This window comes from Bacteroides sp. ET225 (genome assembly GCF_024733745.1).
GTDB lineage: Bacteria > Bacteroidota > Bacteroidia > Bacteroidales > Bacteroidaceae > Phocaeicola > Phocaeicola excrementipullorum.
Window position 1 is genome coordinate 1 of record NZ_JANRHN010000003.1, and the last position, 57,671, is coordinate 57,671.

Here is a 57,671-nt window from a genome sequence, read left to right on the forward strand (position 1 = left end):
GACCGTCCTGAAGTTCTGCAATGACCAGGCCGGTGAATTGCTGGGGATTTCCATGAAGCATTATAATGTCAAGTTTGCAACGGTATAATCAACTAGAGCCATCGTCCGAATAATAAGATTGACTATCACCGACATACGAGATATCGTGCATCTCCGTCAAACGGCCTTCGTTGTCGTATTCGAAAGTGATGATGCACATGTCATAAGAGTCGGGATGAGCACATTCCACGCTGGTATGTTCCAAGCGCACCAGACGTTTGCCTTGCGAAGAAAGTGTCCCACCGTCTTCGGTCGTTCCTTTCTGTTCCACCGTAATGGTGACAACATCGTCCCCGCACACAATTTCAATCTTCGCCTTGCGGTCTTGCCCGGTCGTGTTCTTCTTCAATGTCAGAGTCAGGGTGTATTCACCCGGGCCACCGCTGTAGGCACTCAACGACAGCCAGTCCACCGAACTGCCTCCCTCGGCCCGGGAAGTGACGGGAATGACGGAAGCCGTCCAATCCGCCGCGGCGGTGAAGTGTATGCCGCCGGAGTTATCCGTTGTTTCATCGGCATAAATGGTTTGAGATGTCTGCGTTCCCTTTGTCAGCATGATGCTGCCATTGACTTCTTCATCATCACTGCAAGCGGCCAATCCAAACAGCAGGAACAAGGCCCACAATGTTGTTTTCCAATCAGTCTTCATAATCATATATGTTTTAGGGTTTCAGTCATCATTAGTTTATAAGTTTCACATTAGAGGTTACGCTTTCAGTGACAGCATTACCTCACAAGACCGCACATGCTACTAACACGATCAAACGTTGCGGTGATACTTGCGGCAACATTGAACCAACGGATCATGTACTTCCCTACCTTCGTAACAATGACCCGAACCATCATAACGGGCGCACGAAGCACAGCAGTTGTAGAGTGGAGCATCTGACTTGCTCCTGCTTCCACCATTTCCCGCAATATCGGCCATTACTGCCGGCACGATAATTATTATCAAATAAACAATCAGAACAATCGAAGCAAGCATAATTGCCACCCCCAAGAACATCCAAAGGAAATAGGCCGCGAATATCAGCAGGAAGAAACCTCTCCAGCCTACATTCCGCAAAAGTCCGGAGAGAGTGGAAGCAACGGAGTTCATGTACCATATCCAGACAAAGAACACCATGGCCAAACATCCGATAATGCCCAACACCATGTTGGCTATGGAGTAGAAAGTATTGCCAAGGACGGTAGCCGACACGAACCAGTACCTGTCCACATTATAACCGCACACAAATTTCAGTGTATATAATATAATGAAGTAGGCCAAGCCTGCATACACTATCCACGAAACATGCTTCATAACCCTCCGGGTATGTTCTTCTGTATCGAATCCCCAGCGGAATATGGCGAACAGGGGAAAATAGAGGGAGAAATATACCAGAAAGCCCAGCAGCTTTATCCACCCGGAAGGAGGCAGGTTCTTTGCGCCGACGGTAAGGAAGGTATTCTCTCCTTGCCTGCCCTCGAACATGGCACCTTCTTTCGAGATAACGTACTGCTCCTCCACATACAGCGGTTCTCCATCGTCGCCTATGTCTACCTTGGCCCATCCGTCCGAGGGCTTGTCCACCTTCAGCTTGCCGGTATCCAGCCAGCGTTCCCCTTCCTTCTTTTCAGGCACCAGCGAAGGGTCCGCTCCATCTTCGGGATACATCACCATCTGCTCCGTTCCTCCTGGCTTGTCATAGAAACCCATGCCCATCTCCCAGTTCAGAGAGTATCTGACAGTCTTCAGCAGAGGCTCGTAGTTTTCCATGCCTGACACAGCAAACATAGCCCAACCGCATACCAGCGAAACGACCAACAGCAACAAGGCTCCTATGGCTCCCGGCAAATCCAATTTCCTTCTTTTCCACTTTCCCATACGTACATTCATTTACAGGATACATTATCCATCTTTCCATACAACAAAGAAAGCGGTTTTAGAAATACAGGAAATCACAGGAAACAGTGATTTTAGCCGCCGGAACACATTTTTTCAGGGAAAAGCAGCACATTGTTCAAGCCAATGCCTCAGAGCCTGCATCTCATCCAGCCGGACACTTACAGGCTGTTCCCGCTGATTTCCCGGTTCAGTTCCTTTTCTGATAAATGACGGTTTTGCCGTTCAGTTCATAACTTAAATTTAAAGGCCAAACAAGTTTTGTTCAATGCAAGGGCTGTTCCTACAGCCCTTTGCCTTTCGCCTCGTTCCAGATGGCATCCATTTCTTCGAGCGACATGTCTGCCAGGTTCTTTCCCTCTTTTATCGTATGTTCCTCCAGATAATTGAAGCGGCGGATGAATTTCTGGTTGGTGCGTTCCAGCGCATTGTCGGGATTTATCTTATAGAGGCGGGCTGCATTGACCAGGCTGAACATCACATCCCCGAATTCAGCTTCGGCCTTGTCTTTGTCCATCTGCCCCACTTCCGACTCAAACTCTCCGATTTCCTCCTTCACCTTTGTCCATACCTGCTCGCGCTCTTCCCAGTCGAAGCCCACGTTGCGGGCCTTGTCCTGGATGCGATAGGCCTTGATGAGCGACGGAAGCGCTTCGGGCACTCCGCTCAGCACAGACTTGTTTCCGTCTTTTTCCTTCAGTTTGATCTGCTCCCAGTTCTCCGAAACCTTTTCGGCCGTATCCGCCTGCACTTCGCCGAACACATGCGGGTGGCGGAAGATCAGCTTGTCGCAGAGCTTGTCGCAAACGTCCTTGATGTCAAAGTCGCCGGACTCGCTCCCGATCTTGGCATAAAATATCACGTGGAGGAGCACGTCGCCCAATTCCTTGCAGATGTTTTTCTTGTCATCCTTCATCAGCGCGTCGCAAAGTTCATACACCTCCTCAATCGTATTCGGACGCAGGCTTTCGTTCGTCTGCTTCCGGTCCCACGGACATTTCACTCTCAGTTCGTCAAGCACGTCCAGCAGACGGCCGAACGCCTCCATCTTTTCTTCTCTTGTATGCATATCCATCATTCAATCAATTTAACAGTGCAAAGCTACGGAGTTTCCGACAAAAATCGTTGCCCGTAAACGTAAAAATAAATAACTTTAGCCACAAAAGAAACAAACTTCGCCAAATATGGACAAACAGAAAGTCGCCTTAGTGCTATCCATGGGCGGTGCCAGAGGAATCGCCCACATCGGTGTCATCGAAGAACTGCTCGCGCACGGCTATGAAATCACCTCCATTGCGGGAACTTCGATGGGAGCGATTGTCGGAGCCATGTATGCCACAGGAAAGCTGGAAGAGTGCAAACAATGGATATGCGGATGGGACCGGAAAAAGATGTTCTACTTTGCCGACGTGAAGCTGAACCGTGAAGGCATGGTGAAAGGAAACCGCTTCATGCAGGAACTGCGGCAGATTGTTCCCGACGTAAGCATCGAGTCGCTTCCGCTTCCGTATACGGCCCTTGCAACCGACATAATCAACGAATGTGAAGTTGTGTTCGAAGCGGGAAACCTGTTCGATGCCATACGCGCGTCGATATCCATCCCCATGGTGTTCCATCCTTTCAAAAGAGACGGCAGAACGCTCGTAGACGGAGGGCTGCTGAATCCTCTTCCCCTGCGCCACATACGCCGCACGGAGGGAGATATCGTGATAGCCGTCGACGTGAATGCCGCGGGAGAAGCAAGGCCCATCCCACATCTGAGCCCCTACCAGCTGCTCACCGCCTCGTCGCGGATGATGATGCAGGAAATCACGCGCAACGAACTGCGCAACCTCCCGCCCGACATACTGATAAGCATCCCTGCATCCCGCTTTGAGATGATGGAATTCTACCGCGCCAAAGACATCATGGAAGGAGGACGGGAAGCGGCAAGGAAAGTTCTGGAAAACAGATGAACAATCCGTCGGACACGGCTGGAAAGTCCGTTCCACACTGTGGATTATACATTCCACGATGTGGAATATACAAACCGCATCGTGAAATACAGAATCCACGATGCGGTTTACAGTTTCATACGGTTTGCTTTTACGAAGCCGGACCGATTTGCTATACTTTCCATGCGGCGATGCGGTCCATGGCCTCCCGGCAATCCTCGCGGCTTCCGAAGGACGTAAACCGGAGGTATCCTTCACCGCTCGGACCGAACCCTACTCCGGGAGTGCCCACCACATGCACATCGCGCAGCAGCCTGTCGAAGAACTCCCACGAACCGATGCCGTCGGGGGTCTTCACCCACAGGTAGGGCGAGTTCACTCCGCCATAAACGTTGAATCCTGCACGGCGGAGGGTATCACACATCAGCTGCGCATTGCCCATGTAATAGTCTATGGTTTCTCTGACCTGCTTCCGGCCTTCCGGAGAATAGACGGCCTCGGCTCCGCGCTGGGTTATATAGCTTGTTCCGTTGAACTTGGTGCATTGCCTGCGGTTCCACAGACGGTGCAGCGGCACACGGTTTCCCTGCCCGTCAGTGCCGGACACTTCTTTCGGAACGACCGTATATCCGCAGCGCACGCCCGTAAATCCGGCGGTTTTCGAAAAGCTCCGGAACTCAACCGCACACCCTCTCGCCCCTTCGATCTCGTAAATGGAATGAGGCACGTCGTCTTCGCTGATAAAGGCCTCGTAGGCAGCGTCAAACAGAATCAGCGAACCGTTTTCCAACGCATAGTCCACCCACTCCTTCAGTTGTGCGCGGGTCAGGGTCGTACCTGTGGGATTGTTGGGATAACACAGATATATGATGTCTGCCCGGCGTTTCGGAAGTTCGGGAATGAAGGCGTTTTCCGCCGTACAAGGCAGGTAGACAATGTCGCTCCAGCGCCTGTCGGAAAGAAGGCCGCCCGCACGTCCGCCCATCACATTGCTGTCCACATAGACCGGATAGACGGGATCGGTTACAGCCACCGTATTCCGGCTTCCCAGAATGTCTGTGAAGTTCCCTGTATCGCTCTTCGCCCCGTCACTGACAAAAATCTCATCCGCCGACAGACCGATTCCCAATTCGCCGAAGTCATGCCGCACGATGGCTTCGCGCAGAAAATCATATCCCTGCTCCGGACCGTATCCGTGGAAACTTTCCGCATGTGCCATCTCATCCACCGCCCTGTGCATCGCCTCGACAGAAGCCTGCGGAAGGGGACGCGTCACATCGCCGATGCCCAGACGTATCAAACGGACTTCCGGATGGGACGCCTTGAACGCACTGACTCTTTTGGCTACCTCCGAGAAGAGATAGTTTCCCGAAAGCTTTATGAAGTTTTCATTTACTGATACCATACGACTAACTTATTTCTATTACACCATCGAAAACCTTTACGGCAGGCCCGGTCATGAACAGATGGCTGCCCTCTCCCGTCCAGCGGATATGAAGGACGCCGCCGTCCATCACAACATCCGACTCGTTTCTGCAACGCCCCGCAAACGAAGCGGCCACAGCCGTAGCGCAAGCTCCCGTACCGCAAGCCTGAGTAATGCCGGAACCGCGCTCCCATACCCTCATCCGGATCTCTCCTTCGCCAATCACCTGGGCAAACTCCACGTTCACCCTGTCGGGGAACAGCGGATGACGCTCCAACGCCGGTCCCACATCCTGCAAGGCAACCTGCGAAATGTCGTCCACGAAAATCACCAGATGCGGATTTCCCATCGACACGGCAATCCCCTCCGCATAAGGAAAGCCATCGCCCAAAGTCACCGGATGAATGTCGGCAGGAACTCCCATATCCACGCTGACACGGTTCACCACACCCTGCTCCGGAAACAGACGAAGCACTTTCACCCCCGAAAGCGTGTCAAGCAGAATCTCGGTTTTGCCGGTCAGCCCTTTCTCGTAGAGATATTTTCCTATGCAGCGGCTGGCATTTCCGCACATCTTCGCCTCCGATCCGTCGGCGTTGAATATGCGCATGCTGAAATCCGCCCTGTCCGACCGGCCGATAAGCACCAGCCCGTCGCTTCCGATACCCGTATGCGGACGGCTCCACTCCACCGCATACCGTTCAGGATCGGGCAGCGGATACTTCATCACATCAACATAGATGTAATCGTTGCCCAGCCCCTGCATCTTTGTAAATTCAATTTTCCTTTCCATAAATCAATAAGCATCTTCATGCACTCCGGCCACAGCGCGTCCGCTCGGCTCGTTCATATTCTTGAAAGCCTCGTCCCAGGCCAGGGCCTCAGCCGTGGAGCATGCTACGCTCGGCACACTGGGCACGCTGCGCGCGGCACTTTCGCTGGGAAAATATTCTTCGAATATGCTGCGGTAATAATATTCTTCCTTGTTGCGCGGAGGATTCACGGGAAAACGCTCCGCGGCATGCGCCATCTGCTCGTCCGACACCGCTTTCGAGGTCATCTCCTTCAGCGTGTCGATCCAGCTATACCCCACTCCGTCGCTGAACTGTTCCTTCTGCCTCCAGAGCACGCTCTCGGGCAACATGCCGGCAAAAGCCTCGCGCACGATCTTCTTTTCGATGGTCTTGCCCGGACACATCTTAGCGGCAGGATTCAGGCGCATGGCAATGTCAAGAAACTCCTTGTCGAGAAACGGAACGCGGCCTTCGACGCCCCATGCCGCCAGCGCCTTGTTCGCCCTCAGGCAATCGTACAGATAAAGCTTGGAAAGCTTGCGGAGCGTTTCTTCATGGAAGGCCTTCGCATCCGGCGCCTTGTGGAAATAAAGATAGCCTCCGAACACTTCGTCCGCCCCTTCTCCGCTCAGCACCATCTTGATGCCCATGCTCTTGATGACGCGCGCCAGCAGATACATCGGCGTGGAAGCCCGCACCGTTGTCACGTCATACGTTTCGATGAAATAGATTACGTCGCGCACTGCATCCAGCCCTTCCTGGATGGTATAGTTGATTTCATGATGCACCGTTCCGATATGGTCGGCCACTTCCTTTGCTTTGGCCAGATCGGGAGCTCCTTTCAGACCGATGGCAAACGAGTGAAGCTGGGGCCACCACGCATCCTTCTTCCCGTCTGTTTCAATGCGCCTGGAAGCAAACTTCTTTGCTATGGCCGAGATGACCGAGCTGTCCAGTCCTCCGGACAAAAGCACCCCGTACGGCACATCGCTCATCAGCTGCCTGCGCACGGCATCTTCAAGTCCTTCGCGCACGCTCCGTACAGAAGCGGGATTATCTTTCACTGCGTCATAGTCCATCCAGTCCCTCTTATACCAGCGCACCGCCTTTCCGGTGCGGCTCGAGTAGCAATGTCCGGGCAGAAAAGGCTCGTAACGCTCGCAATAGCCCTCCAAGGCCTTCAGTTCACTCGCGCAATACACTTTTCCGTCCGCATCATAGCCTATATAGAGCGGAATCACGCCGATCGGGTCGCGGGCGATGAGAAACTCATCCTTCTCCTCGTCATAAAGCGCAAAGGCAAAGATGCCGTTCAGTTCTTCCAGAAAGTCAATGCCTTTGTCACGGTACAAGGCAAGGATCACCTCGCAGTCGCTTCCGGTCTGGAACTCATAGCTTCCGGCATACCGCCTGCGGATGTCGCGATGGTTGTAGATTTCTCCGTTGACAGCCAGAATCTGCTTCCTGTCGGGCGAGAAAAGCGGCTGCTTTCCGCTTTGGGGGTCAACGATGGACAAACGTTCGTGAGCAAGGATAGCCGACTTTCCGCAATAGATGCCGCTCCAGTCCGGCCCGCGGTGACGGATTTTCTTCGCCATCGCAAGAGCCTTGTCGCGGAGAGCCGGTGTCTGCTCCTTTATATTGAATATTGCTGCAATGCCACACATTTTTTAACGAACAATTAAAGGTTGATAATTTCAGGTTCTTCTTTCTTATTTGGCCGAGAGGTAGGCATCGATGTCTGCCGCAGCCTGTCTTCCTCCTGCGATGCAGCGCACCACAAGGCTCGCTCCCGTAGCGGCATCCCCCGCCACGAACACGTTTTCGGGAAATTCGGGATGCCGGGGTTTCAGGAATCCCATGGCCAGCAGCACAAGGTCAGCCTTCAGAATCTCTTTCTTCCCGGTAGGCTTCATGACAGGGCGACCTCCGTCGGGCGAAGGAATCCATTCTACCTCTTCCACCTCCACGCCGCATACACAGCCGTTCTTTCCGATAAAACGGGTAGAAGACAAGCACCATCTCCGCTCGCAGCCTTCCTCATGGCTGCTGCTGGTCTTCAGCACCAAAGGCCATTGCGGCCATGGAGTGGCAGGATTGCAGCCCACCGGAGGCTTCGGCATGATTTCAATCTGAGTGACGCTCAAAGCCTGCTGGCGGTTGCTGGTTCCGATGCAGTCGCTTCCCGTATCACCTCCTCCGATAACCAGCACGTGTTTTCCCTTCGCAGTGATGCGCTCTTCCTTTGCAAAAGTCTGCCCCGCAAGCACCCGGTTCTGCTGCGCAAGCATCTCCATGGCGAAATGAATGCCTTTCAGCTCACGCCCCGGAATATCCAGATCGCGGGCCTGCGGTGTTCCCGTGCAGATACAATATGCGCTGAAACCTTCGGGAAGCCTGGACACATCAATGTCAGCGTTCACCTTGAACACAATCCCTTCCGCTTCCATCACGGCGATTCTGCGGTCGATGACCGACTTGCTCAGCTTGAAGTTCGGAATGCCGAAACGGAGAAGGCCGCCCACATATTCCAGTTTCTCGAACACCGTCACCTCATAGCCGCGTCTGTTCAGCTGGTTCGCCGCAGCCAGTCCCGCCGGTCCCGAACCGATGACAGCCACCTTCTTCCCGTTCCGTTCATACCGGCGCGGGCGGATATAGCCTTCGCGGAAAGCCGCTTCCACCACCGCCGCCTCATCCTCACGGATTGTAACAGGAGCGTCCATGGTCAGTTTCAGCACACAACTCTTTTCACACAATGCCGGACAGATGCGGCCCGTAAACTCGGGAAAGTCATTCGTGCGGCTCAATATCTTGTAGGCTGTTTCCCATTTTCCCTTATACATGGCATCCTGAAACTCCGGCGGACGGTTGCCCAGCGGACAGGCCCAATGGCAGAAAGGCACGCCGCAATCCATGCACCTCGAAGCCTGAAGTTTCCGATCGCTTGTATTCAATGTCTGTTCCACCTCGCTGAAGTCGGCGATACGTTCATGCACCGGACGATAGCCGGCCTCCTGCCGCGGAACACTCAAGAATGCTTTAGGATTTCCCATATCTCATATCTGTTTTTGATTCGTTTAGTAACTCTGTTAATAATCGCGTTGCACTTCGGCTATCTTTTGCTGCAGTTTGCGCATCTGCTCCTCGGCGAGCACCTTCTTGTACTCGATCGGAGTCACCTGAATGAACTCCTCGACATACCGGCTCCAGTTGTCGAGCATCGTGCGCGCAAGCCGGGAACCGGTGTACAGGTAATGCTGACGGACAAGTTCATGCAGCTCCTTCCGTGCCGTAGAGTCTTCGAGCAGCGAAAGCTCCACCATCTCCATGTTGCAGAAATAATCGAAATTACGGTTCTTGTCCCACACATAGGCCACACCGCCGCTCATGCCCGCAGCAAAATTGCGCCCGGTTTCACCCAGGACAACCACGCGTCCGCCCGTCATGTACTCGCAGCAATGGTCACCCACTCCTTCCACGACAGCTATCGCGCCGGAGTTGCGCACAGCAAAACGCTCGCCTGCACGTCCGTTGATATACACTTCTCCGCCGGTAGCTCCGTACAGAAGGGTATTCCCCGCAATCACGTTCTTCTCCGCATCAAAATTGCTCCTTACCGGCGGATGCACAGAGATGTGTCCGCCGCTCAATCCCTTGCCCAGATAGTCGTTTGCCTCGCCTTCAAGCTTGAAGCTGATTCCATGAGCCAGAAACGCTCCGAAACTCTGTCCTGCCGAGCCTTTGAACTTGACTGATATGGTCTGTTCCGGAAGCCCTGCTTCGCCATACCGGGCCGCAACCGCCCCCGAAAGCATCGCTCCTACCGAGCGGTCTGTATTTCCGATGGTGTATTCCAGCGACACTTCCTTTCCGCTTTCAAGCGCATCCTTTGCAGCCGCCAGCATGGACACGTCCTTCACGCAGTCGATGTCGTGCTTCTGTGCGGTCACATTGCAGAGAGCGGCTCCGTTGTCTACCTTATGCAGCAACCGGCTGAAATCAAGCAGGGCACATTTGCTTCCGGGCTTCATCGGCTTCAGCTCAATCAGATCCGTGCGACCTACAATATCCTCCAGACGGGTAAATCCCATATCCGCCAGGTATTCGCGCACTTCCTGAGCCATAAAGCGGAAATAATTGACCACATACTGGTAATGGCCGCGGAAATGCTCGCGCAGACGCGCGTCCTGCGTGGCCACACCCACCGGACATGTATTGGCATGGCACTTGCGCATCATCACGCATCCGAGCACAATCAGCACAGTGGTTCCGAATCCGAACTCTTCCGCTCCAAGCAATGCCATGCTGATGATGTCGCGTCCGGTCTTCAGCTGGCCGTCGGTCTGCAGGCGGACCTGGCCGCGCAGCCCGTTGAGCACCAGCGTCTGCTGGGTTTCGCTCAGACCGATTTCAGGCGGTATGCCCGCATAGCGCATCGATGAAGCCGGCGAAGCGCCCGTACCTCCCTCAGCTCCCGAAATCACAATCAGATCGGCTTTCGCCTTGGCTACTCCGGCAGCAATCGTGCCAACGCCGCTCTCTGCCACCAGCTTCACGCTGATCTTCGCCTTCGGATTGACATTCTTCAGGTCGAAAATCAACTGGGCAAGGTCCTCAATCGAATAAATGTCGTGGTGGGGAGGAGGAGAAATCAGCGAGATTCCAGGAATGGAATGGCGTGTCTTGGCAATGATCTCATCCACCTTGAACCCGGGCAACTGACCTCCTTCGCCCGGCTTGGCTCCCTGCGCCACCTTGATCTGTATTTCTTCGGCATTCACGAGATATTCGGCTGTCACCCCGAAGCGTCCCGACGCCACCTGCTTGGTCTTGCTGCACAGCGAAATGCCGTCAAACGTTTCATGAAAACGGTCGGAATCCTCGCCTCCCTCTCCGGTATTGCTCCGGGTGCCCAGCTTGTTCATGGCCAGCGCCAACGCTTCGTGCGCCTCCTTGCTGATGGCACCGAACGACATGGCTCCTGTAACAAAATGCTTCACGATGCTTTCCACCGGCTCCACTTCGTCGATTGAAATCGGGTTGCGCTTGAACTCAAAGAAGTCGCGAAGGAAAATGGGATTCTCCTTGCCGTCCACCCACCTGGTATATTCCTTGAACTTTGCATAGCTTCCCAGCCGGGTAGCCAGTTGGAGCTTGCTGATACTTTCGGGATTCCACGCATGTTTCTCCCCATCTTTCCGGTAAGAGAACAGTCCGACATGAGGAAGCAAGTCGCCAACCTCGTCCGCCTTGAAACCAGCATCATGCAAAGCCGTGTAGTCTTCAGCTATTTCTTCGAGCCGGATGCCGCCGACAGACGACATTTCTGTCCCGAAATAAGCCTTCAGCAGCTCTTCACTCAAGCCTACCGCCTCGAAAATCTTCGCGCCGCGATACGAACGGATGGTACTGATGCCCATCTTGCTCATCACCTTATAAAGTCCCTTGCAGACCGCCTTGATGTAATTCTTTTCGGCCGTTTCATAATTCATCTGCACATCGCCTTTCTTCACCAGATCGTCAAGAATGGCAAACACCATATACGGATTGATGGCACTGGCACCATAACCGAGGAGCAAAGCCGCGTGCATCACTTCACGGATTTCTCCGCTCTCTACCACCAGCGCCGTCTGCACCCGCTTCTGAACCGATATCAGATGATGGTGTACGGCACTCACGGCGAGCAAGGAAGGAATGGCGGCATGTTCCGCGTCAATGCCGCGGTCGGACAGCACAATGTAGTTGACACCATCCGTAACCGACTCTTCCGCTTTTTTGCACAATTCGTCCAAAGCCTCACGCAGACCGGCCGTTCCCTTTGACACATCAAAAAGCATGGGGAGCTTCACCGCCTTGAATCCCTTATAGCGGATGTTGCAGAGAATGTCCAGTTGCGTGTTGTTCAGAATGGGATGCGGCAGACGCACCATCTTGCAATGGCTCTCGTTCGGAAGAAGAATGTTGGTTCCTACCGCTCCGATGTATTCGGTCAGCGACATCACCAGTTCTTCGCGGATCGGATCAATGGGGGGATTCGTAACCTGCGCAAACTGCTGGCGGAAATAGTTGAACAGAATCTGGGGCATTTCCGAAAGCACAGCCAGCGGCGTGTCGTTGCCCATAGAAGCCGTAGGCTCCGAACCGTTCGTACACATCGGCATAACGGTGCGCTCGATGTCCTCGCGCGTAAAGCCGAACGCACGCAGGCGGCGGCTGTATTCGTCCACTGTATTCGCCACCTTGCGCCCGCTCCGCAATGCATCCAGTTCGATGCGGTTGGCAGAGAGCCACTGGCGGTAAGGTCTTTCCGAAGCAAGCTGCTCCTTCAGTTCACCGTCATAATAGATGCGTCCCTCCTGCGTATCGACAAGCAGGATTTTTCCGGGCTGAAGCCGCCCCTTTTCCTTGATGGTTTCCGGCTCGAAACTGATGACGCCCGCTTCACTCGCCACGACCATCATGTCGTTCTTGGTAATGAGATAGCGTGCCGGACGCAGACCGTTACGGTCGAGCATACCGCCTGCATACCGTCCGTCGCTGAACAAGAGAGCGGCAGGTCCGTCCCACGGCTCCATCAGAATGGAATGGTATTCATAAAAAGCTTTCAGATCTTCGCTGATCGGGTTCTTGTCATTGAACGATTCCGGCACCAGCATCGCCATCGCATGAGGCAGGCTCAGGCCCGACATGACAAAGAACTCCAGCACATTGTCGAGCGAGGCACTGTCGCTCATACCCGGCTGGATAATCGGACGGATGTCCTTCACGTCGCCCAGAAGAGGAGTGGAAAGCACGCTTTCCCGCGCTTCCATCCATCCCCGGTTGCCGCGGATGGTATTGATTTCGCCGTTATGAGCCAGCAGACGGAAAGGCTGCGCCAGACTCCACGTAGGAAACGTGTTGGTGCTGAACCGAGAATGCACGATAGCCAGTCCGCTGGTAAAATAAGGCTGCGTAAGGTCCAGAAAATACTCGCGCACCTGAACCGACGAAAGCATACCTTTATAGATGATGTTCTTGCTCGAAAGCGACACGATATAGAAATCCTTGTGATGCACCCGGCGCTCAATCTTTTTGCGGATAATGTACAGCGTGCGCTCGATATTGCTCGCATCGGTCACTCCCGTAATGAAAATCTGCTTGATGTCGGGTTCAGTTTCCAGAGCGCTTTTCCCTAAAACGGAAGAATTCACCGGGACCGAACGGAGATGCATAAGCGACAAGCCTTCACGTTCGATTTCCTCAATCATGACACTGAGAATCCGTGCCTGCTCCTTTTCGTCCTTCGGGAGGAACACCAGCCCCGTACCGTATTTCCCTTTTTCCGGAACCGGAATGCCCTGCAGCAAAATGAATTCATGAGGAATCTGCACCATGATGCCAGCACCGTCACCGGTCTTGTTGTCGGCACCCTCCGCTCCACGGTGCTTCATGTTTTCCAAAACCTTCAAGGCCGAATCGACCAGCTCGTGCGACTTGTTGCCGTGAATATTTACAATCATCCCCACTCCGCAGGCATCATGCTCGTTCTGTGGACTGTAAAGTCCGGCACATTGCGGCCGGCACTGCTCGCCCACACTATCATCCTTCGTGATAAAAACATCTTTCTCCATAGGCTTCTCTTTCTTTTTAATATCTATTGATTGTTTTCCATTCTGTTTAGGCACAAAAATAGAAAATCAACTTTCAATATGACAACCATTAACGACTTTTTTATAACAGAAAATTCACCGACGCACAAAGAATGTTTCGATTTATAAAAACAAGCGTGCATAAATCAACAAACTGATATTATTTTTACAAATTTTACTTACAATCCACTAAAATCAGCAAGCAACAAAAGAAATTTGCAGTGCCGCTTTCAACTTATATAAAGAATTGTCCCTTATTTTGTATCCGAAAAATATCCGGATACGGAAAAACAAGGACACAAAGCCTTTTGCTCCTCCGCATCCAAACATGTTTTTTAACCACGATGCCTGCATCCGTCGCACGAACAGACCGGCTGCAGACATCGACCTAAATCAATTACGATTAGCAAGCTTATTATGGAAATACTGAAACACGAATGCGGGGTGGCTCTGATCCGCCTGCTCAAGCCGCTCGAATATTATCAGGAAAAATACGGCACATGGATGTACGGCCTCAACAAACTCTACCTGCTGATGGAAAAGCAGCACAACCGGGGACAAGAAGCGGCAGGACTGGCCTGCGTAAAACTTCAGGCAGATCCGGGCGAAGAATACATGTTCCGCGAAAGGGCTCTGGGGGCCGGAGCGATCACCGAAATATTCGGCACCGTACACAGCCACTTCAAGGACCTCACCGCAGAACAGCTCCACGATGCGGAATACGCAAAGAAGTGCCTCCCCTTTGCAGGCGAACTCTACATGGGACACCTGCGATACTCTACTACAGGAAAGAGCGGCATCTCGTATGTGCATCCGTTCTTGCGGCGCAACAACTGGAGGGCTAAGAACCTGGCGCTCTGCGGAAACTTCAACCTCACCAATGTAGACGAAATCTTTGCCGACATCACGGCGGCAGGACAGCACCCGAGAAAATATGCCGACACGTACATCATGCTCGAGCAAGTGGGACACCGGCTGGACCGCGAAGTAGAGCGTCTGTACAATATATGCAAGGAAGAGGGACTGCAAGGGATGGACATCACTCATGCCATCGAAAACCGCATCGACCTGACCAACGTGCTGAAAACATCCTCTCCCCAATGGGACGGAGGCTATGTAATCTGCGGACTGACGGGAAGCGGCGAATCGTTTGCCGTGCGCGACCCGTGGGGAATCCGCCCGGCATTCTGGTATATGGACGACGAAATCATGGTGCTCGCATCGGAACGGCCGGTTATCCAGACCGTACTTAACGTGCAGGCAGACAGCATCCGCGAGTTGCTTCCGGGACAGGCAATCCTGGTCAACAAGAAAGGCGAAATGCGCCTGGCGCAGATCAACCGGCCCAAAAACGTGAAGCCCTGCTCGTTTGAACGCATCTATTTCAGCCGCGGAAGCGACATAGACATCTACAAAGAGCGGAAAAAGTTGGGCGAACGGCTGGTCGGCCCGATTCTGAAAGCTCTGGGAGGCGACATCGACCACACTGTGTTCTCCTTCATCCCGAATACAGCCGAAGTGGCCTTCTACGGAATGCTGGAAGGCTTCGACAACTACCTGAACAAACTGAAGGCGGAACGCATCGAGGCTCTGGGACACAAACCTACGCACGAGGAGCTGAAGCAGATTCTCTCCAGGCGCATCCGGAGCGAAAAGGTGGCCATCAAAGACATCAAGCTGCGCACGTTCATCGCCGAAGGGAACACGCGCAACGACCTGGCTGCACACGTATATGACATCACTTACGGAAGCCTCACTCCCTACGAAGACAGCCTGGTAATCATAGACGACAGCATCGTGCGCGGCACGACTCTGAAACAGAGCATCATCGGCATACTGGACCGGCTGCATCCAAAGAAAATCGTCATCGTATCGTCATCGCCCCAGGTGCGCTACCCCGACTATTACGGCATCGACATGGCAAGCATGGAGCAGTTCATCGCGTTCAAGGCCGCCATCGCCTTGCTCGAAGACCGCGGAATGCAGCATGTGATTGAATATGCCTACCGCAAGTCGAAGGCCCAGACGGAACTTCCGAAAGAGAAGATGGCCAACTACGTGAAGGAAATCTATGCACCGTTCACCGACGAGGAAATATCGGCAAAAATTGTGGAACTGCTTACTCCCGCGGGCACACAGGCAAAAGTGCAGATCGTATACCAGACACTGGAAGGACTGCATGAGGCCTGCCCCAACCATCCGGGCGACTGGTACTTCAGCGGCGACTACCCCACTCCAGGCGGCGTGAAGCTGGTGAACAAGGCCTTCATCGACTGGGTGGAGCAGAACTACCAGTTTTAAGAGGTTGCTTCAATAGGGTGTTTCCTGAATCAGGAAATCAGATACACACAGACATGGGGCCACAGAATATACAGACCGACGCGGCCCTGTGCCTGTGTGTCCACGTTGAAACACTAAGGCCTTACTCCTGAATCTTCATTTATTTTTCATTGAAGCTTCCTTTTTCCGTAAGCATTCGAACAAATACGTGAGTTCGGGATAAGCTAATAAGTTAATAATGGAAAGAAAAACAGGTAATCACAGAAATATTTTGTAAATTTGAGTCTGACAAACAATAACTTACAAAACCAAGGTTCTATGATTACCCAAGACAAAATTACGGATATTTTCTGTATGGTAGATGAATTCAGCAAGAAATTTGATATGGAAATTGCTAAAGGCGAACTTATTTCTTCAAACGGAATCCGCCGTCGGCACCGTAATGCCTCCCTTTCCGATGGTGAGATTATGACCATCCTGATTGTATTTCATTTTGGCACGTTCGCCAACTTCAAGCACTACTACCTGCATTATATCAGGGTACATCTGCATCAGGACTTTCCGGATGCGGTATCCTATAACAGGTTTGTGGAACTTGAAAGCCGTGTGTTCTTCAAACTGATGTTTTTCCTTAAGCTTTATGCCTTTGGCCGCTGTTCGGGTATCAGTTTCGTGGACAGCACGATGATTCCGGTCTGTCATAACCTCAGACGCTATGCCAACAAGGTTTTCAAGGGCATGGCCACGGACGGGAAGGGGACGATGGGGTGGTGTCACGGGTTCAAGCTGCATTTCACCTGCAATGACCGGGGAGAAATCATCACCTTCTGTCTTACCGGAGCCAATGTGGATGACAGGAATCCCAAAGTCTGGAACGTACTTGCCAAAGAACTGTACGGCAGGCTTTTTGCTGACAGGGGGTACATCTCTCCAAGACTTTTTGAGGACCTTTTTAAAGATGGCATACATCTTGTTACAGGAATCAAAGTGAACATGAAAAACAGACTGATGCCATTTTGGGATAAAATCATGTTGCGTAAGCGTTTTGTCATCGAGTGCATTAATGACATGCTCAAGAATACAGCAAAATTAGTACATTCAAGACACAGGTCCATCAATAATTTCTTAATGAATCTTGTTGCGGCATTGGCAGCATATTGCTTTTATGACAATAAGCCTGAAGCATTGCAGGGATATACCATTGAACATACAAGACAATTGGTTTTGTTTTAAGATTATCCCGAACTCACGTAACAAATGCATCTTTTATCGATTCTGTTCAAATTTCCAAACCGAAATCTATCCGCATTTCAAACGGTGCCATGAAGAAGTCTGCCTTTTTCATCTCGACAGCCTTGTAATGAGAAAAGCGGCGGAAAAGCCTTTAAAGCTATCCGCCGCAATCCAGTTAGAGAGATGTTTTTATGATGTTTCAACCTTTCACAAGGTTCAAAATCGGATTCTACTCTGCTTCTCCGATAACACGTGCCTCTGCTACAACTTCATCAGGAACCTTGTCGCAACGCACATATTTGGTTACATCCGATTCATTATCTTTTGCAGTCCATATCATAGAACCTGATTCCAGCAAATCTGTAACAATGTATTCGCTGTTCCAGTCACCCATCCAATAGTCGTACTCACCGCTGATGACAGAGCCGAGGTAAGGATCCTCTTCTATGTCAAAACTTCCAGTGATATAACGCGCATACATACTGTCGAATTTCTGATACATTTCGAAAGTCTGTTCACGGCGGTTGAAGGTAATGTAACAGTAAAGCCCTTCGGCAAGCGGCTGCCCGTTCCATTCGGCAAGCTGCCACGTACCGTTCAAGTTTGCCGGAGTAACGTCCAATGTCGGAACTACAGGCTCGTCATCGTCACTGCAAGATGAAAGGCAGCAAACCAAAGCCAGCATGGCCATCAGTTTAAAAATATTCTTCATTTCCTGTTTTTATTTTTCATTATTATTCGGTACATTAATTTTTACAGTTATCGTGCGGTCGGAAGGTTTCCCCTCCACTCCGTCCACAACAACAGGGAAAGTGAACGTCTTACCCTTAGTCCGGGGAACCAAAGCTTTTTCCACAGTTATCACAATGTCGCCCTCGCTGCCCGGATAAATCACCTCAGGCTCGGTACGGAATTTGGCATACTTCGGAATCATCAGAGCAGACAGCCGTAACGGCACCTCGCCGCTGTTTCCACACAAGATGCGCTCCACCGACTTTTCTGCAGAGCCAAAGACGACCTCTACAGACTTCCGCTTCAACCGAAGCTTGCCCATGAAAAAAGGAAACCTCGCCCACTCATCTGCACCCGGAAGTACATTGCCAATCAATGTCAGCCGCGCAACCGGAGCCTTCTCCGATCCGGACAGGTAGACAAAAGCGTTAGAATCTACCGTACCCGGATGATTCTTGGGATGATAGGTAAGCAATATCTCACGCTTTTCCCCCGGAGCTATCACTCCAGGCTGAAATTCCGAAACCATACAGCCGCAAGTTGTTCTCACCCGCACCAGTTCAACCGGACTGCCGCTGACATTTGTACATACAAACCGGCATGTCACCGGATCATCGTCTTCCGTAAGTGTTCCGACATGCCGTACTACACTGTCAAAACGGAGAACGGCTTCCGCATTCTTCATCAAAAGCGGATTGAGCAGCGAATCCATCTGCGCACGCGAACGGAAGGGGACTTTCCGGCCTTGCGCCTTCAGTCCTCCAACCGCACAAACGGCTAACAGCAATATCAGATAAAGCTTTGTTCTCAAAACTCAAAAGATTTAAATTACATCCACCCGTTATCGTTCGCCTTGTCACGTACGGTAACAACAATGGTCTGCGAGGCTTCTCCGCTTACTTGAACAGTAATCTGCGCCATACCTGCTTTCACGCCCGTAACTGTCATTACGGTTCCGTTTACAGCAACAGTAGCCGTCGCCTCATCAGATGAAGCAGCTTCGTAAGTCAGGTTTTCACCGTTAACAAAGTAAGAAGCAAGGTCAATGGCATAAGATGCACCTGTCCCTACATACACATTAGGCAACTTCATCTCCGAACCTGCACCCGCAATGCTGCTCAGTAATGCCCCAGCATCAACCAGTCCGGTTCCCATCTTACCAATATAGTTTCCAAGCTCCATTCTTGTAACAGAAGCTCCCGGGTAAGTATGGCCATCGTAATACAGTTTAACACCGTCCTGATATCCATTATAAAGCGACTTATCCGTCGTGTTCTTCAGCAAATCAACGAACTCTTCAGCCGTAAAGTGGCGGCGCAGCTGCTTGGCATACGACAAGCCCAGAGCAGCAACTCCCGACACGTGCGGACAAGCCATTGAAGTACCCTCCATATAACCATAGGCCTGCTGTCCGTTTCTGATCAGTGTAGAAAGAATCGAGCCGAGCGTCTTTGTCGTCGTTCCCGTTCCTTCACCGGCCTGTGACTCATCCGATGTCCAGTACTCATCTTCCGTTTCACCCGGTGTGCCGTAATACTCAAGATCACCGCCCGGAGCGGCTATAGCCACACCTTCACCATAGTTCGAGAAACAAGAAGGCGTATAGTCTGCTGCAACCGCAGACACGCTCACGCATCTGGAGTACGCCCCCGGAAATCCCGGAAGAGCAGCATACTCATTGCCCGAAGCAAATATGGCAATACCGCCGTCAATCACTCCGTTCGGCGAACCGGCGTTGTTGATAAAATAATCCAATGCTTCCTTCTCCAGCGGGTAAAGGCTCTCCCATTCTTCTTCCGTAGACGGACCGGGTGTATAGCCCAGCACCGCGTTCGATGCACCCGAATTATACCCCCAGCTGCACTGAAGGATTACCGCACCGTTGTCCGCTGCATATTTGATGGCTTTAGCCTCCTGGTCCAAAGTCACACCGCTTTGTCCGGAGAAAACCTGACACGACATAATCTTCACGCCCGTTCCGGCAGTTCCGTCGCCGCCTGCAATACCACAGACACCGATTCCGTTGTTGTTTGCAGCAGCGATTGTTCCGGCTACATGCGTACCGTGTCCTGTATCACTGGCATCCGACCAGGTAATGACACCTGAGTTCGTGACGAAATTATAGCCATACTTGTCATCCTTATAGCCGTTGCCGTCGGCATCCCTTCCGGCATATTCCTCTTCGCCTTCATTCACCCAGATATTGTCCCGCAAGTCCTCGTGCGTATTCATTACACCCTCGTCAAGCACGGCAACGATGATAGAAGGATCTCCCTTACACAGTTTCCATGCCTCATAGCAGTTCACATCGCATCCCGCAACCGCGGCAGCATTCAGCGCATTGCCCGTAAAATCATAACTGCCGGTATTATGGAATCCCCACTGATGAGCAAGTCCCGGATCCGTAAAAGGAGCGGAATCATCTCCCGAGCGGCTCATGCTTTTACGCTGCAGTGCAGATTCACTCACATAAGTACGTTTCGTATTGTATGCACGCTTGATGTGGCTGTTCGCCTGAATCTTCGACACCTCACCCAACTGGCGAAGACGCTCTACCGCCTCTTGCAAGTCTGTGTTCTCATCAAACTTCACACGATACCACAGATGAAGGCCCGCTTCACGTGTGCGCGCTTCATTCTTTTCGTCTACAGGAAAAATGCGCTCGAAGGAATATGCTCCCAAAATATCAAGAACCTCGTCTGTAGACGGAATTCCCGAACGGCTCATCCCTCCGCTTCTTGAAGCGCGGCTGAACGTCTGGTCAAGAATGTCCGTCATCTCCGGAGAAAACTTGATCAGCAGTTCGCCGTCAGTTGCGTCTGCCGGAAGCTTCACTTCCGTTTCTCCCTGAGGAACGGAAGGCTGTTCTACAATGTCTTCATCAGCACATGCCGACAAGGTCAATGCAAACAAGGCTGTATATAAATATTTTTTCTTCATTTATTTATTCTGTCTGTTAATATATTAAACTCCCAAACCTCCGACTCTCTGCCTTCACAAGCCTCCCCGAAAGGGAGGTCTTGCAAAGAGCCTATTAAATGTTCAAGCCATTGGTTCAATAAGTTCCACTCGGGAAACTTTCAAAAGGTTACTGATTGCCTCCCGCACCATGGTAGTCCGGATCATTTGCTCCGGCTGCATTCACGTAACGATAGTAATAAAGCGGATAAGCAACGCCAGGATCTCGGTCCGAATAACCGGGGTCTATACTTGGATCACAATCACCCGGTTTTTCCGTAGTAGCAGCCGGCTGTTTATTGCCATAATAATAGGTATAGTCAAAATCATACGGCGACTGCCCTACTCCGTCAAAACCGACGGTCACACCATCCGAAGTCTTCCCCTTTTCCTGCTGGTTGAAAATCATCTGCCCCGGATTCCACTCTGCCAAATAAGGATGGAAAAGCAACCACTTGGGCAACGGTCCGGTCAGGAAATTCAGGTTAATGGAGAACGCACGGTTGAAAGGAAGCACGCGAGGAATCTCTGTACCTTTTGCCGTTATCTCTTCGCCGTTCAACGTAATCGAAACTTCCTTCTCGGAGAGAAGCCACTGGCAAGTATCTTTCGAAACTTTATTCCACCAGTCATCACGTGCAGGGTTTTTCCCAGCAAAGAAATCATCCGCATCGTAATACGGCTTTTGGCCAGCTGCTTGCAAAGCTGCCACCATCTCCTCATCCGTAGGAAGCGAACCCTGCATGAAGCCGTAAGAAAGGCTCAGGTATCTCAACTTTTCCCACGTAAGAAGATCAATAAGAGCCTGCTTTTCATTAGAATCTGTCGAGATATTTGAACGCAGACCGATGGGAGTACCATTATATTCGAATCCAGAGATCGTGCTCAGATCAGACAAGGCATCCGTACGGCGGCAGCCTGACAAGTCAAGATACTCCAGTTTCGGGAAGTTCTCCTTCGTAATGATTCCTGTAAAATCCGACAAGTTTTCGAAGTTATTACTGCTCAAAGTCAGCGCCTCCAGTCCGGCATAAGAATCATCAACCTCACCGCCAAGCTTCTTAAAGTCTTCAGGCAAATCTATCAGACCGTATGAGCTGATGCTCAATTCTTTCAGATGCTTCAGCTCCAGAAGCTCATCGCCAAGGTGCATTTCACGTGTCTGCCGGTTGGTATTACTTGCTATGCTCAGTATTTCCAGGTACTTCAGATAGCGGAGTTCGCGCGGGAAGGATTCTCCCTCCTGGATATTCGGTCCCATAAAGCTTACCGAACGTACACGGCCTACCCATTCTGAAGGCACTTGTTCGCCATCCACCTCATCGGTGCGCTCCCACAAGGTCACTCCGTCCCAGTTGCGCATATTCTCAGCCGAACTGTATGACACCATTGTCTGAGCCTTCTCGCAAATCATGATGATTGCCAGCGAATCGCCCGCACGGTTATCTTCAATCTTCGGAGCAGCTGTCTGAGTCACGGTCAGCGTTACCTTATCAATCGGATTGCCGTCAGCATCCACCAGCGTTTCATCACCTTCCAGACCCAACGGAAGCAGATCAATCTTGGCCACACGTGTATAAGGAACCGTATTCATCTCCCAACGGAAACGCACTTTCACTGTGCGGGGCCGTGCTCCACGATCCAGCAAGTCATCACCCACCGGCGTTTCGCTTTGGTTTCTTTCCAAATCAATCCACCCGGTACGCTGAGTTTCAGCTTCGGCAGCGTCATCCCCTGTCGGATCTCCTTCCCCAAATGAATAGCCAATGTTGTCCATATCAATACGGAACTGCACATTCGTCTGGATGGTCACGTCAACCACGCGTTCGTCATAATTTGCAGAACTCTCAAGTTCCACTTCAGCCTCCTTAATCAGGATCTGCTTGCCGAAACCAAACTGAGTAACAGTCAGCGTTTGAGGCTGTTGCCCCTGAGGAGTATAGCGCACTTCCAGCGTACGTGCCGTGTTTTCAAGCGTAGAGTCCACAGTCAGCACACTTGCCACAGAACCGAATCCATTGGCAGGAGAAACGCTTACCCATGGAGCGGAAACGCTGGACACCCAGTTTGTAGAAGAAGTGACTTGCACACGCTCTGTTCCTCCTTCAGGGCCTATCGCTATTTCAGTCTTGTCAAGCGCAAGACCTCCCGGTATCCCCGGTTCGTCATCGTCCTTGCACGAAACCACAAGTCCCGCGCAAAGAATCAATGACCATATCATACTGTTGTTCAAAAACTTCATAACTGTCTGCATTTTTATTCTAATAAAATGTCACATCCGCGGATGTCCTGCGTCTTGTCATAATAAAGCAAATATGCGCCCGCACTGATAGCCGAACATACATTGGTCAAGTCAATCGTAATATTCGGATTGTCAGCGATGTCCAGCATGTAAATCTTTGTGGTAGGTGCTTCCTCCACCAGGCGAATGTCATTCGAACCAATCTGAAACCAATAAAGGTTCGGACACGAACCGGCTGCATTGATACCTTCCGGCCATTCTTTCAAGCACCGCTCTCCCTGTGCATCACGCTGGTGACGGATTGCAAACGCCATCAGGCGGTCGATGTTCAGCGGATTGGTGGGGAACTTCGAGAAGCAGTTATAGCTCAAGTCAATTCCCTGAAGATAAGGAATCAGAGGATTAAAGTTCTCTCCCGAGATTTCAGTCAGTTTATTGAAACGCAGGTCGAATGTTTCAAGCGGGCACCATTCCTTGCCAGCCTCACTTCTGCGGAGATCGTCACCGTCAATCTTGGTGAGCAGGTTTCCGCTCATGTTCAGCACGGTTATCGGAGAATTTGACTTGAAAAGTTCTTCCGGGAAATTCTCAATCCGGTTGTTGGCCAACGAAAGTTCATTGGCATTGATTCCCTTGAAATCCGCTTCATCCACATCTCTGATACCATCCTTGTCAGAATCATTTGCATTCTCTCCGATCCGGTTGTTCGAGAAGTCGATCGACCCCATGATGTAAAGCGAGGACGCATCAAAGATATTCGGAATATACGTAATCTTATTGTTCGAGAAGTTGAACGTTTCCACATCGTTGGTGAAACCGCAGAACTCTGCCGGCACTTCTTCTATCTGGTTGTTCTGCAGATAAAGCGTAGCCAGCTTGATGTCCGTACCAAAAGAATGAACTGTCTTTATCTTATTGTCAGTAAGGTCAAGCAGTCCCAACTTCTTCATTTTACACAACGGCGCATCCGAGCCTGCATTGTCCAATCCATCAGGAAACTCCTCCAGATTGTTGTAGCCCATATAAAGAATCTGGATCTTGGGTCCTGTATCTGGATCGTTGGCCAGTGCTGTCCAATCCTCTTTCAACTGATCCCCCTTGATACCTGTATTACAAGCAATGTTAAGCAACTGTATTTCGGGAAGGTCATAAAGGAAAGCAGGAAGCTTCTCCAGATTCTTGCAATTATAGACCTCAATATCAGTCAAATCAGTCATATTACTCCACGACAACTTCCCTTCGGCCTCTTCCTGTGAATACGCTTTTGCATATTCAGAATCTGCACCGTTTTCTTCCCATGAAGTAAAAAAGTTATCTACCGCATCATTGCACACAATCGGAGCATTTGCAATATAAAGCTGCTGGAGTTTTGTCAAACGCATCACCGCTCTAGAAACCCCTGTCAAATTACTTGTCATGACACCGATCTGCGTATCTTTCAGTGTAGGACGCGCTTTCTTCTGTATCTGCTTTTTAGCTGGGTCATTATTTATCAACTCTTGAAGCATTTCGGAGAGATCAGCACGCAGGTCATGTTTCAGGAACATATTTTCATAATGACGGCGCATCTGCTGTTTGCGGTCCTCGCTCATACCCGGAGCAATTCCCTGCTTGCCGAAAAGTCCTCCTCCCACCTTTTCGTCATGAGATCCTAAGGACAGAATCTGAAGTTCTGTAAGCTGACCAATAGCCGCCGGAACAAAACCACTTATTCCGAAATTAGACAGGGCCAATCCAGTGACACGTCCATGATCATCCAATGTCACTCCAGGCTGGTCACCCCACATATCCAATTCCTTGTTGAAGTTCCAGTTAGTTCCTTCGGGATATTCCTGACCAAAATAGCTCCAGTTCTTTCCACCGAGCTTATCCCAAATCTCTTTCAGAGCCTTATAGTCTTTAATATTTTCCGAAGTTTCAGACAACTGAATAGGTATTACAGCATCTTCCGTCAGCATATTATCAGCCACCACGAAGCTCTCGCCATTGACAACCACCTGAGATTCAAGTTCTGAGCGAGAAGCGCCACTTCTCGAATACGCAGAATAAGAAATTACCTGATAAGTACCGGCGGGAAGCCACACGACGGAATCACAGCTCGCCTTACCTATTTCCTTGTATTTGTCATCCGGGTTATCAACGCCAACAGACTCTTCGTATCCGGTTTCGTAAGTAACTTTCAGCTTTTCAAAAGCCGTAACTTCACGGGTAAACATATTCTTTACCTGTACATCCACTTCAGCGATGGAACTGAACAGGTATCCCTCTTCCGTTGCACGCGATTTAAGAACCTTTTCCAGTTGAAACTTCACCATTCCTTGAGAAGCCGCATTTGCCGAAAGATCCTGTACATGCAAACCACCGCTAACAACAGTAAATTCACTGTTATCACCAGAGCCGCCTGTATAAAGCAGTTCATCTACTCCATCGTACAAGTAGTAGCCCACCACTCTATATACTCCAGCCACCAACTGAAGCTTATCGCTCCGCACACCAAATTCCGCATTGGTGTCATTATAGCTGTTCAAAAGCAAAGTTTGTGATACAGTGGTACCATCATGAAGCAGCACCACTTGTATCTTCTTTGCATCCGCCAGCCTTTCCAGTCTGTCCGTCACTGTCCGTGAGGCAGATTGCGCCTCAGCCGATGTACTCTTGCTGAGTTTGAACTGCACATAGCCGTAACCGCTTTGCATCAGCTCTTCATCGTCGTCCGAACAACTTGTCACCGCCACCATCGCCAGCATACTGACGAGGAGCGATAAAAAGTATTTGGAATATAATTTATATATGTTCATCTCAATTTTGTGTTTTAAGAAACAATATTATTACTCAGCCGGAGTACCTACGATTAAACCGTATTTAACCCCCGAATTGTCCGTTATTACCATGAATACAACATCGTGTTCAACGAAAGCGCCACCAATCCATATATTGATAACAGAACCATCGCCATTTACATCCATTATCTCATCTGTGAGTGATATCGGACTTTCAGTTGCAAAATCATAGCAATCCCATGAAGCAATCGTTTTACCTAAGGTTCTCAACGCAACATCCAAACTGCCAGTTGGTTTTTCTACCTGCCAGATGCTTTCAACACCATAATTCTGCTTAAACCAGTCAAGACTTGGACCTGCATATTCCGTACATGCCACAGAAGAATCCGTAGAAGCATTTCTTATAGAGAATACGCCTTCAGAAGGTTCTTCGCTACCGCCTTCTTCTACATTCGACAAATGTATAATAACCATTGCTTTTCTCGGAGTTCCGGCTTCCATCCATTCTGTTACAACAAAGAAGATATCCTTCTTACCAAGAGTAGAAGCATCAACACTTATATAAGTACCTGCAGGTTCAATACCTCCTGATTCAATAGGCTCTTCCGTAGATAAATCATACGCTTCAATGCTCCCTACTTCAAAAGCAAGCGTAATCAACGTAGTCATTGCAGGTTCGTTGATTTCGGTAACCGACTGTACATTATAAGTAGATTGATAATGATTAAGCTTTTCTCCTGTATATGCTACAAAATTTATCTCCGTAGAACCGTCGCCACTTGTTACATTGTTAACCAACTGTTCGCCGGTAGTTGTTTCCTGTTCTTTCTGGGTAATCTGAATCAACAGATTGCGTTGCTGGTAAGCATATTTAATATCTCCGTTTTCTACAATATTAGCTTCCAGATTATCTTTTATGCTTTCATATTCCGCACGCGAGAAAGCCAAGACATAACCCGTTCTTTCTTCTGCCGGAACTCCTGTATACTGAGGCTCGTTTTCATCAACACGCAAAGAGATATCACCTTTTTCTCCTTCACAATGCAACCACAACATAGACGGATCAATCAGAGAAATATTTTTCGTGCCGGAAAAATCTTCCCATTCTTCCAAATAAACAAACTCATAATCATCGTTCAGCACCTTAACCGTAAAGGGAATTCTGTTAGTATAAGTGCTGCTTCCGGAGGTTCCCTGCCCGCCTTCTTGAGCAAAGTTCTTTCCGTCCATCGAAACCGTCCAACCATATCTGTTGCCAGAAGGAGCTGTTACATCAATATCCATCGGGTCCATACCCGCATAAACCAGCGGAAATGAGAAAGAAGCCTTTCCGTCTTCTGCACTGAACACAATCATCTTGTTATCTGTTGCGGCCACCGGATATTTTTCAACCGTTCCGTCTTGAACCACTCTCAATCCGCCTTCTATTTCCTGATTAGACACTCCAACCAGCGAACCACCTTCTACTTCCACCCAGTTGGGAGTTCCGGTTACGGCAAAGTGAAAGTTCGCTTTCACTTTAAAGGGTTCAAAATCATCATATCCCACGGTAAGAGCTTCCAGTTCGTTGCCTTCCATATCATAGATTTTCAGTTCGCTACCCAAAGCAGAACGGGTCACTTCACCGATAACCGTGCGCTGCATCCCCATTGTAAGCCAAAGTTTTGCCACACTTGCAGCATCTACGGTTGCGCCTTCGTCCGTAGCACGAATGGTCACAGTCTGTGTTCCGGCAGAACCTGTAAGCACAAAACCTTCGTTTTCGCCACTCACCAACTTGCACCAAAGTTCAGACGACTCCAATGTCCAGTTTGTATTTGCCTCAAAAGTAAATTCCTTCGTTTCCCCGATATTACAGCTAAAACTTTGCAATTCCGGAAAAACAGGAGCTGCCGCACTTTCGTCATCGTCCGAGCATGATGCCAATCCACATGCCGCAAGAAATCCTACGAACAGGCACCCCTTATACAATACCTTCTTGCAATGACCTGCAATAGATTTCAATTCGAGATGTTTCATAATCTATTCTTGTTTTATTTTATTGTTTTACTATCAACTTTATTTAAAGCGCAAACCATTATAACCTAATTATCAAATAAAATTTGCGCTCTCCCCTCTTAATATCCGTCCTGCCTCAAATCCTCTGCTTCCCCTTCGCTTATCCATTCCAGAATATTCACATAAGTGCCGACGCTTCCGTAAAGCGATCCGTCGTCGTTATACACGTTAAGCGTGACATACTGGAGAACAAAATCCTCACATGTGCTGAAGTACGATGTATAGGCAGTGGGCTGGCTTATCATCAGATCCCCGTTGCCGTGGATGTTGCCGATAAAGGCATCGGCCGTACTCGCCAGCTTCTGTTCTTCCATCTCTACCAGCGGCTCCATATCATCTTCCGTGTTGAACTTCAGCTTCACATCATATCCGTCATAATAGAGATCATGAAGAATGATGGTGTTTTCTTCTTCCGGATCCACCTCCGTCTTGATAAGACGCATAGCGGCTACACCCGTCCAGTTGCCGCTGGAGAAGAAAGTGGAAGTCACCACGCAATCGCCCGTGAAATTGTTGATGTCAAAGGGACACACCTTCTGAAGCACCACCTTGGCCTCCGTACCGTACAAGTCCCACTTGTCTTCATCCGGAATCACAAGACGCAGGGCGAATCCCAGCGAGTCGGAAACTCCGATATTGTCATAGAAACTCTTCACCTGCACACTGGAAGCAAGTTCGCCGGCCTTTATAGTCACCGTATTCGACAACAGCTCATAATGCTTGCCTTCCACCGCATTGCTCTCCTTGTCAATAATCTCAACAGCAAGCGTACGGTCGTAGTCAACAGCCCGGGTAGCCGATACAGGGACATCGAACACATCATCGTCCGCTTCCCTCACCGGACACTGGTACAGCGTGTCGGAAAACATCAGGTAATCGGGTCCGCTATAAATAACCCTCTTCTCCTCACATCCCGACAAGACCGTCATTGCGGCAAGAGCCGCCATAAATCCTGTAAGTATCTTTTTCATAATTCACCTCCTTATCTGTTACTTTCGTTCGGTTCAATCTGCGAACCCGGAGCTTCAATTTCATGCTGAGGTATCGGCCATACGAACATCGGATCGTCCGCCTCCACTTTCAGGCTGCTTCCGTTCTCGAGCGACTGGTCTTGCGGTTCACGCTCGAATCCCTTGTGCCAGCGCTTCAAGTCCTGCAGGCGGAAACCTTCCATGTAAAGTTCCTTCACACGCTCCTGTTCGACAATTTCCAGCCAATTGTCCGCATTTACAGAAACCGCACCTCCTGTCTGATAGCGCGCTCTGCGCAGCGTAGAAAGGTCGTTGCTTGCTTCCGCGTAGTTGCCCTGTTCCGCATAGGCTTCAGCACGGATCAGATACTGCTCTGCCAGACGGAACACCTTGGGCATGCACAGACCGTAGATATTATATGACTGAAACTCCGTATTTCCCCAATACTTCTGCAGCAAAGGCCAATAAAGTCCGTATGCCGTTGTATAGTAGGCAAAGTATGAAGAAGCGCGCAAATCGTTTGCGTCATACAGACCAAGCACCCATTGCGCCGGCACATAGTCGGGACGTACGCTTGTCTGGTCATAGTTGAAGAAAACCGTTCCCAGCGACCCTCCATACGAATTCAAGGTGAACGACACTTTCCATATCACCTCCGTTCCATGGTCGTTGGTCCACATATAGTCGAAATAGCTCTGCGTAGAAGAAATCGCCTCGGTACAGCTGGAAAGGAAATAGTTCTGCGACCCTCCTCTTCCGTCACCGATGACTCTGGTTGCATAGTCGACCGCTTCATCCCACTTCTTCATGTAAAGAGCTATGCGGGCACGGAGAGCATACACCGTATACTCATTAAAATACACCGTATCAAACAGCGCACCGTCTACAGAAGGATCGAAATCCTCTTCCAACTGAAGCAGTTCTTCCGCACGGTCCAAATCGTTCAAGATGAACTGATAAGAGTCTTTCAGCGTAGCGCGTACCATCGGCTCCTGGCTGTCGTAATGCTCGTTCAGCACCACGCCCAACTGGCCGGCCGCGTCTTCGTCGCTTTCATATGCCTTGCAAAACAGCTTCACCAGCTCCGAATAAGCCAGCGCACGGGCGAAATAAGCCTCTCCGCAATACTGGTCCAGACGGTCCAGATCGTCATCGTCAGTTACTCCGGCCCTTACTTTCTCCACATGGTCAAGCAAGAAGTTGCAGCGTCCGATAACCGCATACAATGCGCCATATACACTTTCAATGTCTGTATTTGTCGACAAAATATCGTTCCAGCGCCAGATTTCCCCATAAACATTTGTGTTTCCGTTGACCCCATACACCAAATCAGTCTGGATGTCAGGAAGCAAAGTCAGGTTACCGGAGTAGAGTGCGCTGCTCGTGAACGAATCATAAATGCCGATAACCAACTGATTCACATCATCTACCGTATTGACCGCCTCATCCGAGGGAATAGCGTTCTCCGGATATTTGTCCAGGCAGGACGAAAACGCCAGAGAAGCTGCGGCCAACACCATATACAGTTTAAATTTTCTGATTATCATTTTCTCTTATACCTTATTATATATTAGAATGAAACTTCTACACCGATCGTGTATTGGCGTGAAGGAGGATACACACCCAGATATCTGTTTCCTGCATATTCCGGGTCGAAACCGGTGAAGCCGGTAAATGTCAACAGATTCTGCCCCTGCAAATACACCCGGGCTGAAGTGAAGAACTTGCTTTTCTGCAACCACAGGCGAGGCAACGAATAGGCAATAGTGACATTCTTCAGACGCAGGAACGATGAATTTTCCAGGAAACGGTCGTCCAGCTGGGCTATTTCGCCGTAACGCGGAATATCTGTCACATCGCCCGGATTCTTCCATCCGTCATACAACAGACGCTTCGACTGGTTGTAGCTGGAGAAACTTCCGTTGTTTTCTTCAAAATAACGGTCATTGTTCAGCACCCAACGGTCGGCCATCCAGGTAAACTGGGCCGAGAAAGAAAGCCCTTTCCACGAGAGCGTCGTTCCGAAGCCTCCTGCCCAGGGAGCGTCAAAACTCTTTCCGGTCATCACACGGTCTTCTTCGCGGTATTCGTTGGTTATTTCCCCGTCCTTCGTATACCACAACTGCTCGCCGTTTGCCGGATTCACACCCGCATAGCGGTTCAGATAAAACTCGTTCACCGGACGTCCCACTTCATAGCGGAGCCCCGTCGTTGAGTTTACATACTCATCCACGCCGCTATAAAGCTCCTTCAGTTCATTCTTGTTATAAGAAAAGTTTGCACTCAGGTTCCATGCAAAGTCACCCACACGAAGCACATCCGCATTCACATTAACCTCAATGCCTCGGTTCACCATCGCACCGATATTTTCCCAATGCGAGCCTTCACCTGTGATGGCATACGATTCAGGAACATACATCAGCATATCCGTCGTTTTCTTATTGTAAAGCTCAACGTCCAGATTTATGCGGTCGATGAATCCCAGATGGAAAGCCAGATTTGTCGACCAGGTCTTTTCCCAGCTCAAATCTTCATTGCTGCTCTGTGCCGGATAGATGCCCGCCTCGTCATTATAGTTCGGTCCGCCGGACACAAGCGCCAGATGATCGAAATCCGGTATCTCCGAGTTACCGGTCGTACCCGAACTCAACGCAACCTGCGCATTGGTCAGCCATTCCACATCTTTCAGGAACTCTTCCCCTTTCGCATTCCACATCAGACCGACTGACCAGAAACCTCCCCAGCGGTTGTTCTTTCCGAAGCGCGAAGAAGCGTCCGCACGGACAGAGAAATCGGCATAATACAAATCCTTGTAGTTGTATTCGGCACGGCCAAAGAACGAAAGATAAGCATAAGAAGTATAAGAATTTGACCACGAGGAACCACGGGTACCTGACGACAGGTCGGTAAGCAGGTCATTGGTCTGTCCTTCCGTAAACACCTGGAAACCTTCCGACATGTAGTTCACCGCTTCCTGTCCGAGCAGGAAGTTAAACGCATGGTCATCTTTATAAGTCCAGCGGTAGTTGGCCGTCGTCGTTTCTGTCAGATTCATGGTGTCATACGAACTGCGTCCGGCAGCTCCCTGCCCGTTATTCAGCGAATAGCTGGGGAACGACTGAGAAGAGCCCGTTGAATGCGAATAGTCCACGCCAAACTGCGAACGGATAGTCAGATTCTGGATCGGGGTTATTTCAGCATAAACCGTAGACAACAGCTTGTATTTCTTGTTCATCACCGGATTGTTAGCCATCCATTCCAGCGGATTCACTCCCGTACCGGTCCATGTGCCGTCATTGGTAGAAGCCAGCGAACCGTCCTCCTTGAACGGATTCCAGTAAGGAAGCATCAGGCGGCAGGCAAAAATCGGACTGGACAATGCAGGGCTTCCCTCTTCCGTCTGCTCGATCTCCTCGTAAGCAGCCATCGTATTCGTTCCGACTTTCAGCCAGTTGCTTGCTTTCACTTCTGCATTCGCACGGATATTGTAGCGGCGGAACGAAGACCCAGGAGCGATACCGTCCTGATCATAAAAGCCTCCCGACACATAATAGTTCACTCTCTCTGTAGCCCGGTTGATTGAGATTTCATAGCTCTGAAGCGGTGCCCGGTCCTTGAAGATGGCATCCATCCAGTTCACATTGGTGCGTGCAAGCAAATCATAATCCTGTCCCGTATCCATGCCGATCAGCTTTTCAAACTGGATACGTTCGTTGGTATCCATCATATTCCAGTCAATGTTCCCCAACTGAGAAAAACCGTACTGCGCACGAAGCGTCACCTTCGCCTTGTCCATCGACAGGCCGCGTTTGGTCGTAATAACAACCACACCGTTAGAGGCGCGCGCACCATAAATAGAAGTCGACGAGGCATCTTTCAACACAGAAACCGATTCGATGTCGCTCGGACTGATTGTATTGAAATCGCTGCTTTCAATGGGCACGCCGTCCAGGATAAACAACGGAGCCGTACCCGAATTGATAGAGTTTGTACCACGGATCTGGAATACGGCAGCCTTGCTCGGTTCACCGGAACTTGAAATAACCGACAAGCCCGGAGCCTGTCCCTGCAAAGCCTGGTCAAAGCTCGGCGCAGGCACGTTTTCCATCTTATCCGCCTGCACCATGGATACAGAACCGGCAATCGTCCCCTTCTTACGCACACCGTAAGCAACCACCACCACTTCGTCCATCAGTTGCGAATCGTCTTCCAACGCTACGTTCAACACTCCGGTCCGTGAATTGACAGGCAATTCCTGCGACCGCATACCAATATAAGAGAATACCAGAGTAGCTTCCCCTCCCTGGATTTTCAGCTCATAGTTACCGTCCATATCGGTAACCGCACCATTCGCCGTCCCTTTTTGCATGACAGACACTCCAATCAGCGGCTCATTGTCCAGTTTCGAAACCACATTCCCCTTCACCACATACGACTGGGCAAAAGCTGACTGAATGCCTAGCATGACAAAAAAGACCAGCCAAAGACACAATCTTCTCATTTTGTCTGCTAATAAATAAATGTATTAAAGTGAATAAAAAATTGCATAAAACGACTCCTTCCTGTCGCTACAGGCAAGAACAATGGAAAAAATTAAAAGGCATCGCGGGACTTCACGTTACGCAACACCAGATCCAAATTAAAAAATGTTCTGTTTAATATAATAAAGTTATGCATCTGTTATATTATATTTTGCTTTCGCGGCAAAATTACAATATAATTTTCACTTTTCTTTTACGCAAATTTATTTTTAACATTAAAAAAATGCAAAAAGCAACGGATTTTATAACAACTCCAACACAAAAAATTCCACTTTTCAAACAATTTTAAAAACAGACTCAGCCCCAACTGCAAATTTAAAACATGGATGCATATCAAATGCATATAGATGCAATCATGCAAGAAAGAGGGCCAGAACAAAATTTGGCTATCAATTTCCGCACGCCCATCAGCGGACAAGACCAAGTTTCCCGTCCTGCTGCTCAAGCCGCTCTTCGGCCAACAGATAGTTTGCCGCCTGCAAAAGCCGCTCTTCCGGGATTCCGGTGCGGTGAGCTGCCTCCTGAAGCGAAAGCGGAGAATCCGCAAGCGCCTCCGTCAGCTTGCAAACAACCTCATCAAACTCGTCCTTCCCGGGTTCAGCGTTCTTCTGCTGAAGACAGACATCACACTGCCCGCAATTACATTCGCTTTTTTCGCCAAAATAACGCAGCAGCATCCGGCTCCGGCAATGCGCCCCGTCTGAAATATATTCAAGCATCGCCTTTATCCGCCGCTCATAACTTGCCTTCCGGTCTTCGTAAACTTCTTTTCCGATGCAGATACGCGAAGCCTCCTGCCTCTCGCGCGTATATATAATATAAGGTGTCTTTTTCCCGGGGATATAATGAAGAATACGGCGTCTGCTGAGCAGAACCAACGCGTCATAAACCTCCCTGCGCGTCAGTCCCGAACGCGAAGCCAGCATATCTTCGCTGATGTACACATAATCAGCAAACACTCCGGTATACGAACGCAGTATCACCCGAAGCAGCCGCTCAATGTCCGGATTCTGTTCATGAATGGCATAAAGCTCGTCACGCCGCAGCGTGAACATCAGCCGGGAGCCGTTATCCTGCTCGTCAGTATATTCCAGGTATCCGGCACGGGTCAGTATCTTCAGCGCACTGTCCGTCTGCACCGGATAATGCTTGAAATTGCGGCAAAACTCATCGATGTTGAAAGCAAACATGCACCCCAATCCATCGCCCATGGCCATCTGATAATAATAGTTGATATCCTCGTAAATTTTCCGGACAGCTTCCTTTTCCGGAAAAGTGTCACTTACACGCCGCTTCAACGACACTTTGTCACGCTCATTGAAAAGCAGCACCGCATATGCCTTGCGTCCGTCACGCCCCGCACGCCCGGCCTCCTGGAAATAAGCCTCGGGCGAATCCGGCACATCGGCATGAATCACCAGGCGCACATCCGGCTTGTCTATCCCCATGCCGAAAGCGTTGGTAGCCACCATCACCCGGCACTGCCCCGCAAGCCAGGCTTTCTGGCGCTCGTCCTTCACCGCATCCGCCAGCCCCGCATGATAAAAGGTAGCTGTGATTTCATGCCGTTCCAGCAAAGCGGAAATTTCCTTGGTCCGCCTCCTGTTCCGCGTATAGACGATGGCAGACCCTTCCATGCTGTTCAGGATATGCAGCATTTCGCCTTCCTTATCCTCCGCACGGCGCACCACATAAGCCAGATTCTTCCGCTCGAAACTCATCCGCAGCACATTCTCCTCGCGAAACTTCAGACACGCCTGAATGTCCTTCACCACTTCGGGAGTAGCCGTAGCAGTCAGCGCAAGCACCGGAACCCCCGGAAGCAACTCGCGTATTTCCGATATTTTCAGATAAGAAGGCCGGAAGTCATAGCCCCACTGCGAAATGCAATGAGCCTCATCGACCGTAATCATCGACACGTTCATCTTGCGGAGCTTCACCCGGAAAATTTCGGTAGAAAGCCGCTCGGGAGAGATATACAGAAACTTGTAGTCGCCGAAAATGCAGTTTTCAAGAGCCACGACAATCTCTTCGCGTGTCATCCCCGAGTAAACGGCAGCCGCCTTAATCCCCCTTTTTCTCAGATTCTGAACCTGATCCTTCATCAGCGCGATGAGCGGAGTGACCACCAGGCACAAACCCGGACGGGCAAGCGCCGGCACTTGGAACGCCACAGACTTCCCTCCGCCCGTAGGCATAAGCCCCAGCGTATCTCTTCCCTCTCCGACACTCCGCACAATCTCTTCCTGGATGCCCCGGAAGTTGTCGTATCCCCAGTAACGTTTCAATATCTCCCTGTAATCGGCCATATACGCAGATTTCAGTACATTTTATTTGGCTTGATGTCTTCAATCTGGAGCTGCACCTCCCCGCGCTTGTGCGTGTTTTCCTCAATCGTATAACAGATGTTGAACGACTGCTTCGACTTGATGTATCTGACCTGCGAGCTCTGTCCGAAGGCGATCCCGTTCATCACATTGTTCGATTTGTTGTCCACAAGCTCCAGCTTGATATGCTCCTGTCCGCGTCCCACCACCTTGCTCGTACCATAGTCATACACATTGAAAGTGGCGAAAACCGGCTTATGGTTGTCCGGTCCGAACGGATTGAATTTCTTCAGATCGAAAAAGAATTTCGGCGTGATGTCACGGAAATCAATCTGCGCGTCAATGTCGATTGTCGCATTGGTCTGTTCCGGAAGGATATGCCCGGTGACATACTCTTCAAAACGGCGGGAAAATTCCGGAACATTCTCCACTTTCATCGAAAGCCCGGCAGCATAGGTATGCCCTCCGAAGTTCTCGAGCAAGTCGCGGCAATATTCGATAGCCTTGTAGACATCGAATCCCGAAACGGAGCGCGCCGAGCCCGTAGCCATGTCGCCCGTCCGTGTCAGCACGACGGCCGGACGATAATAAATCTCCGTCAGCCTCGACGCCACAATGCCGATAACCCCCTTGTGCCACGCTTCATTGAAAATGACAATCGATCTCCGCTCCGACAAATCCGCCAGACCGTCCACAATCCGGTTCGCCTCTTCCGTCATGCTCTTGTCAAGATCCTTGCGCGCCTCATTGTAGCGGTTAATCTGGTTGCTCTGCCTGAGCGCAGAAGCAAAATCCTTTTCAATCAGCAGGTCGACAGCCTCCTTTCCGTTCTGGATGCGTCCCGACGCGTTGATGCGCGGGCCGATCTTGAACACGATATCGCTCATCGTGATCTCCCGGTCGGCAAGTCCGCACACGTCAATGATGGCCTTCAGGCCGATGCTCGGATTCGAGTTCAGCTGGCGCAGGCCGTGATAGGCCAGCACACGGTTTTCACCCATAATCGGCACGATGTCTGAAGCGATGCTCACGGCAACAAGATCAAGCAGAGGAACCAGCTGATGGAAATCAATGCCGTTGTTCATGGCAAAAGCCTGCATGAACTTGAAGCCCACTCCACACCCCGAAAGGTGCTCGTAGGGATAAGTAGAGTCAAACCGCTTGGGATTCAGGATGGCTGCAGCCGGCGGAAGAACGTCATCCGGCACATGATGGTCGCATATAATGAAATCGATTCCCTTTTCTTTGGCGTATGCGATTTCCCCGACAGCCTTGATTCCGCAGTCAAGCACGATTATCAGTTTCACTCCTGTTTCATAAGCATAGTCTATTCCTTTCTCCGACACCCCATACCCTTCCTCATAGCGGTCGGGAATGTAATAGTCGATATTGGAATAAAACTGCTGGAGAAACTTGTAGACCAGCGATACGGCCGTCGTTCCGTCAACATCATAGTCGCCATAAATCATGACACGCTCTTTCCTTCCCATCGCCCTGTTCAGACGCTCCACCGCCTTCTCCATGTCGTTCATCAGAAACGGATCGTGGAGTTCGCTCAGTTGGGGACGGAAAAAGCGCTTGGCTTCAGCCGCAGTCTTTATGCCCCTTTCCTGCAGCAGACGGCAAAGAATCGGACTGATGCCCAACTCGCGCGAAAGTGCCTTAGCCGCTTCCCTTTGGATCGGTGTAGGAGGTTGATAGTTCCATTTGTACTTCATTTATATATGTTTTTTCTTTCTTTTCCTTTTTCACGAAGCGGCGGATGTCGCCCGGCTTCCGCTTCAATCTGTAAAGTTAGTAAAAAAGAAAGAAACAAGCGGCCAATCCGGCATTAAATTTACAGAAATCGCCAGATACCGCAAGACACCACAAAGGCCGCAGAGATGCACAGAGGATTCAGCTTTATCCTCCGTGACGCTCTGCGGCCCTAGCGGCATATCATGCAACTGGCATATGACTGTCCTGACGCAGAACAATCAAAGCCCTATTTTCTTCGCGATGGCAGCCGGAACGGCATCTTTATGCACCAGAATGTTCATGGTCTTGTATTTTGCGAAAGCTTTCGAAACATACCAGATGCCCTTGTACTTTCCGCTAAAGCCCCATGAATTTTTCATGATATAATATTCTTTTCCGTTCTGGTCCTTGGCGAGTCCGTAGATCAACATACCGTGGTCATCGGTCGTTTCCCAGTTGTCGAACGCTTCCTGGCGCATTTCCTGAGTCACTTCAATTTCCGGAAGCGGCTTGCTTGTAAGCTCTTTGCGCTTGTCGGCCTTGCTCAGTCCCAGCCAGTGCGCCATGTCAGATCCGGTAAGCTCGGCTCCCTTCTCTACGTCCGGACACACGGCAATGCCGTCGCGTGTAAATCCGTCCTCGCTCACATCGGCCCCCCATGCAAAAGTATAGCCTTTTTCTATCGCATTGTCCATCACCTCCATCAGCTCGTCGATCGGCAGGTTATACGAAAGCTCGTTGCGCCAGTTGTCGGGCACTTCAACGCTGAACTGCGTATAGAAAGGATGATGCGTATAAGAAGTGAGCGATACATAGTCGTCCATGTTCAGTCCCAGCGCTTCATCGGCAAATGTTCTCGGAGTATAAGTCTTTCCTTTATAAGTAAAGCTTTCGGGGCATTTTCCCAGGTATGTGTCGTAAATAGCAGCCAGACCTTTCTTCCACACCGGAGTCAGCTTCTTGAACTTGCCCTTTCCGATAGCCTGCACGTAGGCTCCGGCCACGGCATCCAGCTCGTTGTGCACCGGGAGCGAATCGCCGTACATGATGCCCGGCATAGCTTCCTGCGGAACCATTCCATAATTCCTGTAGCAGAAAACGATGTCACTGAAGCTTCCGCCCGGCGAGAACGAAGCGTCACCATGATAACGCACGTAATTTACGGCACGGTCTTCCATGGTTTTGTGAACGACAAACATTTCCGACAGGTCGAATTCCCCTTTTCCCTGACGCAACAGTTCAGCCTCAAGGAAACCCAGTGAAGAAAACGACCAGCAGGTGCTCGACTGGTTCTGGTCTTTGATGGAAGTGATGGGATTCTCCTTGACGGTAGTAAACACGAATCCTTCTTCGGCCTTGTCTTTCTTCGGATTTTTTGCACAAACATTTCCTACGCACAAGCCCAGAGCAAGGAGTGCAATCAATTTGTTCATAGTCTTTAATTGTTATTTTAGTGATTAATATTAGGTCGTACCAAACAGCTCCTGCAAACCTTCCCTGAGGGAAAGGCTTACAGGAAAAAAATTATAAGCCAATATTTTCAGATACCCTCAACCAGCTTCCCTTTCAGGGGAGGAGCCGGAAAACTCCTACCGGTTCATGATATCCTCCACCTCGTCAATCGTGATGGGAATACGCTTCTCGCCGGTAAAGCGCGAGCCGTCCGCAGTTATCAGGATATCATCTTCCAGACGGATGCCTCCGAAATCCTTGAACTTGTCTATCGCGTCAAAATTCAGGAAAGAAGCGTTGGTTCCTTCCGCCCTCCACTTGTCGATAAGAGCAGGGATAAAATAGCAGCCCGGCTCGTCGGTTATGACAAAGCCTTCCTTCAGGCGGCGTCCCATGCGCAACGAGGCAAGCCCGAACTGGGTGGAAGGACGCACCTCATCATCATAGCCCACATGGCACTGGCCCAGATCCTCCATGTCATGCACGTCAAGACCCATCATGTGTCCAAGTCCGTGAGGCAGGAACAGCGCATGCGCTCCGGCAGCTACCGCCTCTTCCACATCCCCCTTCATCAGACCGAGGTCCTTCAGCCCCTGAGCCAGCACCTTGCATACGTCCAGATGCACCGACATATAAGTCACTCCCGGACGGGCCAGTTCCAAAGCCTTGTCATGGCAGGCCAGCACAATGCTGTACACGTCATGCTGGCGGCTCGTGAAGCGGCCTCCTACCGGGACGGTACGCGTATGGTCGGAGCAATAATAGTTCATCAGTTCGGCGCCCGCGTCCGTAAGCATCAGGCGGCCTTTCTGAAGCGTATGGCTATGGTCATGGTTATGCAGCGTCTGCCCGTTCTGGGTCAGGATGGTCGCAAACGAAACCATCCGCCCGTAAGAAGCAGCGATTCCGTCGAGCACGCCGGCGATATACTGTTCCGACACCCCCGGCTTGCAAAGGCGCATGGCAGCCGTATGCATCTCGTATCCCACATTGCACGCCCTGTCGATTTCGGCAATTTCGCAAGGTTCCTTCACCGAGCGGAGGTCGACCACCGCCTTGATCAGTTCCAGCGAGGCATGTTTGGGCGTCATCGAAGCGCGGATGCCCGTCAGGTCTTCAACCAGCAGCATGTTGTCGTAGCGGTAGGGAGGCAGAAAATGAATCTTCCTGCGCTGGGAGATCGCCTTTCCTATCACCTCTTTCAGTTTGGCGAACGGGCAGCTCTTCGCCACTCCGACCTGTGCGGCCAGCTCCTTCACGCTGGGCTGGGGTCCCATCCAGATAATGTCGTCCATATCCACATCGTCACCGAAAAGGCATTCCTCGTGGCTGTCTGCATCGATGACACCCGCAAATCCGGGATGCGAATGGCCGAAGAAATAGACGAACGAACTGTCCTGACGAAATTTATACGTATTGTCCGGATAATTTGCCGGGGCTTCGTTGTTTCCCAAAATAAGTATGATGCCGTGACCGACTTTCTCACGCAAAGCCTTGCGGCGGTTTTGATAAGTAAGTGAATCGAACATATTCTTCATATTTTTCCTGCAAATGTAAGAAATAAAAACTAAAAGCTGCATGAAATTGCATCAGAAAAACATATATTTGCAGAAAACAGCTAACAATCGGGAGGAAACAGCGATGGAGATTGATTTCAAGAAAATGGGCCTCGTCCTCGAAGGAGGGGGCATGAGAGGGGTCTTTACCTGCGGAGTGCTCGACTATCTGATGGACCGCCGCATCGAATTTCCATATGCCGTCGGCGTATCGGCCGGAGCGTGCAACGGGCTTTCGTACATGTCGCACCAGCGGGGACGCGCCAAATACAGCAACATCGACCTGCTTGAAAAATACCATTACATCGGACTGAAATACTTCTGGAACCAGCACAGCATCCTCGACCAGCACCTGCTGTACGAGCTGTTTCCCGACGAAATCCTGCCCTACGACTATCAGGCATACTACAACAACCCCGCACGGTTCGAGATGGTCACCACCAACTGCGTGACCGGAAAGGCCTGCTACCTGGAAGAGAAGGCCGACAAGACAAGGCTGATCGCCATCGTCAAGGCTTCGAGCAGCCTGCCCTACGTATGCCCCATTACGTATGTAGACGCACGCCCGATGCTTGACGGAGGCATTGTCGACTCCATTCCGGTGCTCCGGGCCATGAGCCAGGGCTACGAAACGAACATCGTTGTGCTCACCCGCCACAAAGGATACCGGAAAACGGAAAAAGACATCCGGATACCCGGCTTCATCTACCGCCGCTATCCGAAGCTGAGAATGGCCCTCAGCCGCCGGTGCGAAGCCTACAACGAGCAGCTGGAACTGACGGACCGCCTGGAACAGGAAGGAAAAGTGCTGGCCATACGTCCCGAAAAGCCGGTCACCGTGAACCGCATCGAAAAAGACATACGCAAGCTCACCGACCTCTACAACGAGGGATACGCTTGTGCCGAGAAGGTTTTAAGTCCCTATCTGGCGGGCATCTGAACATCTGCATAAAGACACGGAAAAGCGGCATATGCTTTCAGAAAAGGCAGAAATCCGCCTTTTCCGCAACACACGGCCGGACGATTCTTCCCGTTCCGGCAGGCAATCCTTAACGAATGCAAAGGCACACCCCCTTCAGAAGCCCTGAAAAAGGGAAAAGATGACGGATAAAAACTGAAAAATGTCCCGTCATATCCGCAACCGTGTCCCAACATCCCAAAGAAAATGTCCCGATACCTTGCGCTAAAGTCCCCGCATCCGCCGGAAGGATACTGCAAAAGGGACATCCGCGATGCCGAACGATGCCGTTTTCGTACAGAACGTCCTCATTCCGGACACTTTTCACAGGCGCAAAAGGAAAGCATAACACAAGAAAAACAAACGAAAAGACACATAAACATCCAGACGGAAGCACGCAAAGGACAGAAACGAAGAATATCAAGGGCAGGAAGGCATTCGCCCGGGCACATTTCCCTGCGTTTTTTCCGCCCCGCCTTTCCCGTTGCCCTGAAAACAGCATTCTCGCCAGGCCCAGCCAACATTTTGTCAGAACGCCAACCCCGCGTTTTGGACAGACAGGCCGCAAGAACCTGACATGACATTACTTATTGGAAAAATTTAAGCAAGCTCTAAACAGACTTTTAATAAACTTACGGGATAAAACCATACAAATATGACATCTATCAGACTAAAATTCAGGCCGTCGACCAATCCGGCCAAAGAAGGCACACTGGTGTTTCAGTTAATTCACAAACGTACAGTACGCAGAATCAGAAGCAAGTACAGAATACGCAACGACGAATGGGATAAAAAGCTCGAAGAGATAGCCATCCCCTCACCCGCCTCCGAACGCTACAGCAGACTGAAAATCATCCGTTCGAACATAATGTACGAGCTGAAAAGACTGAAGGCGATAGCAGAAAAGCTGGACTGCTCCGGAAAGGACTACAGCCTGGACGAAATCATACAGAAGTACATCTCGGGCACGGATACAGGCTGCAGCGTCTTCGACTTCATACGCGCGCAAGTCGCCCACAAGAAGCAGCTGGGCAAGATACGCTCCAGCGAAACGTACCAGACAACGCTCAACAGCTTCATGCGTTTCCGGGAAGGCATAGACCTGACATTCGACATGATCGACTCTGAACTGATGGAGCACTATGAGGCGGAGCTGCGCAGGCACGGACTGCTGCGCAACACCAGCTCGTTTTACATGCGCGTCCTGCGCACCAACTACAGACTGGCTGTCGAAAAAGGGCTTACACCGGACAGGCATCCCTTCAAGCACGTTTATTGCGGCATGGACAAAACCATCAAACGAAGCATTTCGTTTGCAGAGATCAAAAAGATAAAGGAACTGGACCTGTCGAGGAAACGTGTCATGGACTTCGCAAGAGATATGTTCATCTTCAGCTTCTGCACGCGGGGAATGTCATTCATCGACATGGCATACCTTAAAAAGAACGACCTGAAGCACGGATGCCTGACCTATCGCCGCAAAAAGACAGGGCAGCTGCTGGTCATCGAATGGACCAAACAGATGCAGGACATCCTCGACAAGTACAAGCCGAACAGCACGCAGTACCTCCTCCCCATCATAACCCGGGAAGACGGAAACGAACGCAGACAATACCAGAACCAGATGAGAAAAATCAACCGGAGGCTGAAAGACATCGCAACATCCATCAAGCTGCCCGTCCCCCTGTCTTTATACTACAGCCGCCACAGCTGGGCCACCATCGCCCGCTGCAAGGACATTCCCATATCCATCATCAGCGAAGGGCTCGGACACGATTCGGAAATCACCACACAAATTTACCTGGACTCCATCAAGTCCTATGAAGTAGACAAAGCCAACCGGAAAATATTGAAAGACCTATGACAAACCCATTACATTACATATAAAAAGTCCATCTCCTAAAATGAGATGGATATCGCTACAAATCCTTTGTAAAACAAACAGTTATTTCACAATAAAAAACACAATTTGCCAATAAATTGTTACATGATGTAACGAACATCTAAAAAATATACAGCAAAAAGACTGAAGATTAATTTATTTTATTACCTTTGCCTCAGAAAATCCATCTCATTTTAGAAGATGAATAAAAGGTTGTCTGATTAATTAGTACGCAAAATCCTACTATTTATGAAAGACAAAAAAAGACAAAAGAGTGAAAATTTGGCGTGGGGAATTGAGAGAAGTTTTAGGATTTTTCTTGTAACTGCTTGTTATTCTGACTTTTACAATAACTTGCAGGATTAGAGATAGTATCATTTTTTGAACTATGGAAAAGTTTACTTCTTTGCAAGAGGTTCGGTGGTTTGTGATGCGTGATCTGAAAAGAAGCAACGCCAAACTGCCTGCATACAAAATGCTCGAAGATATGAACCTTGAGATTTTCACTCCCAAAGTATGGAAACTGATCACATGCAAAGGCAAACGGACGCCTGTGAAAGTGCCGTTTATGCAAGACTTGCTGTTCGTGCATGACTCCCGCAAAATACTGGATCCCATTGTAGAAAGAATAGGTACATTGCAGTACAGGTTCCTGAGAGACGGACACGGAACTCCCATGACGGTAAGAGATGCCGACATGGAACGTTTCATCCATGCCGTGGAATCTTGCGAGAATCCGCGCTACTATATGCCGGGCGAAATCACTCCCGACATGATAGGCAAACAGGTGCGGATAATCGGAGGCGCGCTGAACGGCTATGAAGGACGCCTGCAGAAACTGCAAGGATCGCATATCAAACGGCTGTTCATCGAACTTTCCAGCCTCCTGACAGCTTCCATCGAAGTACAGCCCGAATTTATCCAACTGGTGAAATAAATATGGTCATCGCAGTAGACTTTGACGGAACGATTGTGGAACACAAGTATCCGCAGATCGGAAAAGAGATACCGTTTGCCATCGCCACGCTCAAAAAGCTTCAGGCCGAACGCCACCTGCTGATCTTATGGACAGTGCGCGAAAACGACCTGCTGGAGGAAGCGGTGGAATACTGCAGAAAACGCGGACTGGAGTTTTATGCGGTCAACGCCAATCATCCCGACGAACAGGTCAGGTCCGACCAGACTTCTCCATGCCGGAAAGTGCGGGCAGACATGTACATCGACGACTGCAACGTGGGCAAACTCCCCGACTGGGGCGCAATCTATGAAATGGTGCATAACCGATGGAGCTTTGAGCAGTATATGGATATGGTGCATGGCAATGCTGAGAAGAAGCGCAACACTTTCTGGAAACGCCTATTCAATCAATAAACAGGTATTCTCCACCATTACTGATTGAGAAAAGAAATGTCTACAAAAACAGTAATATGATTTGTATTACCCAATTATAAAAGTAAAAGAAATTGATAACGGTACTATCATTTCATTCATATAGTTGCTGATAATTGTAAATGCATATTTCCAAAAACTGAAATTTAAAAAGCAAATGATGACTCAAAAGTCTTCCACTATAGAATTCTATCGCTATGCCTTTATGGTAGTTTTATTAGCTTGGCATGGAGGCACTAATTTTTTCCAGAACGGCTATCTGGTTGTTGAGTTCTTCTTCATTCTTTCCGGCTATTTACTAATGGAAAGTTTTTTGAGAAAACCTAAAACAGCCGTTCAGTATACCGTCGATAAGTTGAAAAGAATGTATCTAGAATATTTTGTAGCTTTATGTTTCAGCTTTCTTTATTTTGGCTTGTTGCGTAATTTGTTTTACCATACTCTTTCCATGGAGTTAATATTCAAGTTCATTTACGAAATGTTTCTTTTGCAGGATATAGGATTATTCAACAACGGCGGATTCAATCCACCTACATGGTATTTTTCTGTATTGATATGGGGAGGTGCTTTACTTTATTATTTGTTAAACAAATGGACAGAACTTAGCACACATTTGTTTATTCCAATCATAAGTTTGATCTCGTTGGCATTTTTATGTAATCAAGGGAATTCTTTGGAAGTATATAATAATTATGGAGGAATCCATCTTTCTCTGATGCGCGGAATAGCAGAAATGGGAGTTGGTATTTTACTTTGTGTCTTTGCACATAGCCAGTATAACAAGATACGTAATTCAAAATGGATAGATTACTTTGCTATCGTTGCATTTATAATAACATTCTATCTCTTTGATGCCGAAGAGAATTATGATAAATATGTATTCCTCACATTTCCCATAATTATTTTTGCTGGAATGCAGAAAAAAGGATTCCTTAATACCATTTTTCGACGCAAAATATGGCTTAAATTAGGAGGGATAACATACGATATGTATCTAATTCATGCTGTACTTGGAGGGATTGCTAGAAAAGGTATGGAAAGCTTAGGAGTTAACTGGAATTTATTTATTTTCGGGGGATATGTTGTCATTGTTACTTTTGCAGCCTTTGCTTTCAAGAAAGGCTGTAAAATGCTTCAGTTAAGTTCTCACAAATAAAAATCAATGCGACAATTTAATTTTAATAAAATAAAAACAGTCATAAAACGGATTATTCCGCATTCTTTATGGCGTTATAAAAATAAGTTACAGATTCTTCATCAGCAAAGCAAAACTGCAAAAATCTGTAATGACCTCATAAAAAAATATGAGAATGGAAAATCACTGCACTTTCCCATTCGTCCTAAAAAGGATTTTGCAAATGAACATATAATTTGGCAATATTGGGGACAAGGATATGAAAATGTTCCTGAAATGGTTCGCATATGTTTAGATTCAGTGGAATATTATAAAGGGGATTTTCAATTGCTTAGACTGACAGATAATAATATTTCGGAGTATTTAGATATTCCAGCTGAGATTTATCAAAAACGTAAATACTATTTAAAGGCACATTTTGCCGATTTCCTCCGTTTGGCTTTACTGGCCACTTATGGAGGAGTATGGTTAGACGCTACCATTCTTTTAACAGGACCTCTCCCAAAACAGTACTTTAGCTACAGTTTTTTTATGTTCCAACGAGACAATAACGAAGAAAACAAAAAATATTGGAAAAATGCTTATATTGGATATTGGGGGTGGGATCCAAAGTATAAAGTACGTTCATTGAATAGCGTAATTTTCGCTCACAAGAACAACTTGGTCATAAAGATTCTATGCGACATTTTATATACGTATTGGATAAAGAAGAATATATTCCCACATTATTATTTTTTCCAGATATTATTTAATGAATTTATACGCTCGCATCCAGCATTAAATTGTCCGATAAAAAGCGATTGCTTACCCCATTATGCAATGACTATAATATCGGAAGATTATCCACGCATGTCATTTGACGATGCTTTAAAACTGTCAACTATGCATAAAATGAATTATAAGGTTCCAGAAGTCTGTATAGAACGATTAAAAAAAGAATTGAATAAAATAAAAAAAAATGACTTCACACGCTGAAAACACGAAGCGCATAGCGAAAAACACACTAATGCTCTACGTACGGATGCTATTCAGCATGTTAGTGTCGCTATACACCTCACGGGTAATGCTGAATACGCTAGGCGTAGAAGATTATGGCATATACAACGTAGTAGGTGGCTTCGTTGCAATGTTTTCCCTCATTTCCGGCTCTCTCTCAGCCTCCTCCAGCCGATTTCTGACTTTTGAATTAGGAAAGGGAAATATGGAACGACTAAAAGAAACATTTTCTACTTCCTTGCTTATTCACGTTGTACTTGCAGGAATCGTTTTTATATTGGCTGAGAGCGTTGGGGTGTGGTTTCTAAACACACGAATGACTATTCCAGCAGAACGATTATATGCCGCTAATTGGGTTTTTCAAGCATCAGTTTTCAGCTTTATATTCAATCTATTCAGTACGCCTTATAATGCATCTATCGTAGCCCATGAGCGGATGAATACTTTTGCATACATCGGCATTGTAGATGTTGTTTTACGTTTGCTAGCAGTTCTATTCATAGCTAATTCTTCATGGAAATTCGATCGATTGATTATTTATAGTTTATTGTTGTTTGCAATAGCCATATTGCTACAATGTATCTATTTATTATATTGCAAAGTAAACTTTGAGGAATGCCAATGGCGATTTTGTTTCTGCAAAGAATGCTGGAAAGAAATGAGTTCTTTTGCCGGATGGAATTTTATAGGCAGCTCATCAAGTATATTCAAAGATCAAGGCGTAAATATTTTGCTAAACCTGATTATTGGACCAGTGATTAATGCAGCACGTGGCATAGCTATTTCTGTCAATTTAGCAATTTGTGCATTTGCCAACAATTTTATGGTAGCGCTAAATCCACAAATAACCAAGTCGTATGCATCAAACGATAGAGGATATATGTTCTCATTAGTAGAACGAGGAGCACGCTTCTCTTTTTACATTGTTTTTATGCTTGCATTACCAATAATGCTAGAAACAAATTTTGTATTAACATTATGGCTGGGAAACTTTCCAAACCATACAACAAATTTTGTCAGACTAATTCTATGCCTTTCACTATGTGATATATTATCCAACACTTTGATTACGCTACAATTGGCTACAGGGAAAATTCGTAATTACCAAATAGCTGTAGGTGGATTACAACTGATGAACTTTCCATTGTCATACATCTGTTTAAAAATTGGATTACCACCAGAATCTACCTTAATGGTAGCCATATTGATCTCTTTATCAAGTTTGGCATTACGGCTTGCCTTTCTACATAATATGGTAGGACTACCCATAAAACAATACTTATGTAATGTTTGTGTCAATGTTATATTTATTGCAATTATAGCCTCAGTTTGCCCAATTTTAGTCTATTATAACATGCATGAGGGATGGTTGCGCTTTATAACTGTCACTTTTATTAGCTTAATCAATGTTGGCGCAGTCGTTTATTTTATTGGTTGTAATAAGTCTGAACGTAAATTCATCCAAAATAAAACCTTTATCGCAAAAATGAAGTTAAGAAGATGATACAAATTGACAATAAATATCAATGTTCCGGTTGTACTGCATGTGCAAGCATCTGTACGCACAATGCTATAACGATGCAACCAGATACAATGGGGTTTTTATACCCTATTGCAGACATTGAAAAATGTGTAAATTGTGACTTATGCAATGCCGTTTGCGCATTCAATAATCATTACGACACAAGTCTGAATCTTTCACACATATCAGCATACGCGGCTAGACATAAGGATATGCATGAGATAGAAACAAGCCGGAGCGGTGCTGTTTTTATAGCTATATCTGATTGGATTTTAAAACAAGGAGGTGTTATTTATGGAGCCGGTTATACAGATCACTTTAAAGTAGTGCACAAACGAGCTACCACAAAAAGTGAAAGAAACGAGTTTAAAGGAAGTAAGTATGTACAAAGCGATTTAAATAACACATTCAAACAAATAAAACAAGATTTAAAGGCTGGTAAGATTGTCCTTTTTTCGGGGACACCTTGCCAAACTGCAGGATTAAATGCTTTTGTAGGAAAACAATTGCGCTTGAACTTATATCTTGTTGATATTGTTTGCCACGGAGTACCATCTCCATACATATGGAGAGATTATCTTATCTATCTCGAACGAAAATATAAGAACAAAATCATTAAAGTTAATTTCAGAAATAAACAATTATTTGGATGGAATGATCATAAAGAAACATTTGTCTTTTCAGATGGAAAAATGCAATGTGAGAAGAGTTTTACTTATTTATTTTACAAGCATATAATGTTTCGGAAATCTTGTTCAAACTGTCCGTTCACAAATTTTAATCGTCCGAGCGATGTAACAATCGCAGATTTTTGGGGATGGGATAAAATCGATTTTAGTCTTAATCGTGATGATAAAGGGATTTCTTTAATTTTAATCAATACAGGCAAAGGAAAAGATCTATTTGAAAAAAGCCAAAACGACATGAACTTTATAGAAGTGGAGTTGAAAAATTGCTTGCAACCCAACCTGGAGCATCCTTCAGAATTACATCCACTCAGAGATCAGTTTGAAAATGATTATAAAAAATATGGATTTCAATATATATTAAAAAAATATGGCGACAAAGGTTGGCGTTATAAAATTGAAATCCTACGCCAAAAAATCAATACAGCAAAGAAGTTAATCACACAAAAATTAATAAAATGAAAATAGGGATACTCACTTTTCATTGCGCAATAAATTATGGAGCAGTTTTGCAGGCTTTTGGCTTACAAGAATATCTAAAGGAAATGGGGCACGAAGTTTATATTATTGACTATTGCCCTGAATACCTAAAAGCAAGTTATAATATTTTTGATTGGAAATGGTCGCATGATTTCTCATTTATAACCAATGTCTATTTTCTTATTAGAAAAATAATGACCATACCTCTGCGTATCAAACGTAAATACTCTTTCATTCGCTTTTCCAATAGATTTCTTAATCTATATCCATATGAATTATGTTGTAACAAATCAAATGATTTTGATGCTTTTATAATAGGAAGCGATCAAGTCTGGAATCCCAAAATTACAAATGGTTTTGATAAAATTTATTTTGGAAAGTTCCCAGCATCTCAAGGGAAAAAAATTATTTCATATGCAGCAAGCGTAGGAAGTGTTTTAAATTTAGAAGCTTCTTTTGATAAGTTTCAAAAGCTTCTCACTTCTTTCACCTCAATAAGTGTCAGAGAAAAATCACTTGCTGAATTGATAATAAAGAATTATAAATTGCCAGTTTCTATAACTGTCGATCCCGTATTGTTATTGGGACAATCAGCTTTTACTGCAATTTCTTCTACAGAAAAGAAAAAAAAGAAACCATATGTTCTAGTCTTTCAATTGTATTACACGGAATCAGCTATTTTAGATAATGTCATAAAAAAAGTTGTTTCGAAGAAAAAACTTGCAGTATTGAAGCTTTCAGCATCATCTGAGTCTTTATTTGATAAAAATTTATTATCAGCAGAAAGTCCTCAGAATTTTTTAGATTTATTTAGGAATGCTAGTTACATAATAACGTCTTCATTTCATGGAACTATATTTGCAATACTCTTTCAGAAAGATTTTAACACAATAGGCTTTAATAAAATACAATCTGAACGTATGAATGATTTTCTTTCTTCATTAGGATTAGAACATCGCTTAATCAGCAATAATTCTCAAATTGCAACAGATACAATTAATTTCTCTGATGTAAACAAACGTTTAGAAAAGCTAAGAACCTTATCTGATAATTTTTTAACGACAGCCTTATCGTAATTTGTTTACCTAAAATGTTTTTTACAGATTATGCTTCATCCCAAAGTATCTATTATAGTTCCAATCTATAATGCAGCCAAATATTTGTACAAATGTTTGGATACACTTCTTACTCAGACATATTATAACTATGAGATTATATTAATAGACGATGGGAGTAATGATTCCTCCTTTTTAATTTGCAAACAGTATCTAAAGAAGTCCGATAAAGTAAAATTATTTCATAAAGAAAATGGAGGCGTTAGTTCTGCTCGCAATTTAGGCATAGAAAAGGCTGAAGGGCAATGGATTACATTTGTAGACAGCGATGACTGGGTTAGCCCATTTTATTTAGAACATTTAATAGGACATATATCTGAAGGAGTAGATTTAGTATTTTCTTACGCTGTGCTGATTGGAAAAGATGGGATCTTTTTAAAAGAAAAATTTCCTTCTAAAATGATTTCTTCAGATGATTTAGAAATAGCATTCGCTGAAAATGCATTTCATGGTCATACCTCTCCATGGAGTAAATTATATAAAAAGGATTTGATTGATCAAATGCATTTAAGGTTTGACGAGCAAATGCATATAGGTGAAGATTTGTTATTCTTATATAAGTATATTTTACTATGCAATAAGATTTTCATTTCAAGTGATACAGACTATTTTTACAATTATGAGGTTGATTCATCTTTGACTAAACAAACTTATAGTCTTGAATCAGAATTATCTAGCTACTGTAATATTTTTGATATAGTTACAACTATAATATCTGTCAAACAATTTAAAAATAAAAAGGCCTTATCCAATATTAGGTGGATCAAAGGATATTATTCACGACGAATATTGAATGCATTATATCAAGATAAGCATTTAAAGCGTAAAGAGCGAATTAGGTTAATAAACCAAGTAGATATAGCTTCTTATTTAAATACATTTAACATTCCGGCTACAAAAGAAAGGCTCTTAGCATTTTTACTAAGACATCACTTGTTCCGTACGTATGATACTGTAAGATTTTTATCACACAAATATTTCAAATAATTGGCCATGAATCATGAATTTATAAGTTACAGCTATGGAAAAATTAAAATTCCCATACCCTGTAATTATGCTGATTGCCTAGAACTTGTTAAAAGCGATTGGTTTCGCTGCTATGGTACAGTACCTAGCCTTGTCAAACTATTATTAGGAATGCGACGCTTAAATATTAGTTTTTCTTTTTGGCTAAGATTTTCTACTTATAAAGGAATCTTCTATCCTTTTTGCCATAAAATTTTGAACCGATATGCCCGTAAATATGGAATTCATATCGACCCCAATACGAAGATCGGCTATGGTTTGTATTTATCCCATTGTTTTGGCATTATAATTAATCCTACAGCTGTAATAGGCAATAATGTGAATTTAAGCCAATTTACAACTATCGGAAGTAATGAAAATAATGCTGCAATTATAGGAGATAACGTATATATAGGCCCAAATGTTTGCATCGTTGAAGATGTTGAAATCGGAAAGGAAGTAACAATAGGTGCAGGTGCTGTCGTTGTAAAAAATATTCCCCCAAATGCAACAGCTGTAGGCGTTCCTACGCATATTATTTCTTATGAAAGCCCTGCACGTTTTATCAACAATAAATATTTATGTTAAAGATATGAATATTATACCTATAGCTTTTGCTTTTGACAATAATCTTTCTTTTCCCGCTTGCATATGCATTTCATCTTTATTGATGAATGCAAATCCAAACACTTTTTATGACATTTTTATCTTACATTCACAAAAGGAAGAACTGGATAAAAAATACTTGAAGAAAATACCTCAATATTATACTAATTGTAAAATTCATTACAGACAAGTAGATAACACATTTGATTTAGCTTTTGAAATAAGAGGAATTACGACACCGGCTTACTACCGATTGTTAATTCCAGAACTAATTCAGGAATATGACAAAATTATTTACTCTGATGTAGATGTAATATTTCGCAATGATTTATCAAACTTTTATTTTGAAACGGATTTGGATGATTATTATGTAGCAGGAGTAAAATCTCTTTCACATTTATATTGTGAGAAGTATTACTCAAAGAAACTTCATTTGATTCCCCAAAATATTATTTATTCAGGGAATATAATTTTTAACTCCAAGAAAATAAGAGAATGCCATTTGATTTCTCAATTTAAAGAATTAGCGAAAAATAACTACACATTTCAAGACATGGATATCTTGAATATAGCGTGTAAAGATAAGATAAAATATTTATCACCCGAGTTTTGTCTAACAACTTACATTTTAGAATCCATTATTTATCATAAAAATGCGGTGCTGAATATTTGGAAGCAAACGGACATTGATAAAGCACTACAATGCGGCGTAATTCACTATAACGGACAAAAGCCTTGGAAAGGATATTGTGTAAACTTTGATATTTGGTGGGAGTATTATCGAAAATCTCCTTTTTTCGATGAAAAATTCTACTTTGATTTTTTCTATAACAAATTAAATGAATTTGATTGCCTCTCGTTATGGAAACGTATTAAAATATTAGCACGCTATTTTATATATGGCAAAAAATAACTGATACTAAATCACAGATTGTAATTCTAGAAATATGAAAGTAGCATATTGTATATTGGGAACATTTTCTTCCGGAGGCATAGAACGCGTTTTAGTTAATAAAGCAAATGCTTTGGTTAAACGTGGAGTAGAAGTTTTTATCATAACCACCGACCAAAACGGACGGAAATCTTTTTATCCATTAGATGAAAACGTTCAATGTTATGATTTGAATATAAACTATTTATCTAGAAGAAACCGTTTTTATTGGCAGAAGGCATATCATTTTTGGAATAATATTCGACTGCATAAAAAAAGACTGGCGCATCTTTTGAAACATTTGCATGTGGACATCACTGTTTCAGTTAACGGATTTGAAACTTCTTGGTTACCTGACATACATGATGGCAGTAAAAAAATACTAGAGTTTCATGTAGCCCGTTCCACTCTCAATTTTTTACAGCGACCCGGCTTGCCTGGATTGTTTGATCGGTATCTAAATCACAAAATGTTTTCAGCCATAGATAGATACGATCGCTTCATTATATTAACGGAAGAAGATGCTAAAAATTGGAAAGAATATAAAAATGTAGAGGTAATTCCAAATGCAAAAACATTTGAATATAATTCTCCGATGGCGTTGTTGGAACAAAAGAGAGTTATATCCGTTGGCCATTATACACGTCGAAAAGGCTTTGAACGCATGATTCGAGCTTGGAGTTTGGTCCATAAAGAAATACCTGACTGGACATTACACATTATAGGGGAAGGAGAAGAAAGACAAAGGTTACAACAACAAATAGAAGAATCAGGACTACATGATTCAGTCTTTTTGAATGGAACCTCTTCTGATGTCAAGAATGAATATTTAAAATCTTCTATATTTGTGATGACTTCTTATTATGAAGGATTACCGATGGTTATTCTGGAAGCTGAATCTTTAGGAGTGCCTGTTGTTTCATTTGCTTGCCCTTCAGGTCCGCGCGATATTATCACTGATGGAGAAGATGGGTTCTTGGTTCCTAATGGTAATATAGAATTGTTGGCGGCTAAATTAATTGAGCTGATGAAAGATAAAGACAAGCGAAAAGAAATGGGACAAAAGGCATTTATTAATTCAAACCGTTTTACAGAAGAGCGAATTATGGAAAAATGGATGGATTTGTTTAATCGGTTAACAAACAAATGAAACTGAATATAAATGTATAAAATGATACCTACCTTTGTTGTAAATTTAGAGCGTACTCCCGAAAGAAAGGTTTACATGAACCGATTACTTTCTCAATTTAACTTTTTGGATGTTTCTTTTATAAAGGCGATTGATGGAAAATGTCTGTCTGAAGAGGAATTGACTAACCGTTTTGATAGAAAACTAGCATACCAAAGATATGGACGTAATCTGAATGTGGGTGAGATTGGCTGTACATTGAGCCATTATCAATGTTACCAGAAGATTTTAAGGGAAAAACTAAGTTATGTATTAATACTGGAGGACGATGTCACAATAATGAAAGAGTTGTCTATTGCAAAAGAGTTGATAGCACATATTAATACAAATGTTCCTACAATCTTATTCTTATCTGCTGATTATTGGTATTATCAATTAAAGAAGATAAATGAAAAATATTCAATAGCATCAGTCTTTGATGCTGTAGGATCGTATGCTTATTTAATAAATTATGCAGCAGTAAAACTTATATTAAAAAAGAATAAAGTTGCAGCTAATGTAGCAGACAGTTGGGCTTTGTATAAAAGACAAGGAGTCCACTTAAAAGCCATTTACCCATATTTAGTGGATGCAAATATAGAATCTTTTAACTCAACAATCAATCAATCTTGTTGGGGAGGTAAAAAAGATAACATGTCTTTAGCAAATTGCATTGATGCTTATTGGTTGGCCATAGGAAAGAAGTTGCTTCGTAAAAAGTTCGTTTCAAAAATAAGGAAATGAAAGTCTTAAAGATTAAATTTGTAGATTTCTGGGGTGATTTTAATCCGGAATTTAATTTCATAATAAAAGCATTAAAAAAACATTACAAAGTAGTTCTGACGGACTCACCTGATTATCTTTTCTTTTCTACTTTTGGATACGCCCATTTAAAATACAACTGCATAAAGATTATGTTTGTCGGTGAAAATATTGTACCGGATTTTAATCTTTGTGATTATGCAATGGGGTTTGATTTTTTAAATTTCGGAGACAGATATTTACGATTACCTCTATTCGTTGTATGTGATAATTTCAAGAATCTTCCCTTGGAAAAAGACTTTACACCAGACAGAATCTTGAATAGAAAATTTTGTAGTGTGGTCGTTTCCAATGCGAAATGGTCAAATCCCATCAGGGAACGTTTCTTTCGACTGCTTTCTGAATATAAACAAGTAGATTCTGGCGGAAAGTTATGGAATAATGTAGGAGGACCAATCCATGACAAATTAAAATTCATCAGCGGTTATAAATTTAATATAGCTTTTGAAAACAGTTCGGTGCTTGGTTATACTACTGAAAAAATCTTAGATGCCATGGTGGCCGACACACTTCCTATTTATTGGGGTAACCCTTGGATTGGAAAAGATTTTAATGAATTATCATTTGTAAACGTTAGAGAATATTCCTCTCTGGAAAAAGTCGTAGAACGAATTGTGGAATTAGATTCCAACGACAACCTCTATCTTAAAATGATGAAAGAACCTTGGATTAATAATTCAGAAATCCTCAATTGGGAAAACAGGCTTTCTGACTTTTTCTATCACATATTTGAAAAGCCCTTGGAATCTGCGCGGTATTTGGTTGATGACGGCATGCAAAAGTTATACAAACAAAACTTGAAGATTTTGGCCTTTGCAAACGAAAAGTTGAAAATATCACGTTTTATTTCTGCATATAAAAAACTGAAGGATACGATATGAAAATAAGTGTAATTGTTCCTATATACAATGTAGAATACTTCATAGCCCGTTGCACTGTTTCATTAATGGAACAGACTCTTCAAAATGTGGAATACATATTTGTCGACGACTGTTCGCCTGACAACAGCATTTCTTTATTAAAAAAAACAATTGCATCTTATCCTGATCGAATACCCAATGTTAAAATTCTTTCCCATAAATGCAATGAAGGACTTCCTACGGCAAGAAATACGGGACTTAAAGTAGCCACTGGCGATTATATCTTTCATTGCGATAGTGATGATTGGGTGGAAAAAGATATGCTGGCTCAATTATATGAAAAAGCAATAGAAAAGAATGCAGATATTGTATGGTGTGATTGGTTTTTATCATTCAACAAGAACGAACGCTACATGAAACAGCCGGATTATACTACTGCTTCCGCTTCTTTACAAGGAATGCTTTCAGGATCAATGAAATACAATGTTTGGAACAAACTCATAAAAAGAAGTCTATACGAAAAAAACGGTATTTGGTTCCCAGAAGGACATGGAATGGGAGAAGATATGACAATGATACGCTTAATGGCTTGTGCAAAACATGTAGCATATGTGCCTAAAGCATTTTACCATTATGTAAGACTAAATACAAGAGCTTTCACACAAGCCTATTCCAAAAGAAATCTTGAGGATTTGCGTTATAATGTGGAAGAAACTATTCATTTTTTAGAAAAGAGGAAAGGTAACACCCTGCAAAAGGAAATAGCCTTTTTTTTATTGAATATCAAACTGCCTTTCCTTATAACAGATAACAAAAAGATGTATCAATTGTGGAATGAATGGTACAAGGAGGCCAATGCCTATATTTTAAAAAATAAAGACTTATCATTAAGACTGCGTCTTTTGCAATATGCAGCAGCACAAAGATGTTATCTTTTAGTTTGGCTATATTACAAGGTGGTATATAAATTTATTTATGGTATAATCTATAAATAATTTCGGAATGATAAAAGCAATATTGGTAATTATCACTACGGCAATTGTCAGTTTATATTATTTTCCTTTCCCGTTAACTTTTTTGCCAGGTGTAACGGGTAAGACCATTATGGCAGTAATAGGATTGGTCATGTTTGGCTATCAACATGCTTGTAAAAAAAAGTCTGATTTTGACAGCAATATCTATGAACTTTTAATCTGGGCTATAATCATATCCATAGTAGGTTTGTTTTCCGTTGTCTATAACAATACACCTGATTACACATATGCTACCTATATTATATCTATGAGTGTTTGGCTCAGTGCTGCATATGTCGTTTGTAGCCTTATAAAAACAGTACATGGATATATTTCATTTCCACTAATATGCAATTACTTAATAATCGTTTGTGTAGGACAATGCATATTGGCTTTAATGATTGATTTTATGCCTTCAATGAAAGCTATTGCCGTAGCAATTATGGGTCCACAAGATGACATGGAGAATATGAAACGTTTATATGGCATAGGTGCTTCACTTGATACAGCGGGAATTCGCTTTT

41 protein-coding genes (1 of these 41 running past the window's edge) are annotated in these 57,671 nt (G+C 46.4%); 20 read left to right on the plus strand and 21 right to left on the minus strand.

Features of this window, described 5'->3' with window-relative positions:
• Positions 1-88: 88 nt before the first annotated feature.
• The 3 genes from NW212_RS01885 to mazG form a co-directional block, all read right to left on the minus strand.
• The gene (locus NW212_RS01885; RefSeq protein ID WP_258336960.1) at positions 89-688 is read right to left on the minus strand and encodes a BACON domain-containing protein; all 600 of its coding nucleotides are present in this window, start codon (positions 686-688) and stop codon (positions 89-91) included.
• Between the two features lie 111 nt (positions 689-799).
• Positions 800-1,906 carry a hypothetical protein gene (locus tag NW212_RS01890; protein WP_258336961.1) on the minus strand — a complete coding sequence of 369 codons (1,107 nt, stop codon included), beginning with the start codon at positions 1,904-1,906 and terminating at the stop codon, positions 800-802.
• Between the two features lie 301 nt (positions 1,907-2,207).
• The gene (mazG, locus tag NW212_RS01895; RefSeq protein WP_258336962.1) at positions 2,208-2,993 is read right to left on the minus strand and encodes a nucleoside triphosphate pyrophosphohydrolase; all 786 of its coding nucleotides are present in this window, start codon (positions 2,991-2,993) and stop codon (positions 2,208-2,210) included.
• Between the two features lie 115 nt (positions 2,994-3,108).
• Here mazG and NW212_RS01900 point away from each other — a divergent pair, with 115 nt between their 5' ends.
• Positions 3,109-3,879 (plus strand): patatin-like phospholipase family protein, encoded by a 771-nt coding sequence (locus tag NW212_RS01900; RefSeq protein WP_258336963.1) that lies wholly within the window; start codon positions 3,109-3,111, stop codon positions 3,877-3,879.
• 151 nt (positions 3,880-4,030) lie between these two features.
• Here NW212_RS01900 and NW212_RS01905 read toward each other — a convergent pair whose 3' ends face one another.
• The 5 genes from NW212_RS01905 to gltB are packed head-to-tail and all read right to left on the minus strand — an operon-like array spanning position 4,031 to position 13,694.
• Positions 4,031-5,263, minus strand: a complete 1,233-nt coding sequence (locus NW212_RS01905; protein WP_258336964.1) for an LL-diaminopimelate aminotransferase — start codon at positions 5,261-5,263, stop codon at positions 4,031-4,033.
• A 4-nt stretch (positions 5,264-5,267) separates the two neighbouring features.
• Positions 5,268-6,077 (minus strand): diaminopimelate epimerase, encoded by an 810-nt coding sequence (gene dapF / locus NW212_RS01910; protein ID WP_258336965.1) that lies wholly within the window; start codon positions 6,075-6,077, stop codon positions 5,268-5,270.
• 3 nt (positions 6,078-6,080) lie between these two features.
• The gene (gene asnB / locus NW212_RS01915) at positions 6,081-7,745 is read right to left on the minus strand and encodes an asparagine synthase B (RefSeq protein ID WP_258336966.1); all 1,665 of its coding nucleotides are present in this window, start codon (positions 7,743-7,745) and stop codon (positions 6,081-6,083) included.
• Between the two features lie 45 nt (positions 7,746-7,790).
• Entirely contained in the window at positions 7,791-9,134 is a 1,344-nt protein-coding gene (locus NW212_RS01920) for a glutamate synthase subunit beta (RefSeq protein WP_258336967.1), read from the minus strand.
• 36 nt (positions 9,135-9,170) lie between these two features.
• Complete coding sequence (gene gltB / locus NW212_RS01925; protein ID WP_258336968.1) at positions 9,171-13,694, minus strand: glutamate synthase large subunit; 4,524 nt, start codon at positions 13,692-13,694, stop codon at positions 9,171-9,173.
• Positions 13,695-14,129: 435 nt separating this feature from the next.
• Between gltB and NW212_RS01930 the strand changes: the two genes are divergently transcribed.
• Positions 14,130-16,013: an amidophosphoribosyltransferase gene (locus tag NW212_RS01930; RefSeq protein ID WP_258336969.1), complete on the plus strand. Its 1,884-nt coding sequence runs from the start codon at positions 14,130-14,132 to the stop codon at positions 16,011-16,013.
• A gap of 297 nt (positions 16,014-16,310) precedes the next feature.
• On the plus strand, positions 16,311-17,225 hold the full coding sequence (locus tag NW212_RS01935; RefSeq protein ID WP_204508981.1) for an IS982 family transposase: 915 nt from the start codon (positions 16,311-16,313) through the stop codon (positions 17,223-17,225).
• A gap of 229 nt (positions 17,226-17,454) precedes the next feature.
• Here the strand turns inward: NW212_RS01935 and NW212_RS01940 are convergent, their stop codons facing one another.
• From NW212_RS01940 to NW212_RS02000, 13 genes are all read right to left on the minus strand, one after another.
• Positions 17,455-17,937: a lipocalin family protein gene (locus NW212_RS01940; protein WP_258336970.1), complete on the minus strand. Its 483-nt coding sequence runs from the start codon at positions 17,935-17,937 to the stop codon at positions 17,455-17,457.
• A 9-nt stretch (positions 17,938-17,946) separates the two neighbouring features.
• Positions 17,947-18,768, minus strand: a complete 822-nt coding sequence (locus NW212_RS01945; protein ID WP_258336971.1) for a DUF1573 domain-containing protein — start codon at positions 18,766-18,768, stop codon at positions 17,947-17,949.
• Positions 18,769-18,785: 17 nt separating this feature from the next.
• The gene (locus NW212_RS01950) at positions 18,786-20,897 is read right to left on the minus strand and encodes a subtilase family N-terminal domain-containing protein (RefSeq protein WP_258336972.1); all 2,112 of its coding nucleotides are present in this window, start codon (positions 20,895-20,897) and stop codon (positions 18,786-18,788) included.
• 148 nt (positions 20,898-21,045) lie between these two features.
• The gene (locus NW212_RS01955; protein ID WP_258336973.1) at positions 21,046-23,157 is read right to left on the minus strand and encodes a hypothetical protein; all 2,112 of its coding nucleotides are present in this window, start codon (positions 23,155-23,157) and stop codon (positions 21,046-21,048) included.
• Positions 23,158-23,171: 14 nt separating this feature from the next.
• Complete coding sequence (locus NW212_RS01960) at positions 23,172-25,955, minus strand: DUF4458 domain-containing protein (protein ID WP_258336974.1); 2,784 nt, start codon at positions 25,953-25,955, stop codon at positions 23,172-23,174.
• 30 nt (positions 25,956-25,985) lie between these two features.
• Complete coding sequence (locus NW212_RS01965) at positions 25,986-27,956, minus strand: DUF5003 domain-containing protein (RefSeq protein ID WP_258336975.1); 1,971 nt, start codon at positions 27,954-27,956, stop codon at positions 25,986-25,988.
• Between the two features lie 98 nt (positions 27,957-28,054).
• The gene (locus NW212_RS01970; protein ID WP_258336976.1) at positions 28,055-28,966 is read right to left on the minus strand and encodes a DUF4984 domain-containing protein; all 912 of its coding nucleotides are present in this window, start codon (positions 28,964-28,966) and stop codon (positions 28,055-28,057) included.
• An 11-nt stretch (positions 28,967-28,977) separates the two neighbouring features.
• Positions 28,978-30,510, minus strand: a complete 1,533-nt coding sequence (locus NW212_RS01975) for a RagB/SusD family nutrient uptake outer membrane protein (protein WP_204396813.1) — start codon at positions 30,508-30,510, stop codon at positions 28,978-28,980.
• 26 nt (positions 30,511-30,536) lie between these two features.
• Positions 30,537-33,467, minus strand: a complete 2,931-nt coding sequence (locus NW212_RS01980; RefSeq protein WP_258336977.1) for a TonB-dependent receptor — start codon at positions 33,465-33,467, stop codon at positions 30,537-30,539.
• Positions 33,468-33,914: 447 nt separating this feature from the next.
• Positions 33,915-35,816, minus strand: coding sequence for an ATP-dependent DNA helicase RecQ (locus NW212_RS01985; RefSeq protein ID WP_258336978.1), 1,902 nt, complete (start codon positions 35,814-35,816; stop codon positions 33,915-33,917).
• 11 nt (positions 35,817-35,827) lie between these two features.
• Entirely contained in the window at positions 35,828-37,552 is a 1,725-nt protein-coding gene (gene recJ, locus NW212_RS01990; RefSeq protein ID WP_258336979.1) for a single-stranded-DNA-specific exonuclease RecJ, read from the minus strand.
• Positions 37,553-37,810: 258 nt separating this feature from the next.
• Positions 37,811-39,004, minus strand: coding sequence for an aminopeptidase C (locus NW212_RS01995; protein WP_258336980.1), 1,194 nt, complete (start codon positions 39,002-39,004; stop codon positions 37,811-37,813).
• Between the two features lie 156 nt (positions 39,005-39,160).
• Positions 39,161-40,552, minus strand: a complete 1,392-nt coding sequence (locus NW212_RS02000; protein ID WP_258336981.1) for an aminopeptidase P family protein — start codon at positions 40,550-40,552, stop codon at positions 39,161-39,163.
• 112 nt (positions 40,553-40,664) lie between these two features.
• Here NW212_RS02000 and NW212_RS02005 point away from each other — a divergent pair, with 112 nt between their 5' ends.
• The 17 genes from NW212_RS02005 to NW212_RS02085 form a co-directional block, all read left to right on the plus strand.
• On the plus strand, positions 40,665-41,519 hold the full coding sequence (locus NW212_RS02005) for a patatin family protein (protein WP_258337092.1): 855 nt from the start codon (positions 40,665-40,667) through the stop codon (positions 41,517-41,519).
• Between the two features lie 673 nt (positions 41,520-42,192).
• A complete protein-coding gene (locus NW212_RS02010; protein WP_258336982.1) occupies positions 42,193-43,401 on the plus strand; it encodes a site-specific integrase in 1,209 nt (402 codons plus the stop codon).
• Between the two features lie 406 nt (positions 43,402-43,807).
• Entirely contained in the window at positions 43,808-44,356 is a 549-nt protein-coding gene (locus NW212_RS02015) for a UpxY family transcription antiterminator (RefSeq protein ID WP_258336983.1), read from the plus strand.
• 2 nt (positions 44,357-44,358) lie between these two features.
• On the plus strand, positions 44,359-44,790 hold the full coding sequence (locus NW212_RS02020; RefSeq protein WP_258336984.1) for a BT0820 family HAD-type phosphatase: 432 nt from the start codon (positions 44,359-44,361) through the stop codon (positions 44,788-44,790).
• Positions 44,791-44,965: 175 nt separating this feature from the next.
• Complete coding sequence (locus NW212_RS02025) at positions 44,966-45,964, plus strand: acyltransferase (protein WP_258336985.1); 999 nt, start codon at positions 44,966-44,968, stop codon at positions 45,962-45,964.
• A gap of 6 nt (positions 45,965-45,970) precedes the next feature.
• Complete coding sequence (locus NW212_RS02030; protein ID WP_258336986.1) at positions 45,971-46,918, plus strand: capsular polysaccharide synthesis protein; 948 nt, start codon at positions 45,971-45,973, stop codon at positions 46,916-46,918.
• A complete protein-coding gene (locus NW212_RS02035; RefSeq protein WP_258336987.1) occupies positions 46,902-48,443 on the plus strand; it encodes a lipopolysaccharide biosynthesis protein in 1,542 nt (513 codons plus the stop codon). Before NW212_RS02030 ends, NW212_RS02035 begins: the two co-directional genes overlap by 17 nt.
• Positions 48,440-49,609, plus strand: a complete 1,170-nt coding sequence (locus NW212_RS02040) for a Coenzyme F420 hydrogenase/dehydrogenase, beta subunit C-terminal domain (RefSeq protein WP_258336988.1) — start codon at positions 48,440-48,442, stop codon at positions 49,607-49,609. Before NW212_RS02035 ends, NW212_RS02040 begins: the two co-directional genes overlap by 4 nt.
• The gene (locus NW212_RS02045) at positions 49,606-50,703 is read left to right on the plus strand and encodes a polysaccharide pyruvyl transferase family protein (RefSeq protein ID WP_258336989.1); all 1,098 of its coding nucleotides are present in this window, start codon (positions 49,606-49,608) and stop codon (positions 50,701-50,703) included. Before NW212_RS02040 ends, NW212_RS02045 begins: the two co-directional genes overlap by 4 nt.
• A gap of 30 nt (positions 50,704-50,733) precedes the next feature.
• Positions 50,734-51,729, plus strand: a complete 996-nt coding sequence (locus NW212_RS02050; RefSeq protein WP_258336990.1) for a glycosyltransferase family A protein — start codon at positions 50,734-50,736, stop codon at positions 51,727-51,729.
• A gap of 6 nt (positions 51,730-51,735) precedes the next feature.
• Complete coding sequence (locus NW212_RS02055; RefSeq protein ID WP_258336991.1) at positions 51,736-52,335, plus strand: serine acetyltransferase; 600 nt, start codon at positions 51,736-51,738, stop codon at positions 52,333-52,335.
• Complete coding sequence (locus tag NW212_RS02060) at positions 52,292-53,266, plus strand: glycosyltransferase family 8 protein (protein WP_258336992.1); 975 nt, start codon at positions 52,292-52,294, stop codon at positions 53,264-53,266. Before NW212_RS02055 ends, NW212_RS02060 begins: the two co-directional genes overlap by 44 nt.
• 34 nt (positions 53,267-53,300) lie before the next feature.
• Positions 53,301-54,434, plus strand: a complete 1,134-nt coding sequence (locus NW212_RS02065; RefSeq protein WP_258336993.1) for a glycosyltransferase family 4 protein — start codon at positions 53,301-53,303, stop codon at positions 54,432-54,434.
• Between the two features lie 12 nt (positions 54,435-54,446).
• Positions 54,447-55,196, plus strand: a complete 750-nt coding sequence (locus tag NW212_RS02070; protein WP_258336994.1) for a glycosyltransferase family 25 protein — start codon at positions 54,447-54,449, stop codon at positions 55,194-55,196.
• The gene (locus tag NW212_RS02075; protein WP_258336995.1) at positions 55,193-56,155 is read left to right on the plus strand and encodes a glycosyltransferase family 10 domain-containing protein; all 963 of its coding nucleotides are present in this window, start codon (positions 55,193-55,195) and stop codon (positions 56,153-56,155) included. Before NW212_RS02070 ends, NW212_RS02075 begins: the two co-directional genes overlap by 4 nt.
• Complete coding sequence (locus NW212_RS02080) at positions 56,152-57,129, plus strand: glycosyltransferase family 2 protein (protein WP_258336996.1); 978 nt, start codon at positions 56,152-56,154, stop codon at positions 57,127-57,129. Before NW212_RS02075 ends, NW212_RS02080 begins: the two co-directional genes overlap by 4 nt.
• Before the next feature lie 7 nt (positions 57,130-57,136).
• Positions 57,137-57,671 carry the beginning of a hypothetical protein gene (locus tag NW212_RS02085; protein WP_258336997.1) on the plus strand. 770 nt of this gene lie beyond the right edge of the window, so the window shows 535 of its 1,305 coding nt (coding positions 1-535); the start codon lies at positions 57,137-57,139; its stop codon lies off the right edge, out of view.

Excerpts from the sequence above, each read along its gene's own strand:
- NW212_RS02025 (WP_258336985.1), top strand. The coding sequence starts at position 44,966 with ATGATGACTCAAAAGTCTTCCACTATAGAATTCTATCGCTATGCCTTT.
- NW212_RS01950 (WP_258336972.1), bottom strand. The coding sequence starts at position 20,897 with ATGAAGAAAAAATATTTATATACAGCCTTGTTTGCATTGACCTTGTCG.
- NW212_RS02075 (WP_258336995.1), top strand. The coding sequence starts at position 55,193 with ATGAAAGTCTTAAAGATTAAATTTGTAGATTTCTGGGGTGATTTTAAT.
- NW212_RS01885 (WP_258336960.1), bottom strand. The coding sequence starts at position 688 with ATGAAGACTGATTGGAAAACAACATTGTGGGCCTTGTTCCTGCTGTTT.
- NW212_RS01900 (WP_258336963.1), top strand. The coding sequence starts at position 3,109 with ATGGACAAACAGAAAGTCGCCTTAGTGCTATCCATGGGCGGTGCCAGA.
- NW212_RS01930 (WP_258336969.1), top strand. The coding sequence starts at position 14,130 with ATGGAAATACTGAAACACGAATGCGGGGTGGCTCTGATCCGCCTGCTC.
- NW212_RS01980 (WP_258336977.1), bottom strand. The coding sequence starts at position 33,467 with ATGAGAAGATTGTGTCTTTGGCTGGTCTTTTTTGTCATGCTAGGCATT.
- NW212_RS01985 (WP_258336978.1), bottom strand. The coding sequence starts at position 35,816 with ATGGCCGATTACAGGGAGATATTGAAACGTTACTGGGGATACGACAAC.
- NW212_RS02005 (WP_258337092.1), top strand. The coding sequence starts at position 40,665 with ATGGAGATTGATTTCAAGAAAATGGGCCTCGTCCTCGAAGGAGGGGGC.
- NW212_RS01940 (WP_258336970.1), bottom strand. The coding sequence starts at position 17,937 with ATGAAGAATATTTTTAAACTGATGGCCATGCTGGCTTTGGTTTGCTGC.
- mazG (WP_258336962.1), bottom strand. The coding sequence starts at position 2,993 with ATGCATACAAGAGAAGAAAAGATGGAGGCGTTCGGCCGTCTGCTGGAC.
- NW212_RS02080 (WP_258336996.1), top strand. The coding sequence starts at position 56,152 with ATGAAAATAAGTGTAATTGTTCCTATATACAATGTAGAATACTTCATA.
- gltB (WP_258336968.1), bottom strand. The coding sequence starts at position 13,694 with ATGGAGAAAGATGTTTTTATCACGAAGGATGATAGTGTGGGCGAGCAG.
- NW212_RS02000 (WP_258336981.1), bottom strand. The coding sequence starts at position 40,552 with ATGTTCGATTCACTTACTTATCAAAACCGCCGCAAGGCTTTGCGTGAG.
- NW212_RS01995 (WP_258336980.1), bottom strand. The coding sequence starts at position 39,004 with ATGAACAAATTGATTGCACTCCTTGCTCTGGGCTTGTGCGTAGGAAAT.
- NW212_RS02070 (WP_258336994.1), top strand. The coding sequence starts at position 54,447 with ATGTATAAAATGATACCTACCTTTGTTGTAAATTTAGAGCGTACTCCC.
- NW212_RS02065 (WP_258336993.1), top strand. The coding sequence starts at position 53,301 with ATGAAAGTAGCATATTGTATATTGGGAACATTTTCTTCCGGAGGCATA.
- NW212_RS02015 (WP_258336983.1), top strand. The coding sequence starts at position 43,808 with ATGGAAAAGTTTACTTCTTTGCAAGAGGTTCGGTGGTTTGTGATGCGT.
- NW212_RS02050 (WP_258336990.1), top strand. The coding sequence starts at position 50,734 with ATGCTTCATCCCAAAGTATCTATTATAGTTCCAATCTATAATGCAGCC.
- asnB (WP_258336966.1), bottom strand. The coding sequence starts at position 7,745 with ATGTGTGGCATTGCAGCAATATTCAATATAAAGGAGCAGACACCGGCT.
- NW212_RS02010 (WP_258336982.1), top strand. The coding sequence starts at position 42,193 with ATGACATCTATCAGACTAAAATTCAGGCCGTCGACCAATCCGGCCAAA.
- NW212_RS01920 (WP_258336967.1), bottom strand. The coding sequence starts at position 9,134 with ATGGGAAATCCTAAAGCATTCTTGAGTGTTCCGCGGCAGGAGGCCGGC.
- dapF (WP_258336965.1), bottom strand. The coding sequence starts at position 6,077 with ATGGAAAGGAAAATTGAATTTACAAAGATGCAGGGGCTGGGCAACGAT.
- NW212_RS01955 (WP_258336973.1), bottom strand. The coding sequence starts at position 23,157 with ATGAAGTTTTTGAACAACAGTATGATATGGTCATTGATTCTTTGCGCG.
- NW212_RS01970 (WP_258336976.1), bottom strand. The coding sequence starts at position 28,966 with ATGAAAAAGATACTTACAGGATTTATGGCGGCTCTTGCCGCAATGACG.
- NW212_RS02045 (WP_258336989.1), top strand. The coding sequence starts at position 49,606 with ATGAAAATAGGGATACTCACTTTTCATTGCGCAATAAATTATGGAGCA.
- NW212_RS01965 (WP_258336975.1), bottom strand. The coding sequence starts at position 27,956 with ATGAAACATCTCGAATTGAAATCTATTGCAGGTCATTGCAAGAAGGTA.
- NW212_RS01935 (WP_204508981.1), top strand. The coding sequence starts at position 16,311 with ATGATTACCCAAGACAAAATTACGGATATTTTCTGTATGGTAGATGAA.
- recJ (WP_258336979.1), bottom strand. The coding sequence starts at position 37,552 with ATGAAGTACAAATGGAACTATCAACCTCCTACACCGATCCAAAGGGAA.
- NW212_RS01960 (WP_258336974.1), bottom strand. The coding sequence starts at position 25,955 with ATGAACATATATAAATTATATTCCAAATACTTTTTATCGCTCCTCGTC.
- NW212_RS01890 (WP_258336961.1), bottom strand. The coding sequence starts at position 1,906 with ATGGGAAAGTGGAAAAGAAGGAAATTGGATTTGCCGGGAGCCATAGGA.
- NW212_RS02060 (WP_258336992.1), top strand. The coding sequence starts at position 52,292 with ATGAAAGCCCTGCACGTTTTATCAACAATAAATATTTATGTTAAAGAT.
- NW212_RS02055 (WP_258336991.1), top strand. The coding sequence starts at position 51,736 with ATGAATCATGAATTTATAAGTTACAGCTATGGAAAAATTAAAATTCCC.
- NW212_RS02040 (WP_258336988.1), top strand. The coding sequence starts at position 48,440 with ATGATACAAATTGACAATAAATATCAATGTTCCGGTTGTACTGCATGT.
- NW212_RS02035 (WP_258336987.1), top strand. The coding sequence starts at position 46,902 with ATGACTTCACACGCTGAAAACACGAAGCGCATAGCGAAAAACACACTA.
- NW212_RS02030 (WP_258336986.1), top strand. The coding sequence starts at position 45,971 with ATGCGACAATTTAATTTTAATAAAATAAAAACAGTCATAAAACGGATT.
- NW212_RS01905 (WP_258336964.1), bottom strand. The coding sequence starts at position 5,263 with ATGGTATCAGTAAATGAAAACTTCATAAAGCTTTCGGGAAACTATCTC.
- NW212_RS02020 (WP_258336984.1), top strand. The coding sequence starts at position 44,359 with ATGGTCATCGCAGTAGACTTTGACGGAACGATTGTGGAACACAAGTAT.